46 protein-coding genes are annotated in these 57,671 nt (G+C 61.8%); 27 read left to right on the plus strand and 19 right to left on the minus strand.

The annotated features are described in order from the left end of the window. From ACQKP4_RS06535 to ACQKP4_RS06550, 4 genes are all read right to left on the minus strand, one after another. A partial coding sequence (locus ACQKP4_RS06535) for a M24B family metallopeptidase (RefSeq protein ID WP_427631492.1) occupies positions 1–1,473 on the minus strand: 1,473 nt, incomplete at its 3' end. A gap of 65 nt (positions 1,474–1,538) precedes the next feature. After that, a complete protein-coding gene (locus ACQKP4_RS06540; RefSeq protein ID WP_427631494.1) occupies positions 1,539–2,696 on the minus strand; it encodes an aminotransferase class V-fold PLP-dependent enzyme in 1,158 nt (385 codons plus the stop codon). A 204-nt stretch (positions 2,697–2,900) separates the two neighbouring features. Then, positions 2,901–3,515 (minus strand): LysE family translocator, encoded by a 615-nt coding sequence (locus ACQKP4_RS06545; protein ID WP_427631496.1) that lies wholly within the window; start codon positions 3,513–3,515, stop codon positions 2,901–2,903. A 96-nt stretch (positions 3,516–3,611) separates the two neighbouring features. Then, positions 3,612–3,881: a hypothetical protein gene (locus ACQKP4_RS06550; RefSeq protein ID WP_427631498.1), complete on the minus strand. Its 270-nt coding sequence runs from the start codon at positions 3,879–3,881 to the stop codon at positions 3,612–3,614. 406 nt (positions 3,882–4,287) lie between these two features. Between ACQKP4_RS06550 and msuE the strand changes: the two genes are divergently transcribed. The 4 genes from msuE (at position 4,288) to ACQKP4_RS06570 (ending at position 8,460) form a co-directional block, all read left to right on the plus strand. Next, entirely contained in the window at positions 4,288–4,851 is a 564-nt protein-coding gene (gene msuE, locus ACQKP4_RS06555; protein ID WP_427631500.1) for an FMN reductase, read from the plus strand. 10 nt (positions 4,852–4,861) lie between these two features. Continuing rightward, positions 4,862–6,007, plus strand: coding sequence for an FMNH2-dependent alkanesulfonate monooxygenase (ssuD, locus tag ACQKP4_RS06560; RefSeq protein ID WP_427631501.1), 1,146 nt, complete (start codon positions 4,862–4,864; stop codon positions 6,005–6,007). A 137-nt stretch (positions 6,008–6,144) separates the two neighbouring features. Next, positions 6,145–7,332 (plus strand): acyl-CoA dehydrogenase family protein, encoded by a 1,188-nt coding sequence (locus ACQKP4_RS06565; RefSeq protein WP_427631503.1) that lies wholly within the window; start codon positions 6,145–6,147, stop codon positions 7,330–7,332. A gap of 24 nt (positions 7,333–7,356) precedes the next feature. Further along, on the plus strand, positions 7,357–8,460 hold the full coding sequence (locus ACQKP4_RS06570; protein WP_427631505.1) for a sigma-54 interaction domain-containing protein: 1,104 nt from the start codon (positions 7,357–7,359) through the stop codon (positions 8,458–8,460). On the opposite strand, the gene ACQKP4_RS06575 is transcribed toward ACQKP4_RS06570, so the two are convergent. From ACQKP4_RS06575 to ACQKP4_RS06590, 4 genes are all read right to left on the minus strand, one after another. Then, a complete protein-coding gene (locus tag ACQKP4_RS06575; RefSeq protein ID WP_427631507.1) occupies positions 8,457–8,822 on the minus strand; it encodes an antibiotic biosynthesis monooxygenase in 366 nt (121 codons plus the stop codon). The genes ACQKP4_RS06570 and ACQKP4_RS06575 overlap by 4 nt on opposite strands. 248 nt (positions 8,823–9,070) lie before the next feature. Beyond that, positions 9,071–9,841, minus strand: coding sequence for a MetQ/NlpA family ABC transporter substrate-binding protein (locus ACQKP4_RS06580; protein ID WP_427631508.1), 771 nt, complete (start codon positions 9,839–9,841; stop codon positions 9,071–9,073). 76 nt (positions 9,842–9,917) lie between these two features. Further along, positions 9,918–10,583, minus strand: a complete 666-nt coding sequence (locus ACQKP4_RS06585; protein WP_427631510.1) for a methionine ABC transporter permease — start codon at positions 10,581–10,583, stop codon at positions 9,918–9,920. A gap of 2 nt (positions 10,584–10,585) precedes the next feature. Further along, on the minus strand, positions 10,586–11,800 hold the full coding sequence (locus ACQKP4_RS06590) for an SfnB family sulfur acquisition oxidoreductase (RefSeq protein ID WP_427631512.1): 1,215 nt from the start codon (positions 11,798–11,800) through the stop codon (positions 10,586–10,588). Positions 11,801–12,047: 247 nt separating this feature from the next. On the opposite strand from ACQKP4_RS06590, the gene ACQKP4_RS06595 reads away from it, so the two are divergent. The 9 genes from ACQKP4_RS06595 (at position 12,048) to ACQKP4_RS06635 (ending at position 19,430) form a co-directional block, all read left to right on the plus strand. Then, a complete protein-coding gene (locus ACQKP4_RS06595) occupies positions 12,048–12,506 on the plus strand; it encodes a VOC family protein (RefSeq protein ID WP_427631514.1) in 459 nt (152 codons plus the stop codon). A 663-nt stretch (positions 12,507–13,169) separates the two neighbouring features. After that, entirely contained in the window at positions 13,170–14,372 is a 1,203-nt protein-coding gene (locus ACQKP4_RS06600) for a PepSY-associated TM helix domain-containing protein (protein WP_427631516.1), read from the plus strand. Then, positions 14,369–14,911: a thiamine pyrophosphate-binding protein gene (locus ACQKP4_RS06605; protein WP_427631518.1), complete on the plus strand. Its 543-nt coding sequence runs from the start codon at positions 14,369–14,371 to the stop codon at positions 14,909–14,911. Before ACQKP4_RS06600 ends, ACQKP4_RS06605 begins: the two co-directional genes overlap by 4 nt. Continuing rightward, positions 14,908–15,237, plus strand: coding sequence for a hypothetical protein (locus ACQKP4_RS06610; RefSeq protein ID WP_427631519.1), 330 nt, complete (start codon positions 14,908–14,910; stop codon positions 15,235–15,237). The genes ACQKP4_RS06605 and ACQKP4_RS06610 overlap by 4 nt, the downstream gene beginning before the upstream one ends. After that, a complete protein-coding gene (locus ACQKP4_RS06615; RefSeq protein ID WP_427631521.1) occupies positions 15,234–15,806 on the plus strand; it encodes a DUF6162 family protein in 573 nt (190 codons plus the stop codon). The genes ACQKP4_RS06610 and ACQKP4_RS06615 overlap by 4 nt, the downstream gene beginning before the upstream one ends. 35 nt (positions 15,807–15,841) lie before the next feature. Further along, positions 15,842–16,786: a metal ABC transporter substrate-binding protein gene (locus ACQKP4_RS06620; protein ID WP_427631523.1), complete on the plus strand. Its 945-nt coding sequence runs from the start codon at positions 15,842–15,844 to the stop codon at positions 16,784–16,786. Beyond that, the gene (locus ACQKP4_RS06625; RefSeq protein ID WP_427631525.1) at positions 16,783–17,628 is read left to right on the plus strand and encodes a metal ABC transporter ATP-binding protein; all 846 of its coding nucleotides are present in this window, start codon (positions 16,783–16,785) and stop codon (positions 17,626–17,628) included. Before ACQKP4_RS06620 ends, ACQKP4_RS06625 begins: the two co-directional genes overlap by 4 nt. Continuing rightward, positions 17,628–18,527: a metal ABC transporter permease gene (locus ACQKP4_RS06630; RefSeq protein ID WP_427631526.1), complete on the plus strand. Its 900-nt coding sequence runs from the start codon at positions 17,628–17,630 to the stop codon at positions 18,525–18,527. Before ACQKP4_RS06625 ends, ACQKP4_RS06630 begins: the two co-directional genes overlap by 1 nt. Next, on the plus strand, positions 18,528–19,430 hold the full coding sequence (locus ACQKP4_RS06635) for a metal ABC transporter substrate-binding protein (RefSeq protein ID WP_427631528.1): 903 nt from the start codon (positions 18,528–18,530) through the stop codon (positions 19,428–19,430). Positions 19,431–19,618: 188 nt separating this feature from the next. Here the strand turns inward: ACQKP4_RS06635 and ACQKP4_RS06640 are convergent, their stop codons facing one another. The 5 genes from ACQKP4_RS06640 to ACQKP4_RS06660 all read right to left on the minus strand — a co-directional run bounded on the left by ACQKP4_RS06640 (position 19,619) and on the right by ACQKP4_RS06660 (position 24,054). Continuing rightward, positions 19,619–19,843 carry an MbtH family protein gene (locus ACQKP4_RS06640; protein WP_427631530.1) on the minus strand — a complete coding sequence of 75 codons (225 nt, stop codon included), beginning with the start codon at positions 19,841–19,843 and terminating at the stop codon, positions 19,619–19,621. 81 nt (positions 19,844–19,924) lie between these two features. Continuing rightward, the gene (locus tag ACQKP4_RS06645; RefSeq protein ID WP_427631531.1) at positions 19,925–21,337 is read right to left on the minus strand and encodes an aspartate aminotransferase family protein; all 1,413 of its coding nucleotides are present in this window, start codon (positions 21,335–21,337) and stop codon (positions 19,925–19,927) included. Between the two features lie 77 nt (positions 21,338–21,414). Further along, positions 21,415–21,900: a GNAT family N-acetyltransferase gene (locus ACQKP4_RS06650; RefSeq protein ID WP_427631533.1), complete on the minus strand. Its 486-nt coding sequence runs from the start codon at positions 21,898–21,900 to the stop codon at positions 21,415–21,417. Between the two features lie 151 nt (positions 21,901–22,051). After that, positions 22,052–23,377 carry an ATP-binding protein gene (locus tag ACQKP4_RS06655; protein ID WP_427631535.1) on the minus strand — a complete coding sequence of 442 codons (1,326 nt, stop codon included), beginning with the start codon at positions 23,375–23,377 and terminating at the stop codon, positions 22,052–22,054. Beyond that, positions 23,374–24,054, minus strand: a complete 681-nt coding sequence (locus tag ACQKP4_RS06660) for a response regulator (RefSeq protein WP_427631537.1) — start codon at positions 24,052–24,054, stop codon at positions 23,374–23,376. Before ACQKP4_RS06660 ends, ACQKP4_RS06655 begins: the two co-directional genes overlap by 4 nt. A gap of 296 nt (positions 24,055–24,350) precedes the next feature. Between ACQKP4_RS06660 and ACQKP4_RS06665 the strand changes: the two genes are divergently transcribed. From ACQKP4_RS06665 to dsbG, 4 genes are all read left to right on the plus strand, one after another. Continuing rightward, the gene (locus tag ACQKP4_RS06665) at positions 24,351–25,043 is read left to right on the plus strand and encodes a hypothetical protein (RefSeq protein ID WP_427631539.1); all 693 of its coding nucleotides are present in this window, start codon (positions 24,351–24,353) and stop codon (positions 25,041–25,043) included. An 82-nt stretch (positions 25,044–25,125) separates the two neighbouring features. Next, positions 25,126–26,862, plus strand: coding sequence for a protein-disulfide reductase DsbD (gene dsbD, locus ACQKP4_RS06670; protein WP_427631541.1), 1,737 nt, complete (start codon positions 25,126–25,128; stop codon positions 26,860–26,862). Next, positions 26,862–27,719, plus strand: a complete 858-nt coding sequence (locus ACQKP4_RS06675) for a prolipoprotein diacylglyceryl transferase family protein (protein WP_427631542.1) — start codon at positions 26,862–26,864, stop codon at positions 27,717–27,719. The genes dsbD and ACQKP4_RS06675 overlap by 1 nt, the downstream gene beginning before the upstream one ends. Continuing rightward, entirely contained in the window at positions 27,695–28,465 is a 771-nt protein-coding gene (gene dsbG / locus ACQKP4_RS06680; protein ID WP_427631544.1) for a thiol:disulfide interchange protein DsbG, read from the plus strand. The genes ACQKP4_RS06675 and dsbG overlap by 25 nt, the downstream gene beginning before the upstream one ends. Positions 28,466–28,598: 133 nt before the next feature. Here dsbG and ACQKP4_RS06685 read toward each other — a convergent pair whose 3' ends face one another. After that, positions 28,599–41,582, minus strand: coding sequence for a non-ribosomal peptide synthetase (locus ACQKP4_RS06685; protein WP_427631546.1), 12,984 nt, complete (start codon positions 41,580–41,582; stop codon positions 28,599–28,601). 374 nt (positions 41,583–41,956) lie between these two features. Between ACQKP4_RS06685 and ACQKP4_RS06690 the strand changes: the two genes are divergently transcribed. Beyond that, on the plus strand, positions 41,957–42,505 hold the full coding sequence (locus tag ACQKP4_RS06690; RefSeq protein WP_149661803.1) for an RNA polymerase factor sigma-70: 549 nt from the start codon (positions 41,957–41,959) through the stop codon (positions 42,503–42,505). Between the two features lie 126 nt (positions 42,506–42,631). On the opposite strand, the gene ACQKP4_RS06695 is transcribed toward ACQKP4_RS06690, so the two are convergent. The 3 genes from ACQKP4_RS06695 to ACQKP4_RS06705 form a co-directional block, all read right to left on the minus strand. Further along, positions 42,632–43,645 (minus strand): GNAT family N-acetyltransferase, encoded by a 1,014-nt coding sequence (locus ACQKP4_RS06695; protein ID WP_427631549.1) that lies wholly within the window; start codon positions 43,643–43,645, stop codon positions 42,632–42,634. A gap of 99 nt (positions 43,646–43,744) precedes the next feature. Beyond that, complete coding sequence (locus ACQKP4_RS06700) at positions 43,745–44,539, minus strand: substrate-binding periplasmic protein (protein WP_427631551.1); 795 nt, start codon at positions 44,537–44,539, stop codon at positions 43,745–43,747. Between the two features lie 95 nt (positions 44,540–44,634). Next, positions 44,635–45,261 (minus strand): TetR/AcrR family transcriptional regulator, encoded by a 627-nt coding sequence (locus ACQKP4_RS06705; RefSeq protein WP_427631552.1) that lies wholly within the window; start codon positions 45,259–45,261, stop codon positions 44,635–44,637. Between the two features lie 190 nt (positions 45,262–45,451). Between ACQKP4_RS06705 and ACQKP4_RS06710 the strand changes: the two genes are divergently transcribed. The 8 genes from ACQKP4_RS06710 to ACQKP4_RS06745 all read left to right on the plus strand — a co-directional run bounded on the left by ACQKP4_RS06710 (position 45,452) and on the right by ACQKP4_RS06745 (position 54,709). Beyond that, positions 45,452–47,242 (plus strand): acyclic terpene utilization AtuA family protein, encoded by a 1,791-nt coding sequence (locus ACQKP4_RS06710; RefSeq protein WP_427631613.1) that lies wholly within the window; start codon positions 45,452–45,454, stop codon positions 47,240–47,242. Between the two features lie 12 nt (positions 47,243–47,254). Further along, positions 47,255–48,124 (plus strand): SDR family oxidoreductase, encoded by an 870-nt coding sequence (locus tag ACQKP4_RS06715; protein WP_427631554.1) that lies wholly within the window; start codon positions 47,255–47,257, stop codon positions 48,122–48,124. A gap of 3 nt (positions 48,125–48,127) precedes the next feature. Continuing rightward, the gene (atuC, locus tag ACQKP4_RS06720; protein WP_427631556.1) at positions 48,128–49,744 is read left to right on the plus strand and encodes a geranyl-CoA carboxylase subunit beta; all 1,617 of its coding nucleotides are present in this window, start codon (positions 48,128–48,130) and stop codon (positions 49,742–49,744) included. Positions 49,745–49,768: 24 nt separating this feature from the next. Next, positions 49,769–50,926 (plus strand): citronellyl-CoA dehydrogenase, encoded by a 1,158-nt coding sequence (gene atuD / locus ACQKP4_RS06725; RefSeq protein ID WP_427631558.1) that lies wholly within the window; start codon positions 49,769–49,771, stop codon positions 50,924–50,926. Beyond that, entirely contained in the window at positions 50,923–51,720 is a 798-nt protein-coding gene (locus tag ACQKP4_RS06730; RefSeq protein WP_427631560.1) for an enoyl-CoA hydratase/isomerase family protein, read from the plus strand. The genes atuD and ACQKP4_RS06730 overlap by 4 nt, the downstream gene beginning before the upstream one ends. Positions 51,721–51,779: 59 nt before the next feature. Beyond that, complete coding sequence (locus ACQKP4_RS06735; RefSeq protein ID WP_427631561.1) at positions 51,780–53,741, plus strand: acetyl/propionyl/methylcrotonyl-CoA carboxylase subunit alpha; 1,962 nt, start codon at positions 51,780–51,782, stop codon at positions 53,739–53,741. Positions 53,742–53,812: 71 nt separating this feature from the next. Continuing rightward, complete coding sequence (locus tag ACQKP4_RS06740) at positions 53,813–54,355, plus strand: exonuclease domain-containing protein (RefSeq protein ID WP_427631562.1); 543 nt, start codon at positions 53,813–53,815, stop codon at positions 54,353–54,355. A gap of 69 nt (positions 54,356–54,424) precedes the next feature. Further along, positions 54,425–54,709: a pyrimidine/purine nucleoside phosphorylase gene (locus tag ACQKP4_RS06745; protein ID WP_427631563.1), complete on the plus strand. Its 285-nt coding sequence runs from the start codon at positions 54,425–54,427 to the stop codon at positions 54,707–54,709. A 64-nt stretch (positions 54,710–54,773) separates the two neighbouring features. On the opposite strand, the gene ACQKP4_RS06750 is transcribed toward ACQKP4_RS06745, so the two are convergent. After that, positions 54,774–55,580 carry an MOSC domain-containing protein gene (locus ACQKP4_RS06750; RefSeq protein WP_427631564.1) on the minus strand — a complete coding sequence of 269 codons (807 nt, stop codon included), beginning with the start codon at positions 55,578–55,580 and terminating at the stop codon, positions 54,774–54,776. A gap of 136 nt (positions 55,581–55,716) precedes the next feature. Beyond that, on the minus strand, positions 55,717–56,652 hold the full coding sequence (locus ACQKP4_RS06755) for a chemotaxis protein CheV (RefSeq protein WP_427631566.1): 936 nt from the start codon (positions 56,650–56,652) through the stop codon (positions 55,717–55,719). Positions 56,653–57,120: 468 nt separating this feature from the next. On the opposite strand from ACQKP4_RS06755, the gene ACQKP4_RS06760 reads away from it, so the two are divergent. Next, positions 57,121–57,591: a hypothetical protein gene (locus ACQKP4_RS06760; RefSeq protein ID WP_427631568.1), complete on the plus strand. Its 471-nt coding sequence runs from the start codon at positions 57,121–57,123 to the stop codon at positions 57,589–57,591. Positions 57,592–57,671 lie beyond the last annotated feature (80 nt).

Raw genomic sequence — 57,671 nt, forward strand, 5'->3', positions numbered from 1 at the left:
GACCTGCGGGCCTTCGTGGACGTTGAGGAAATAACCGACGCCGTGCCCGGTGCCATGGCCGTAGTCGACGCTTTCGGCCCAGATCGGCGCGCGAGCAATGGCGTCCAGCAGCGGCGACAAGATGCCCCGAGGGAACTGCGCGCGGGACAAGGCAATCACGCCTTTGAGCACCCGCGTGCAATCACGTTTTTGCTCGTCCGTCGGCGTCCCGACCGGCACCATCCGCGTGATGTCGGTGGTGCCGCCCAGGTATTGGCCGCCGGAATCGATCAGCAGCAGACCGTCGCCCTCGATCACCGCGTGTTCTTCTTCGGTGGCGTGGTAATGCGGCATCGCGCCGTTGGCGTTGAATGCAGCAATCGTATTGAAGCTCAGCGACACGTAATCAGGACGGCGCATACGCGCGGCCGTCAGGTGTTCGTCGATGGTCAGTTCCGTGATGCGCTCGCGGCCCCAGGCCGATTCCAGCCAGGCGAAAAACTCGCACAGCGCTGCACCGTCCTGCTCCATGGCCTGCCGAATGTGCTCGGCATCGGCCAGGCTCTTCTGCGATTTGGCCAGCGTCGTCGGGTTCAGGCCTTCGATCAGATTCACGCCGCTGTTGAGGTTATCCAGCAAACCGGCAGTCACGCGTGCCGGATCGACTTGCAGGCTCGCCCCGCTTGGCACTGCGCCTAAGGCTGCGGCCACTTCGCTGTAATCGCGCAGGGTTACGCCGTCCCGTTCGAGGACCGCACGCAGTTCGGCGTCGACCTTGCTCAGCGCCACAAACAGCGTGGCCTGTTGCTGGCTGATCAGCGCGAAAGAAACAAAGACCGGGTTGAACGAAACGTCACCGCCGCGCAGGTTGAACAGCCAGGCAATGTCGTCGAGGGTGGCGATAAAGTGCCAGTCGGCGCCGCGATCCTTCAAGACCTCACGCAGCCTGGCAAGTTTTTCGCCACGGCTGACGGTCGCCTGCGGCGGCAAATGCTGATAAATCGGCTCGTTCGGCAACGTCGGACGGTCGCTCCAGACTTCACTCAACAGGTCGATGTCGGTGCGCAGACGTGCACCGCGTTCTTCGAGTTTGCTGCCCAGGGAACGCGCCGAGGCCACAGCCATCACCGCGCCATCCACCGCGACCACGCCACCTTCAGGGGTTTGCTCGGCCAGCCAATCCAGCGGGCTCGGCTGACCAGGTTGCAGCTTGACCAGCTCGATGCCGCTGCCCTTGAGTTCTTTGCTCGCTTGTTCCCAATAACGGCTGTCGGCCCAGACACCGGCAAAATCCGCGGTCACGATCAGCGTGCCGACTGAACCATGGAAGCCCGACAACCACTGCCGTCCCTGCCAATAACCCGGCAGGTATTCCGAGAGATGCGGGTCGGCCGACGGCACCAGCAGGGCATGAATGCCCTCGCGGCTCATCAGTTCGCGGGTGTGCGCCAGGCGCTCGGGCACCGATCCATTGATCGAAGGCTGCGTACTCATCATGTCTCCTGCTAATCACTTCATCATTATTGTTGAGTGCCGATCAATGCCGACACTTCCAGGCCTTATTGCCAGAATGCCGGAGCACTGGCGCAGGCCGTCTTGATCAATTGCGCCGCTTGGTCGACGTCCTGTTCGGTGGTGAACCGGCCGAGACTCAGGCGAATGGTGCGACTCGCCGAGCGAGCGTCATGCCCCAGCGCCAACAGCACATGGGACGGTGCATTGCTCGCCGAATTGCAGGCCGAGGTGGCGGAAAACGCGATCGACTGGCTCAGCGCGGCAGAATTGAATTCGCCTTCGCCGAACGTCAGGCTCAGGGTGTGCGGGATGCGCTGCGTCGGGCTGCCGTTGAGGCGAACACCGGGGATGCTCAACAGCTGTTCAAGCAGGCGCTGGCGCAGACGGACAATATTGGCTTTTTCTGCGTCGAATTCAGCCGCCGCCAACGCGAACGCCACGCCCATGGCCGCAATCTGGTGAGTCGCCAGGGTGCCGGAACGCAAGCCGCCTTCGTGACCACCGCCGTGAATCTGCGCCTGCAGACGCTGGTGCGCGCGCGGGCCGACATAGAGCGCGCCGATGCCTTTGGGGCCGTAGATCTTGTGCGCCGAAAACGACATCAGGTCCACCGGCAACCGGCCCAGGTCGATGGCCACCTTGCCTGCACCTTGCGCCGCATCGACGTGGAACAGCGCATCGCGAGCCCGCACAACTTCGCCGATACCGGCGATGTCGTTGACCGTGCCCAACTCGTTGTTGACCAGCATCAGCGACACCAGAAAGGTGTCTTCGCGCATCGCTTCGCTGACCGCTTGCGCGGTGATCAATCCGTCGGTGTCCGGCACCAGGTAAGTCACCGCCACACCGCCATCCTGCAATTGCCGGGCAGTGTCGAGAATTGCTTTGTGCTCGATCTGGCTGGTGATGATATGGCCGCCGGACACGCCGCGCGCCTGGGCCACGCCTTTGAGCGCGAGGTTGTTGGACTCGGTGGCCCCGGAGGTCCAGACGATCTGCTCGGCCTGGGCGCCGACCAGTTCGGCGACTTGCTGGCGTGCGTGCTCGACCGATTGCCGGGCCTGTTGCCCGAATGCATGGGAGCTGGACGCCGGGTTGCCGAAGTTGCCGGTAAAGCCCAGGCACTCGACCATGACTTTGATGACTCGCTCATCCACCGGCGTGGTGGCGGCGTAATCGAAATACAGCGGACGCTTATTCATAAAAGACTCGCAGAGCGTGTTCCGGGATCAGGAGGCTCGTTACTGAAACGCCAACGCGCAGCCTTGTGGGCTGCGCCGATATTTCAGCACGTTAGAAATACCTGATCGGAGGCCGTTAAAGAAGAACAACTTCACTTGGAAGTGCGTAGGAACGCTCCTGGAGGCGAGCTTAACAGGCATCGGGCAACCGGTCGAAGCGATGCGTCAGCTAAAGCTTTCGATCAGCAACGGATAGAGCGAAGCGACCAGCAGCAACGCCATGCCCCAGTTGAACAGGCGCAGCCAACGCTGATCCTTCAGCACATTGCGCAACAAAGTACCGCACCCGGCCCAGACACTGACGCTCGGCAAGTTGATCAAGGCGAACACAGCCGCAATGACGATCACGTTGGTGAAGTAGCCCTGCATCGGCGTGTAGGTACTGATGGCGCCGATGGCCATTATCCAGGCCTTGGGGTTGACCCACTGGAACGCCGCCGCGCTCAAATAACTGATGGGCTGGCTTTCACCGCCTTCGCGTTCAGACATCGGGCCGGAATGGGCGATTTTCCAAGCCAGGTACAGCAAATACGCCGCGCCGACGTAACGCAACACGGTGTAGAGCAGAGGGTAGGTTTGAAACACGGCGCCAAGACCGAAGCCGACCGCCACCACCAATACAAAGAAGCCACAGGTGATGCCGAGCATGTGCGGGATAGTGCGGTTAAAGCCGAAGTTCACCCCCGATGCCAGCAACATGGTGTTGTTGGGGCCGGGTGTAATCGAGGTGACCAGTGCAAACAGGGCAAAGCCCAACAGCAAATCCAGCGAGAGTGTCATGGCGGGGCAGTCCATCAGGGTCAGTCAGATGTTGACCCTATCCCACGCACGGCGGGAAACCCACGGACAGTTGTGCAAACTTCGAGCGGTACAGTCTCAGCTTGGGCGGCCGTGCAGTTGCACTGTGCGCTCGGCGTTCATTTCGCCGTGTTTGTCGAAGCTGTAAGCCTTCTGCGGCTGGCCAAGCAATTCGGCTTTCCTGGCGTGGTATTCGTCGAACGACAAACCGCGACGGTTCAAATCCTCCAGCGCCAATTCTTGGCTTTCTTCAGCGGTGTACGGCCGCAATTCCGGTGAAACATGGCTGGCACAACCGGCCAGTACGGAAACAGCGAGCATCAAGAAAGTGGCGATCAGAGGTTTCATGTCGGGCGTCCTGGCATCTGGGTTCGGGGGAATGAACACAGGCTACCCGCGGCCCCCGTCGGGCAGAAATCAACGCTCTCGATAGTGGCTATCGACTACGCCCGCCGAGGTGCACGCCTGACAAGGCATATCTCCTTATGATCTATAAATATTAACTAACAGTCTTTTGAGGAATAACAGAGAGCCTTTATAACAACCGGACCGTTTCACGCACTGTTGCCCACGCAACTGTTCGCCAGGCAACAGTCATTCAACAAACAGCGCTGCCAATCACACATCGCGAATGGCCAGAAACGCCGAAAGCCCCGTAATACGGGGTTCCAAGGGATTGGTACAGCTCTTGCTGAAGAGGGGAATGCGCAGTAACTCACTGCTTCCCCAGCAACTGTTTAAAAAGGAACTGATCATGTCGCGTCCATTGAAAGTCGTTGCCCTCTCCGGCGGCACCTGGCGCCCGTCCCGCACGCTGGTGCTGACCCAGGCGCTGTTGGCCGAGCTGGCCGGCCAGTTGCCGATCGAGGCCAAGCTGATCGAACTCGGCGACATCGCCCGACCACTGGGCGCAGCGCTGTCGCGCCAGGAACTGAGCGCCGAGATAGAAGCCGAGTTGCAGGCAATCGAGAGCGCCGACCTGCTGGTCGTCGCCGCGCCGGTGTATCGCGGCTCCTACCCTGGCCTGCTCAAGCACTTGTTCGACTTGATTGATCTGAACGCGCTGATCAACACCCCGGTGCTGTTGGCCGCTACCGGGGGCAGCGAACGGCATGCGCTGGTGCTCGATCACCAGTTGCGCCCGCTGTTCAGTTTCTTCCAGGCCCTGACCTTGCCGATTGGCGTGTACGCCACCGAAGCCGACTTCTCCAATTACCAAATAACCAGTGAGCCCTTGAAGGCCCGCATTCGTCTTGCTGCAGAACGCGCCGCGCCGTTGTTCGGCGTGCACCCTCAAAATCTGCTGAAAATCGCTTAAGGATTTGTTCATGGATGTTTTCTGGTTCCTGCCGACACACGGCGACGGTCATTACCTGGGCACCACACAGGGCGCACGCCCGGTGACCCTCAACTACCTGAAACAAGTGGCGCAGGCCGCCGACAGCCTCGGTTACCACGGCGTGCTGATTCCCACCGGACGTTCCTGCGAGGACTCGTGGGTGATTGCGTCGGCGCTGGTGCCGCTGACCGAACGCCTGCGTTACCTGGTGGCGATCCGGCCGGGGATTATTTCGCCGACGGTCTCGGCGCGCATGGCGGCAACCCTGGATCGACTGTCCGGCGGGCGTTTGCTGATCAACGTAGTGACCGGCGGCGACCCGGATGAAAACCGTGGCGACGGCAGCTTCCTCGATCACAGCGAGCGCTACGAAGTCACCGACGAATTCCTGAAAATCTGGCGCCGTGTGCTGCAAGGCGAATCGGTGGATTTCGAAGGTAAACACCTGCGCGTACAGAACGCCAAGGCCCTGTATCCACCGGTGCAGAAACCCTATCCGCCGTTGTACTTCGGTGGTTCGTCCGATGCCGCGCATGACCTGGCTGCCGAGCAAGTGGATGTCTACCTGACCTGGGGCGAACCGCCGGCGGCCGTGGCCGAAAAACTGGCCGACGTCCGTGAACGTGCGGCGCGTCACGGGCGCACGGTGAAGTTCGGCATTCGCTTGCATGTGATCGTGCGTGAGACCGCCGAAGAGGCGTGGAAAGCGGCGGACAAACTGATCGAGCACATCAGCGACGAGACCATTGCGGCGGCGCAGAAGTCGTTCTCGCGATTCGATTCCGAAGGCCAGCGGCGCATGGCGGCGTTGCACGACGGTCGTCGCGACAATCTGGAGATTGCCCCCAACCTGTGGGCTGGTGTCGGCCTGGTGCGCGGCGGTGCCGGGACGGCGTTGGTTGGCGACCCACAGCAAGTGGCGGCGCGGATCAAGGAGTACGCGGACCTGGGAATCGAGAGCTTCATCTTCTCCGGTTATCCGCATCTGGAAGAGGCGTACCGCTTTGCCGAGCTGGTGTTCCCGCTGCTGCCGGAACCGTACGCGAGTCTGGCAGGCCGCGGCGTCACCAACCTCACCGGGCCGTTCGGCGAAATGATCGCCAATGACGTGCTGCCCACCAAAGCCAAGGCCTGACACGCCCTCCCCTGTGGGAGCGGGCTTGCTCGCGAAGAGGCCGTCAGATTCAACATCAATGTTGACGGTACGGACGCTTTCGCGAGCAAGCCCGCTCCCACAGGGGGATCGCTGTCGATCTCAATAAGGAATCCCGCGTGCCTGCCAAACCGCAAAACGCACTGCCATCCCCTTTGCAGACCGCCCGCCAGCTGGCGGCGGAGTTTGCCCTGACCGCCGTCGAACGCGACGAACGCGGTGGCACGCCAAAGGCCGAACGCGACGCCTTGCGCCACAGCGGCCTGCTCGCGTTAAGCATTCCCACCCAGTACGGAGGCCTCGGCGCCAGTTGGAGTGAAACCCTCACCATCGTCCGCGAGTTCGCCAAGGTCGACAGTTCGATCGCCCACGTCTTCGGCTTCCATCACCTGATGCTCGCCACCGTGCGCTTGTTCGCCAAGCCCGAACAATGGCAACCCTGGTTCGAACAGACGGCGCGCAAGAACTGGTTCTGGGGCAATGCGCTCAATCCACTGGACACCCGCACCGTGGTGAAAAAACTTGGCGACTGGCGCGAGTTTTCCGGCAAGAAAAGCTTCTGCTCCGGCGCCAGCGATTCAGAAATGCTGATCGCCTCGGCGGTCGACGAAAGCGCCGGCGGCAAGCTGTTGATCGCGGCGATTCCCAGCGGGCGCAGTGGCATCACGTTGCACAACGACTGGAACAACATGGGCCAGCGCCAGACCGACAGCGGCAGCGCCACGTTTGAACGGGTGCGGGTCGAAGAGTCGGAATTGCTGCTCGACCCGGGGCCGCTGAGCACCCCGTTCGCCTGCCTGCGGCCACTGATCGCGCAACTGACCTTCACTCACATGTTCCTCGGCATTGCCGAAGGCGCTTTCGAAGAAGCACGGCAATACACGCTGACCGAAACCCGGCCGTGGCATAAATCCATCGCCTCGGATGTGCGTCAAGACCCTTACGTGCTTGGCCATTACGGCGAGTTCTGGGTCGCCCTTGAAGGCGTTCGATTGCTGGTGGAACGCGCCGCCGAATTGCTCGACAAGGCCTGGGCCAAAGGCCCGGCGCTCAGTGCCGAAGAACGCGGACACCTGGCCACGGCCATCGCCACCGCCAAAGTCGCCGCCACGCGCAATGGCCTCGAACTCTGCAGCCGATTGTTTGAAGTGACCGGGGCGCGCTCGACCCACGCCTCGCTGCGGCTCGACCGCCACTGGCGCAACCTGCGCACGCAAACCCTGCACGACCCGGTGGATTACAAACTCCATGAACTGGGCGATTGGGCGCTGAACCAGTCCCTGCCGATTCCGACCTTCTATTCCTAGCTTTCCCTTCATGGAGCGAACCCCATGCAACTGCTGACCTTACCGCCCTCGCCCGCCCTGGCCACCTCGATTCGCGCCACCGCGCAGGTGTTCGAGGACCCGAAATCCCAAGCCTTGCTCGCGCATTTGCAGCAGGTCGCGCCGAGTGAAGCCAGCGTGCTGATCATCGGTGAAACCGGCACCGGCAAAGAGTTGGTGGCCCGGCATATCCACAACCTCAGTGCCCGGCGCAACCGGCCGTTCGTGGCGGTGAACTGTGGCGCGTTCTCCGAATCGCTGGTCGAGGCTGAGCTGTTCGGCCACGAGAAAGGTGCGTTCACCGGTGCCTTGAGTGCCAAGGCCGGCTGGTTCGAAGAGGCCGACGGCGGCACCTTGTTCCTCGATGAAATCGGCGATTTGCCGATGGCGATTCAAGTCAAGTTGCTGCGTGTGTTGCAGGAGCGTGAGGTGGTGCGGCTGGGGTCGCGCAAGAGCATTCCGATCGACGTGCGCGTGCTGGCGGCGACCAACGTGCAACTGGAAAAAGCCATCAACGCCGGGCACTTTCGCGAGGATCTGTATTACCGCCTCGACGTGGTCAGCCTCGAACTGAGCCCGTTGCGCGATCGTCCTGGCGACATCCTGCCGCTGACTCGGCATTTCGTCGAAGCCTACAGCCAGCGGCTCGGTTACGGCACCGTCACCATCAGCAAAGAGGCCGAACTGAAACTGCGCAGCTACAGCTGGCCGGGCAATATCCGCGAATTGGAAAACGTGATTCACCACACCTTGCTGATCTGCCGTAACGGCGTGATCGAGCGCGATGATTTGCGCCTGTCGAACATGCGCATCGAGCGTCAAGACGACCACCACAACCCAGTCGACGATTCGGCGCAGGCTCTGCTTGATCGGGCCTTTCAAAAGCTCTTCGAGGAACAGGCCGGCGCGCTGCACGAGAAAGTCGAAGACGCGCTGTTACGCGCGGCATATCGCTTCAGCCATTACAACCAGGTGCACACCGCTGCGCTGCTGGGGCTGAGCCGCAACGTGACCCGCACCCGCCTGATCAAGATCGGCGAGCTGGCGGTGAACAAACGTCGCCCGACCGAAAATCTGCAGGGTGAGCGCTTGATGCAGCTGTCGATCTAGTTCGTCAGGTTGCAGTGCAGCGCATCGTCGTGGCTGCGCTCCAGACTGTGCAACACCTGGAATGAACCGAACGTCACGGTCTTCGCCTGATGGGCGCGGAGCAACAGCCAGAAATCCTGTTCGCCGCTTTCGAAACGCTGGAACGCGGCCTCCCCCGCTTCGCGCGATTGCCATTGCAGGTAATTGAGCACCCGCCGACCGTCGTCGCTGACCTGAATGCTAGCGCTCAGAAAGCCGCTGAAATCCTGGGCCAGACGCTCGGTCTGGACCGACAGCGCCGACACCAGTGCCGGTTGCTGATGCGGTTCGATCTCGAACTCGATCAATTGGGTGAAGCTGCGATTTTTCTCTGATGCCTGCATGAAAAGTCCCCACTGACGTGTAAGGCGAATCTTTTGATCCGAAGGCGTGCAGGGTAAAACCTCAAGCTAACTGGAGGTCAAGAGGGAGATTGCGGGCCGGGGGCGCGGCTGTTGGGATCGGGGGCAGATCCGAAACAGCGGCGCGGCCATCGCGGGCAAGCCGCGCTCCCACAGGGTTTTGTGTTGTTCAATCACAAAACCTGTGGGAGCGGGTTCGCTCGCGAAGGCGTGCTGCATTCAATGAAGCTTCAGAACCCCGGCGCTATCTGCCCTTTGTAGCGGGTCAAGATGAACTGCCGCACCTCATCCGAATTCAACGCCTTGGCCAGTTTCTGAATGCCCGGATCATTGATGTTGTCCGGCCGCGCCACCAGAAACTCGATGTACAGGCTCTTACCCTTCTCGACGATCAACGCACTGTTGGTGTCGATCCCCGCTTCCAACGCGTAGTTGGCGAACACAAACGCCAGGTCGACCTGGCTCACCGACCGCGCCAGCAACGCGCCTTCCAGCTCACGAATTTTCAGGTGTTTGGGGTTTTCGATAATGTCCCGTTGGGTGGCCAGGGTATTGCTGGGGTCCTTGAGTTTGATCAGCCCGGCTTCGTGCAGCAGCACCAAGGCGCGACCGGTGTTCACCGGGTCGTTGGGGATCGACACCGTGGCGCCATCCTTCAGTTCGGCGATGTTTTTGATCTTGGTCGAGTACGCGCCAAACGGTTCGATGTGCACGCCGACCACCGGCACCAGGTCGGTGTGGCGAGTCTTGTTGTAATCGTCGAGAAACGGCCGGTACTGGTAGTAGTTGGCGTCGAGGTTCTTCAACGCCAGTTGCTGGTTGGGCTGGATGAAGTCGGTGAAGACTTTGATGTCCAGGTCCACGCCTTCCTTGGCCAGCACCGGTTTGACGAATTCGAGAATCTCCGCGTGCGGCACCGGCGTGGCACCGACGACGAGTTTTTCGTTGGCGTGCACGCTCAACGAGATAACGGCAGCCAGAATGGCCAGGGTCTTTTTCATGCTGTGCTCCTAGGCAGATTACGTGGCCGTCGTGGGGCGGACGTGGGGCCTGATTGTTTTGAAAAAACTCGATTGCTTAACGTCGGCTGTAACGCGCCACCAGGCGGTCACCGGTCATTTGCAGGGCCTGGACAAGAATCAGCAGCAGCACCACGGTGACCACCATCACGTCCGTCTGGAACCGCTGATAGCCGTAGCGGATCGCCAGATCACCCAGCCCGCCGCCGCCGATCACGCCGGCCATCGCCGTGTAGTCCACCAGCACGATGGCGGTCACCGTGACCGCCGCGAGCAAACCGCCACGGGCTTCCGGCAACAAGGTGTGGCGGATGATTTGCCACGTGGTGCCGCCCATTGCCTGAGTCGCCTCCACCACCCCGCGATCAACTTCGCGCAACGCGGTTTCCACCAGCCGCGCGAAGAACGGCGTGCAGCCCACCACCAAGGGCGGGATGGTTCCCGGCACGCCCAGCGAAGTGCCGACCAGCAGCGTGGTCAGCGGAATCAACACGATCAGCAAAATGATGAACGGCAGCGAACGCAGCATGTTCACGATCACCGACAACACCCGGTAGATGCCGATGGCTTCATGCAACTGGCGCTTGCCGGTGAGGAACAGCATCACGCCCAGCGGCAAACCCAGCAACACGGTAAAACCGAGCGCGGCGCCGAGCATGCTCAGGGTGTCGAGACAGGCCTGGGCGATATCCGCCCAATAAATGTTTTTGAACCATTCGGCCATGATCAGGACCAGTCGTGGCGTGGCGGCTTGACGCCGTTGAGCAGCCAGTTGCCGACCACGTGATATTTCCAGCGCACCGGGTCGTGCAAGGTGTGAACCCGGGCGTTGCGCCAGTGACGGTCGAAGTTGTGCTTCTTGAGCGTCGAGCGGGTGCCGCCGAGTTCGAACAGTTTGTTGGTGGCTTCGATGGCGATTTCGGTGGTCAGCACTTTGGCTTTGGCCACCGCCAGGGACGCCTGGGCGACATTGTCTTCGTCAGGTGCCGGACGCGCCGCATCCAGCGCCCGACCGGCACGTTCCAGCAAGGCTTCGGCAGCTTCGAGGCGAATCTCCAGAGCGCCGACCTGGATGATGGTCAGCGGGTCCTCGCTGGCCTTTTCCACACCGGCATCGATCCATGGCCGCGCGAAGTGCTGGACGAAGGCGATGGTGTCGCGCAACGCCGCGCGAGCGATGCCGGCGTCGATGGCAGCAGTGGTCAGTTGCGCAAACGGGCCGGCGAGGGTCGGGCTTTCGTACGAACGATAAGTGGGGAACACATTGAACGCCGCGACCTGCAAGTCCTCGGCCAGCACCGTGCCGCTGGACGTGGTGCGCTGGCCGATGCTGTCCCAGTCGTCGACGATCACCAGCCCGGGGCTGCCGCGCTCGACAAAGGCCAATTGGCCCTTCTGTTCTTCATCCAGCGCCAGCACCGCCAGCCAGTGAGCGTAGAGCGAACCGGTGCAATAGCCCTTGCGCCCGTTGATCACATGCCCGTCGCCGTAACGACGAATAGTCGCCTGAATGTCCTGCACATTTTTACCGCCGGTTTCCGACAAGGCATTGGCAAAACGATGCCCTTGCAACGCCAGGCCAAAGAAGTGCGCCTGCTGCTCGGGCGTGCCTTGCAGACGGATGTCTTCCAGCAGGCAGTAGTGGTTTTGCGGGATCTGCCCCAGCGACGGGTCGGCCGCCGAGATGATCGCGATCACCTGCGCCAGCACCGCGCAGGACACCTGCGCGCCACCGAATGCCTTCGGCACGCTGATGCCCCACAAGCCACTGTTGGAATAGAGATCGACGATCTCGGCGGGCACCTGTCGGCTGCGGTCGCGTTCGGCGTCGTGCTCCAGCAGCACAGCGGCGACGCGTTCGGCCACGCGCAAGGCTTCGGCTTCGTCGGCGATCCGATGGGCGGCCGGCGGGTTGATCGGATAAACGGCAGATTCAGGCATGCGAAGGTCTCGACAGCAGTGTTTAACAGAGCCATTGCAGCTTCTGTGCCGAGCGTCGCGCCCCCTGTTTTCGGGCGGTTCGGCGCTGTTCTTCGGGAGGTGTCACGGCATCAGCCGCGCAATCTGCTGCTTCGCTGTTGATGGCTGAACAGTGTTGCTGCTCGTCGGGCGTTGCGTGGTCGAAAAAGTCGCTGGCCTATAGTTAATCGACGGCGTTAACGCACAACAACAAGCAGGGAGAACCGAGATGAACGTCAAACCCATTCCAGAGGGCTATCACAGCATCACGCCTTATCTGGGCATTCAAAAAGCCGCCGAGGCCATCGAGTTTTACAAGAAGGCCTTCGGTGCCAGCGAAGTCATGCGCCTGTCCATGCCGGACGGCGGCATCGGCCACGCCGAACTGCGCATCGGCGATTGCCCGATCATGCTCGGCACGCCGTGCGATCAGGGGCCATTGAGCAATCCGGACAACTCGCCGTCCGTGGGCCTGCATTTGTACGTGAATGATGTGGACCAATCGTTCAAACAGGCGATTGCGGCGGGGGGCACGGTGGTGTCCGAGGTCAAGGATCAGTTCTATGGCGACCGTTCAGGAACGCTGAAGGACCCGTACGGGCATTTGTGGTTTCTGGCGACGCGCAAGGAAGATTTGACGCAAGAGCAGATTGAGCAGCGGGCAAAGGAGATGTTTCAGCAAGGTTGAGATTTTCATGGCTGAACCGGCCGCTTCGCGAGCAAGCCCGCTCCCACATTGGAACGCGTTTCAACAGTGGGAGCGGGCTTGCTCGCGAAAGGGCCAGCGGTAACGCCACCGATCCGTCATGAACAAGCGCACCACGCTTTGCGCCTTGCCGTCGCCAGCGAACACTTTCAGGATGCAGGCAACTACAACAAGGAGTCACGTTCATGTTTGCCGGATTCCTCAAAGAATAATCCGGGTCCGCCCCCCGCCGCAGGCCGCCACTGGCTTGAATGACCATCGGCAACGGCCGCTGCTGAGCAATCGCGTGGGGGCGCGCGCGTCTGTGGGTTTTTTGCAGGAGCATTTCAAGGAATTGTCGATATAGCGCAAACCGGTGCAAACCTAAAATGTGGGAGCGGGCTTGCTCGCGAAGGCGGTGTGTCAGCTGGATCAATGTTGACCGGTACACCGCCTTCGCGAGCAAGCCCGCTCCCACAGGGGAGGATGTGTTTCGGATAAACAGGAAACATTTACTTTCATATGCCGGTTCGGGATTCCTGATTCTCATTCGTCTTATATAGATGCAGTCGGACCGCGTAGGCAAAAGCCACGGCCGCACTTTTCATCGACCCCACGCTGGGAAGCCCGCAGCAGAGGCCCTCGCATCGATACAAGACCTTAATCATGTCGAAGAAATCCCGTTCAAAACTCTGGTTTCTGGTCCACAGCTGGCTGGCACTGCCGATCTGGTTTTTTGTCCTGATCGTCTGTGTGACCGGCACCCTGGCGGTGGTCAGTCAGGAGATCGTCTGGCTGGCCAACCCGCAGATGCGCGCAAGCCAGCCATCGGACGATGCCCCGCGGCTCAGCTATGACCAGATCCTGTCCGCGATCCGGCAAGCCGAGCCGACTACGCTGGTCGAGGCGATCAACCGACCCGATGAATCGCACTTTGCCCTCGACGTCGACGTGAGCTATCCCGATGGCCGCTCTGTCACCGTGTATGTCAATCCGTACAGCGGCGTCATTCAGGGCACCGCCCCGCAATTCAACTTCAAGGCCTTTACCCGTGCGTTGCATGGCTGGTGGCTGGTGCCCTTCACTAACGGCTACAGCTGGGGCTGGTACCTGGTGTCGTTCCTCAGCCTGCCGTTACTGGCGTCCCTGGTAACCGGGCTGGTGGTGTACAAGCGCTTTTGGAAAGGCTTCCTGCGCCCCACTTTGCGCATTCGGCACGGCGCGCGGATTTTCTGGGGCGACTTCCATCGCCTCAGCGGCATCTGGTCGATCTGGTTCATCGCGGTGATTTCCATCACCAGCACCTGGTTCCTGATTCAGGCGTTCATGTTCGACAACCAGGTTTCAATCAGCACCGCCCCGGTGGCCGCCGTGGTCCCGCGTGAAAGCGTGCCGCTGACCGCCGATGGCTCGCGGGCCCCGATGATCAGCCTGGAAACGGCGATTCGCGAGGCCAAAGAACGTATTCCCGGCCTGGATGAGAGTTTTGTCAGCATGCCAGCCAATGCCTACAGCTATCTTTCGGTGGGTGGGCGCAGCTGGTATCCGCTGATGTACCAGACCGCCGACATCAACCCGTACACCGGCGAAATCGCCGCGACGCGCCTGCTGTCGGACCGCACGGGCCTGGAGGTCGTGACCGAGTCCATGCGCCCGCTGCACACCGGTGATTTTGGCGGCATCTGGATCAAGCTGATCTGGTTCTTCTTCGGCTTGCTCCTCAGCATGATGGTCCTCAGCGGCCTGCTGATCTGGACCAAACGCACCGCCCTCGCAACCGCCAATGCCCTCAAGCGCAAAGAGAAGCGTCCGCGCACGGCCGAGGCCACGCCAGTGTCCAGTCGCGAAACCCCGGAGGTCAGCCAATGAGCCTGTTCGCCGCTGAAAAACCGTCTTCCACGCTGAGCCGTTTCTGGCACAAATGGCGCTTTCACATCAACGTCCTGCTGTTGCTGGTGCCGCTGGGGTTCATGCCCAAATACTTCGCCGACGCTGCGCTGTTTCGCGGTGATACCGGTTTGGGCGAGCGCGAAGTCGGCGAGGTTCAGGTCGGCCCATGGAGCGTGCGGTTGGCCGAGTTGCGCAACGAGGCACCGACCCTGGATGGACCTGCCGGCCACATGAAAATCTTTAGCGCGGCGCTGTGTGACACCTGCGGCGATCAGGTCAAGGCGACTTACCTGCGCATCGGCAAACCGCGCAGCCTGCGCGCCGCCGGGGTGATTTTCTTCGGCACCCCGTACCGCATGGGCGCGATGTTGCCCGTCCCGGACAAAACCAAACCCGACGCCGAGCTGTGGATAACGATGGAAGGCTGGGACGGCGCGATGCATCAGGCGTCCATCCCCCTGAGCCAGGCATCCCCGGCCACGGTCGCATGGCTGAACACCCAAGGAGGCAAACCATGAGCAAGACCTTTCGCCCTCTCAACGCGCTGTTGCTGGTGCTCGGCGCCGGCTTCAGCGCCAGCGCCCTGGCCCACAATCCGATGTGCGAATGCAAGGCCATCGACGCCGAGCAGATCCAGTGCACCGGCGGTTTCTCCGACGGCAGCGGCGCGCCGGGCGTGACCCTGGACGTGATCGGCTACGACGAAACCATTCTGGTGCCGGGCAAGCTCGGCACCGACTCCAAAATGACCTTCAAAAAACCCGGCGCCGAATTCTACGTGCTGTTCGATGCCGGTCCCGGCCACGTGGTCGAGATCGACCAAGCGGACATCCAGGCCCCATGAGTACGCCCACCACGCAAGTCGTCCGCCCGGCCGGTGCCGGCCATGAAACCCTCTACGTGTTGCTGTTGTGCCTGATGATCCTCGCGGTCGCAGGCTCGGTGGTCGCCTGGCGCCACGAGTCCCAGGAAGTCAGCAGCATTGGCACTCATCAACTCGATGCCCGCCGCGACCTCAGCGCGTCCGAGCAAGGCATCTACGCCGATTTGCGCGTGACGCTGGATGAAATCCACCTGTTGCGCCAGGAACAACAAAACCTGCCGTCACCCGAAGCCCTCGCCGAAGAAGGCTTTGCGCCGTTTGCCCAGGACGCCAGTTCGGTCAGCCGTGGCGCGCATGCCTGGCAGTTGCTCGACGCCAAGGCGTATTTCGGTCAGAGCCAGACGCCCGCCGTGGCTGGTTCGTTCCTGATGCGGCTGACCGCTGACGACGACGCGCCCGACATCTGGCTCAACCGCGCCGCAGGCCTCAAGGCCCCGTCCGACCTGAGCGACGCCGCGCTCGAAAGCGCCGGCTGGCAACAGATCGTCGCGCAATTCGATGCCGGCGTGACCCGCCAGCACCGGCACTGACCCCTCGCCTTCACCCGAGAGAAGACCGCTTTCCCATGCCCATTTCATCTCACCGCCGTTTACTGAAAAGTGGAACATTCCTGCGCCCTCTGCTGGTCGGCCTGCTGGCCTTGCTGCTGACGCCGCTGGCCACTGCCGACGACGCCAAGCGCCTGCGCATCGGCATCACCCTGCACCCGTATTACAGCTATGTCGCCAATATCGTCGGCGACAAGGCTGACGTAGTGCCGCTGATTCCGGCCGGTTTCAACCCGCACGCCTACGAGCCCCGCGCCGAAGACATCAAGCGCATCAGCGGGCTCGATGTGATCGTGCTCAACGGCGTCGGGCATGACGACTTCGCCGACCGCATGATCGCCGCCAGCGAAACGCCGAACATCCCGGTGATCGAAGCCAACGAAAACGTGCCTTTGCTGGCCGCCACCGGCACCGCCGCGCGCGGTGCCGGCAAAGTCGTCAACCCGCATACCTTCCTGTCGATCAGCGCCTCGATTGCCCAGGTCAACAACATTGCCCGTGAACTGGGCAAGCTCGACCCGGCCAACGCCAAGACCTACACCGAGAATGCCCGCGCCTACGGCAAACGCCTGCGCAAGATGCGCGCCGACGCCCTGGCGAAACTGACCCAGGCGCCGAACGCCGAGCTGCGCGTGGCCACCGTGCACGCGGCGTACGATTACCTGTTGCGCGAATTCGGCCTCGAAGTCACTGCCGTGGTCGAGCCGGCACACGGCATCGAGCCAAGTCCCAGCCAGTTGAAAAAGACCATCGATCAACTGCGCGAACTGGACGTGAAAGTGATCTTCTCGGAGATGGATTTCCCGTCGACCTACGTGGAAACCATCCAGCGTGAATCCGGGGTCAAGCTCTACCCGCTGTCGCACATTTCCTACGGCGAATACACCGCCGACAAGTACGAAAAAGAAATGACCGGCAACCTCAACACCGTGGTCCGGGCCATTCAGGAGTCAGGCTCATGACCGCCAAAGAAACAATTACCAGCGAAACCCAGTCCGCTGTAGGAGCGGACTTGCTCGCGAAAACGGAGTGCCAGTCGCCATCAATATTGACTGACCCGGCGCAATCGCGAGCAAGCTCACTCCCACAGGTTTCGGGGCCGACGCTGGATTTCGCGCAAGTCAGCCTGACGCTGGGCCGCACGACGATCCTCGACGACGTAACGTTCCAGGTTCAACCCGGCAACGTGCATGCACTGGTCGGCCCCAATGGCGGCGGCAAAAGCTCGTTGATCAAAACCCTGCTCGGGCAGATGCCACACCGGGGTCGCCTGAGCCTGCAATGGCCCGGCGAACCCGGCACCACCGGCTACGTGCCGCAAGCATTGGAATTCGATCGCGGCTTGCCGATGACCGTCGATGATTTCATGGCCGCGATGTGCCAGCGCCGCCCGGCGTTCCTCGGGTTGAGCAAGCATTACGCGGCGGCGATTGGCGAGGCGCTGGAGCGGGTCGGCATGCAGGACAAACGCAAGCGCCGCATGGGTGCGCTGTCTGGCGGCGAACGCCAGCGCGTATTGCTTGCCCAGGGACTGATCCCGGCGCCGCAATTGCTGGTGCTCGATGAACCGATGTCGGCCCTCGATGAGGCTGGCATTCAGGTGTTCGAGCGCTTGCTTGGCGACTGGCGCCAGAGCGGCATCACCGTGCTGTGGATCGAGCATGACCTGGAGGCTGTCGGGCGTCTGGCGGACAAGGTCACCGGGCTCAATCGCCGCGTGTTGTTCGATGCCACGCCGAAAGAAGCGCTGACCCCGGAGCGCTTGCTGACCCTGTTCTCCACCCATCCACGGAGCGCTGCCTGATGAGTTACGAAGCCTTTCGGCTGATGGTTCAGGGCTGGGCGTCGTCGGGTTACCTGCCCGAGGCGCTGGCCTATGGATTTGTGGTCAACGCGCTGCTCGCCGGTTTGCTGATCGGCCCGGTGCTCGGTGGCTTGGGCACACTGGTGGTGGTCAAACGCTTCGCGTTCTTCTCCGAAGCGGTCGGGCACGCGGCACTGACCGGCGTGGCCATCGGCATTCTGCTCGGCGAACCGTACACCGGGCCTTACGGCAGCCTGTTCGGTTACTGCCTGCTGTTCGGGATTCTGCTGAACTACCTGCGTAACCGGACCGGCCTGGCGCCGGACACGTTGATCGGTGTATTCCTCTCGGTGTCGTTGGCATTGGGCGCGAGCCTGCTGCTGATTCTGGCGGGCAAGGTCAACGTGCACATTCTGGAGAACGTACTGTTCGGTTCGGTGCTGACGGTAAACGGCAATGACCTGCTGGTGTTGGCCATCGTCGGTTCGCTGGTGATGGCGCTGGCCTTGCCGCTGTACAACCGCATCATGCTCGCCAGTTTCAACCCGCAATTGGCGGCGGTGCGTGGCGTCGCGGTGAAGACCCTGGATTACCTGTTCGTGATTCTGGTGACGCTGATCACCGTGGCGGCGGTAAAAGTCATCGGCGCGATTCTGGTCGGTGCGCTGCTGGTGATTCCGGCCGCAGCGGCACGTTTGCTCAGCCAGTCGCTGAAGGGGTTTTTCTGGTGCTCGGTGTTGATCGCCACGGTCAGTACGCTGTGCGGGATCCTGGCGCCGATTGTCTTCGACCTGCCGATTCCGTCCGGTGCCGCGATCATTCTCGTGGCGGGTATTGCCTTCGCCCTCGCCGCGATTGCGCGCGGTGTCGTCCCCAGCCTGAAAGGGAACCTCGGATAAATGTCATTTTCTCTGCGTCAACTGACTCTCGCCGTCGCCCTGTGCGGGGCAGTCAACACCACCTTCGCCGCCGACAGCGCCAAACCGTTGCACGTGCTGGCGTCCTTGCCGATCACTTACGGGCTGGGCGAAGTCTTGCTCAAGGGGACAAACGTCAACCTTGAAAGGGCCGCGCCGGCGAACCTGCCCGGCAGCCGTCAGACGGCCTATTTCACCGGGCGTGGCGCGCCGGCGCTGGCCCAACTGGCGACCGACGCCGACGCGGTGATTGGTCTGCGCTCGCTGTGGGCCGATGATCCGCTGTACCCGATCTCCCGTCGCAGCAACATTCGCATCGTCGAAGTCGACGCCGCGCGCCCGGTGGACGGCGCCCTGCCAGGCATCGCGGTGCAACCGGGCAACAAGGTCGATGGCTTGAACAGCCAGCCGTGGTTTTCCAGTAACAACATGGGCCGGATGGCCGATGTGATGGCGGCGGATCTGGTGCGCCTGGCGCCTGACGCGCAACCGAAGATCGAGGCGAACCTGGCGGCGTTGAAACAGCGACTGCTCAAGCTCAGTGCCGACAGTGAAGCGCGGTTGGCCAGTGCCGACAATCTCAGCGTCATGAGCCTTAGCGATCACTTCGGGTACTTGATTGGCGGGCTCAATCTGGAATTGATCGGTGTCGACGCGCGCCCGGATGCCGAGTGGACACCTGAGGCACTGAAGCAACTGACGGCGACGTTGAAAGATAACGACGTGGCGGTGGTGTTGCATCATCGACAGCCTTCGGAAGCGGTGAAAGCCGCCATCACCGAGTCCGGCAGCCGGTTGGTGGTGCTGAGCGTGGATGGCGCGGACCCGGTGGCCGAGCTGGAAGGGAATGTGGATGTGCTGATCAAGGGGTTGAGCGGGACGTAACGTCAGTTGGACCGCGTTACCGTTCTTCGCGAGCAAGCCCGCTTCCACATTGGAATTGCGTCGTGCCACAAATCCAGTGTGGGAGCGGGCTTGCTCGCGAAGGCGACCTCCCGAACAACAGAAACTCCAGCCCCAAAAAAACCGCTGACCGTTACCGGTTCAGCGGTTTTTTTATAGCCGGCGACTTATTAAGCCACCGTCGCCTGCGCTTCCATCTTCTGCCGCAAGCTCAACGGACGCATATCGGTCCAGGTCTCTTCGATGTAAGCCAGGCATTCCTTTTTCAGACCGCTCTTGCCCACGGTGCGCCAGCCAGCCGGCACGGCTTTGTAGTCGGGCCAGATCGAATATTGCTCTTCGTGGTTGACCACGACCTGAAAGAGGATGTCCTCGCGGTCGAATACTGACGTCATGGTGTTTCTCCATCGCGGTAAGGTGGGCTGCACTGCGTGCGCAGCCGTCATGTAGAAGGAACGTTGCAGCCGCTGAAAAATTTAAAGGCTGGCGGTAGCTGCCGCCATGGCCCGGCCGAAAATCTCGGCGACCCGATCGATTTCGCTGGCGGTAATCACCAGCGGCGGCAGGAAGCGCACGACGCCGCCATGCCGCCCGCCCAGCTCGAGAATCAACCCGCGTTTGAGGCATTCACGCTGCACCAGCGGGGCCAGGCGGCCGAAGATCGGCGGATGCCCTTGTGCATCCGGCGCACCGCTCGGGTCGACCAGTTCGACACCGAGCATCAGGCCGCGACCGCGAATATCGCCCAGTTGCGGGAAGTCACGTTGCAGGATGCGCAGGTGTTCGCTCAGGCGTTCGCCCATCGCGGTGGCGTGTTCACAGACCTTGTGTTCAGTCAGGTAACGCATCACCGCGGAACCCGCGGCCATCGCCATCTGATTGCCGCGGAAAGTCCCGGCGTGGGCGCCTGGCAGCCAGGTGTCGAGCCAGTCGCGATAAACCACGACCGCCAGCGGCAGGCTGCCACCGATGGCTTTGGACATGACCACCACGTCCGGAATGATCCCGGCGTGCTCGAAAGCGAACATCTTGCCGGTGCGGGCAAAACCGCTCTGGATCTCATCGACAATCAGCGCCACGCCCGCCTTTTCGGTGATGCGGCGCACACCGCGCAGCCAGTCGAGATCGGCCGGGATCACCCCGCCCTCGCCCTGCACCGCTTCCACGATAACGGCCGCTGGCAATTGCACGCCGGCCTCGGGATCGTTGAGCAGGTTTTCCAGGTAGTTGAGGTTGACCTGCACCCCTTGCGCGCCACCGAGGCCGAATGGGCAACGGTAGTCGTAGGGATACGGCATGAACTGCACGCCACTGCTGAGCAAGGCACCCAACGGTTTTTTCGGGCCAAGGCTGCCCATCAGGCTCAACGCCCCCTGGCTCATGCCGTGATAACCGCCCTGGAACGACAACACGGTGCTGCGTCCGGTGGCTGTGCGCACCAGTTTCAGCGCGGCTTCCACCGCGTCGGTGCCGGTCGGGCCGCAGAACTGGATTTTCGCCTCGGCGGCCAACGCTGGCGGCAGCAGACCGAACAAGTCCTGCACGAATTGATCTTTGACCGGCGTGGTCAAGTCGAGTGTGTGCAGCGGCAGTTCATCGGTCAGCACTTGCTGGATCGCTTCAATCACCACCGGGTGGTTATGCCCCAGCGCGAGCGTGCCGGCCCCGGCCAGGCAGTCAATGAAACTGCGACCCTCGACATCCTCGACGTAGATACCCTTGGCGCGTTTCAACGCCAATGGAATACGGCGCGGGTAGCTGCGAGCGTTGGACTCCTGACGGTTTTGACGGGCCAGCAGCGGCGATTCGTTGAATTGATAAAGCGTTTCGGCCGGCGCCGAAGCGGTCCGGGCCGACTGATCTTCCATAAGGCTGGTAGCGACTGACATCTCTCGACCCCTCAATAAGGTTTTCCTGTTCTGGAAACGCATCAGCGGGCCGAGGATTTAGACCCTTGATCGGCTTTCTATGGCAGTGGCGTCAGCAGCTTGTGCATGGGAATCGCGTGGAGCCCGGCAACGACGAAGATTTCGGCGCAAGGCTGGTAACCCAGATGCCGATAAAAAGCTTCACTGGTGCGGGTACTGTTGAGCCGGGCCTGAGCCAATCCGTGATCGATCAGCCAGCCTTCAAGGTCGCGGACCAGCGCTTGCCCGGCACCGCGTCGAAACCATTCCGGCTGCACGTAACAGAACGCGACCTTGCCGCTGATCGCGGCCATGGCCACGCCGACCGGTTTGTCGTGCAAGAGGGCGATGTTGAGGTACAAGCGCGGGTCGTCCAGCCACGGCTGCACGTGTTCGCAGGTTTTGTTGTGGGTCCAGGTGGCGACCGTTTGCGGATGGTTGCGGTGGTCGAGCGCGCAGCCGACGCGGATCGAACGCTCGACGATCCGGCTGATAATGCCGGCGTCGGCGGGAGTTGCCTTGCGGATGTGTATGAGTGCTTCCATGGCGCTGTTACCTCAATCCATTGAGAAAAAGCTGCCGGGACGATATCCCTGCTCAAGACCTGATGGCCAATGAAGAGAAGTTACATTTGATGTGCAACTCAGAACTGAATGTGGGAGCAAGCTTGCTCCCACATTTGTTCTGCGGTGTGAGTCAGACGGTTTGCAACGGCATGGTCAATTCGACCCGCAACCCGTCCGGGCGGCTGTCGAAATGCAGCGTGCAGCCGCAGCGCTGAACAATCGCCTGGACAATCGCCAGGCCCAGTCCGCAACCGGTGCTCTGGCCGTTACGCCAGAAGCGTTGCGTCAGATGTTGCAGATCGTCTTCGGCGATCCCGGGCCCATGATCTCGCACCACAAACCGCACGCGATTGCCGCTGGTTTCGACGCTCAGTTCCACGGCCTTGTCGTCGGGGGTATGGCGCAGGGCGTTGTCCAGCAAGTTGCGCAACGCGGCAATCGACAACACGGCCGGCATTTGCACCGGCGCCTCGGAGAACTTGATGGGCATCTGCAACTTGATCCGCCGCCGATCACCGCTGGCGGCGTCCTGAATCGCCAGTTTCGCCACTTGTTCGGCACTGCATTGCACGCCGTCATCAAACGACAGGCTGCCCTCGACACGCGCCAGCAACAACAATTGCTCAAGGGTGCGGTGCATGCGGTCAGCGCCCTCCTCGGCCCGGGCCAGCGACTGATCCCGCGCCGAACCTTCGGTCATGCGCGCCACTTGCAGGTGGGTTTTGATCGCGGTCAGCGGGCTGCGCAGTTCATGCGCGGCGTCACCGGTCAGCCGTCGTTCGCGCTCGATTGTCTTGCCGATGCGCTGGAACAACTGGTTCTGCGTATCCAGCAGCGGTTGCAATTCACTCGGCAGCGGCTGGATCAGCAACGGTTCGAGGGAGTCGGCGCTGCGTCGCATCAAGGCATCGCGCATGCGATTGAGCGGCGCCAGGCCCTGGCCGATGCCAAGCCACAGCAGGCACAGGCAGCCCAGCAATGCCACGCCCACCGGCACTGACGCGGCCAGCAGGATCGACATGTTCAGTGCTTCGCGTTCGATCTGCCGGTCGGCGGTGGTGATACGCAGATCGCCGCGCGCCAGGGTAAAACTGCGCCATGGCGCGCCGTCGATCATCTGATCGTGGAAGCCCATTTTTTCGGCTTCGAGTTTTTGCTCGGGGTCGCTGTGGCTGCGGGCGAGGATTTCCCCGCGCAAGGAGCTGACCTGACAGGCCATGCCACCGGGAATGTTCAGTTGTTCCGCGCTGAAATGGGTGCCCTCGCCCTTGCTTGGCAGCGCCGGCAATTGCTCGAGCAGCCCGGCGACCATGCGCGCCGATGCCACCAGCCGCTGGTCGAGGGAAAACATCATCTGATTACGCAAATCACTGAGCATCCAGGCCGCCGCCAGAGCCCAGATCAAGGCAAAAGCGGCGCCGAGCGTGAGGCTCAGGCGCAAACGCAGGCTCATCACTTCGCTTCTTCTCCGCCATCAGCCGGGCCCAGACGATAGCCCAGGCCGCGCACGGTCTCGACAATGCCGTTGCCGAGCTTGCGCCGCAGGTGATGGATGTGGACGTTGAGGGCGTTGCTTTCCAGTTCGTCGTTGAAACCGTACACGCTGTCCTTGAGCTGCTCGGTGGAGAGCACGCGGCCGCGATTATGCAGCAAGGCCTGCAACAGCGATTGCTCGCGACGCGAGAGGTCCACCGGCTGACCAGCGAGCAGGGTTTCGCGGCTGCTCGGGTCGTACGTCAGGCGGCCATGCTCAATCAGATTGACGCTGCGCCCCGCGACCCGTCGCAGCAAGGTGTGCAGACGCGCGGCCAGTTCGCGCAAATCGAACGGTTTAAGCAGGTAATCGTCGGCGCCGGCTTGCAGGCCATCGACGCGATCGGTGACCGAATCCCGCGCGGTGAGAATCAGCACCGGAATTTCCAGACCGCTGTGACGCAGCTGCTGCAGCAATTTCAAGCCATCTTCATCGGGAAGGCCGAGGTCGAGCACCATGACGTCAAATTCAGCGACCTTGAGCATCGCCCGCGCAGCCGAAGCCGTCGCCACGTGCTCGACCGTCAAGCCCTGAGCCGTGAGGCCGGCAACGATGCCGCTGGCGATCAGCTCATCGTCTTCACAAACCAGTACGTGCATGGACGCTCCCAGGAGAAAAAACGCGAGTCAAACAGCTGAGGATTAAGGCGCAATTATGGCCACTGCGTTGACTGACGAACAGCGCTGTTTTCTGTCACCTTAATCACGCCAGCAAGTAACACCAACCTGGTTTCATAGAGAAACAAACTACGCCAAAAAAACACTTATTAAAAAACAGACACCGCGATAGTCTAACTCCCGCAACAACAGACAACTCATTCACTTATTACACGAACTAAATAAATTACTCTTCGACCAACACGAAGGGTCTTCACTTCGCTAAAAGGAATTAGACCATGCCCAACTTCAACAACTTCGTCGCCACCGACTGGCGTTCCGGCAAAGACCGCATTTACTTCTTCTTCAAAGATACCAACACCTATTCTCGATTTGATCTCGGCGACCATCGGGTCCCGGAGGGCTACCCTGAAGCAATCAAAGAAAGCACATGGCCCGGCTTTCACGAAAATGCCAAACACCTGCGGTTCGGCTTCACCACCACAGACGTGGGCAACAGCGACGGCTCCGACGACTTCACCTGGTTGTTTTATTACCGGGACGAAACCCCGATGGTCTGCAAATACGACCAGGATCAAGACAAGGCCGTCGCGCACTACCGTGTTGAAAATTCGATATGGGCACCCCTGCTTCCTTATTTCGACCGCATTGTAGCGGGTACATGGTGGCAACTTACGGGCAAAAAATTCCTTTTCCGATTCCTTCTTAATGACGGGCATTACCTTTCTTTTGATTTCCTGAAGAACCAACTTACCCGTGAAGAAATTACCGCCACTTCGATGCCCGGACTGGAACGATTCAAACACCGAATCATTACCGCTGCCCAAAACGATAGAACGTTTGCCGACAGTTATTACTATATTTTCCTGAACAGAGGTCAGTTCCTCATTTACAACATCCAGCAAAACCGTCTGCATTCCGGCCCGCACGCAATGAATGACGACGCCTGGCCAGGTCTGTTCCGAGACTGAGCCTGCGTGAAGACGCGGTTAATCATCGGTTAATCGCGGCCTCCCATTGTGCACCTCACTTGCACAGGGATAAGGCTCACCCATGCGTCGTCTGTTTTTATTTTTTGTCCTGTTGATCTCGGGCGTAGCCCAGGCCGGGACCAATCCGTTCGAGACCAAACCTGAGTTTCTGCCGGTGGAAAAGGCGTTCGTCTTCACCTCCGAACGCCTTGAGTCCGGTGAAACCCAGTTGTATTGGCAGATCACCGACGGCTATTACCTTTATCAGAAACGCCTGAAATTCGATGGTTTGCCCGCAGAGCAGCAACCCGTATTGCCTGAGGGCGAAGCGCACAGTGACGAGTTCTTCGGCGAACAGCAGGTTTACCGGCAGGGTCTGGAGATAAAGATTCCGGCGGGCGCCACCGGCCAGATCAAGGTTGGCTTCCAAGGCTGCGCCGATGCCGGTTTGTGTTATCCGCCGCAAACCCAGGTCGTGGAGCTGGGCGGCAACTCGGCGTCGGCTACAGTCAACGAAGCACCGGATCAAGCACTGGCAAGCGGCCTGCAACAACGGGCGCTGGGCTGGAGTTTGCTGGTGTTCTTCGGCTTGGGTCTGCTGTTGGCTTTCACCCCTTGCACCTTGCCGATGTTGCCGATTCTGGCCGGATTGATTGTCGGCAGTGGCGCCTCGCCAAGACGCGGTTTTGCCTTGGCGGGCAGCTACGTGGTGTGCATGGCGCTGGTCTACGCGGCGATGGGCGTATTGGCCGCAATGCTCGGCGCCAACCTGCAGGCCCTGCTGCAAAATCCCTGGCTGCTGGGCAGTTTCGCCGCGGTATTTGTCCTGCTGGCGCTGCCGATGTTCGGTTTCTTCGAGCTGCAATTACCGGTGGCCGTGCGTGACCGGCTGGAAAACGTTTCGCGCAATCAACGCGGCGGCAGCCTGATCGGTGCCGGTGTGCTGGGCGCGGTCTCCGGATTACTGGTCGGGCCGTGCATGACCGCACCGCTGGCCGGCGCCCTGCTGTACATCGCGCAAAGCGGCAACGCACTGCACGGCGGGTTGATTCTGTTCGCGATGGGTATCGGCATCGGTGTGCCGCTGCTGTTACTGGTGACCGTCGGCAATCGCTTCCTGCCCAAACCCGGCGCGTGGATGAACCTGCTCAAAGGCGTGTTCGGCTTTCTATTCCTCGCAACCGCGTTGTTGATGTTGCGTCCGGTACTGGATGAATCGCTGTGGGTCGGGTTGTGCGGTGCGCTGCTGGTGATCGCCGCCTACAGCGCCTGGAAGCAAGCGCAAGGATTCGGCCGCGTGGCCCATCTGTTCGGCGCCAGTTCGCTGTTGCTCGGAATATGGGGCAGCCTGCTGCTGATCGGCGCCGCCGGTGGCAGTGACGACCTGATGAAACCGTTGCAGGTCTACAGTGCGTCCACTTCAGGCAACGCTGGCCGCCCGACGGCCCACGAGGCGTTCACCACCGTCAATAGCCCGCAGGCACTGCAACGGGAACTGGACGCCGCCCAAGCCCAAGGCCAATGGGTGCTGCTGGACTACTACGCCGACTGGTGCACGTCGTGCAAAGTCATGGAGAAAAAGGTCTTCGGCCAGGCCCGGGTGCTCGACGCCTTGAGCGACGTGCGCTTGCTACGGCTGGACGTCACCGCCGACAATGCCGCCAGCCGCGAATTGCTCGGCCGTTACAAAGTGCCGGGGCCACCGAGTTTTCTGTGGATCGGTGCCGACGGTGAAGAACGTCGCAGTCAGCGCATCACTGGCGAGGTCGATGCCGACACCTTCCTGCAACGCTGGAACACAACCCGAGACGCCCGTTAATGCTGACTTTTACCCTCGGCACCTTTGCCATCGCGCTTAACCATCTGCTGCTGATCAGTGCTTTGGCGCTGGCGACGTTGGTCGGTTGGCGTGCGGCCAAACGCGGTGGCGAGAACCCGGAATCGGTGCTGTTCAGCCTGTTTCTGTTGGGCATGCTGGCGGCGCGGGTCAGTTTTGTCGTGGCTTACTGGGCGCAGTACCGCAACGATCCGTGGCAGATCATCGACCTGCGCGACGGTGGTTTTCTCGCCTGGCCAGGGGTGATCGTGCTGTTGCTGGCCGCGCTGTATCGCGGCTGGCGTCGGCCGGGTCTACGCCGCCCGCTGGGTTTGGGCGTGGGTGCCGGCCTCGCATTCTGGCTGCTGGCGACGTTCTCCTTGAGCATCTACGAACAAGGCACGCGCCTGCCGGACATCGCCCTGCGCAACGCCGCCGGCGAAACCGTGCAACTTGCCGACTACAAGGGCGCACCGCTGGTCATCAACCTGTGGGCCACCTGGTGTCCGCCGTGCCGTCGGGAAATGCCGGTGCTGGAAAACGCCCAGCAGCAGCGCCCGGACCTGACCTTCCTGTTCGTCAACCAGGCCGAAAGCATGCAAAGCGTCGCCACCTTCCTCGAAACCCAAGGCCTGAGCCTGACCAACGTGCTGTTCGATGGCGGCGGTCGACTGGGTCAGGCCGTGGGTTCCATGGCGTTGCCGACTACGCTGTTCTATAGCCCTGACGGTCGTTTGCTGGGCAGCCATTTGGGTGAACTGTCGGACGCCAGCCTGACCCGCGCCCTGGAAAACTTCGACACCCCCTCTTCTGTCACCTCTTCAAGGAAACTGCCATGCCCCGCCTCCGCCACCTGCTGACGCTGACCCTGGGGGCCGCGCTGCTGCACTTGCCCGTTGTGCAGGCCGCCGAAGAATTGCCCGAAGCGATCAAGAAAATCGAAGCCAAGGGCGCCAAAATCGTCGGCCAGTTCGACGCGCCCGACGGTTTGCGCGGTTACGCGGCGCAATACCAGAACCGTGGCATGGCGCTTTACCTGACTCCGGATGGCAAGCACGTACTGCTCGGCAACCTGTACGACGCCGAGGGCAATGACCTGAGCAGCGCGCCCTTGCAGAAACTGGTGTACGCGCCGATGTCCAAGGAAGTCTGGGGCAAGATGGAAGCGAGCAACTGGATCGGCGACGGCAACAAGGATGCACCGCGCGTCGTCTACCTGTTCAGCGACCCGAACTGCCCGTACTGCAACATGTTCTGGGAACAGGCGCGGCCATGGGTGAATGCCGGCAAAGTGCAGTTGCGGCACATCATGGTCGGGATCATTCGTGAAGACAGCCCGGGCAAATCCGCGGCATTGCTCGCGGCCAAAGACCCGAGCAAAGCGCTGGAAGATCATGAGAAGTCTGGCAAGGCCAGTTCGCTCAAGGCCTTGAAAGACGTGCCACCGGCGATTCAGGCAAAACTGGCGGCGAACATGCAATTGATGGAAGACCTGGAACTGCAAGCCACCCCGGCGATTTTCTACATGGACGACAAAGGTGAGTTGCAACAGCAGCAAGGCGCGCCTTCACCGGACAAGTTGGTGAAGATTCTCGGGCCGAAGTAGGTTGTGCAGTTGATGCAGTGGTGAACTCACCGACACCCGGAGCAACCCCGCCGCTCCCACACTGGTCCTGGCAATCGGGACCAGATGTGGGAGCGCGCTTGCTCGCGAAGGGCGCATCACAGGCGCCGCAGAACTACAGCCCCTCCAGCTCCGCCATCAGGTCATTCAGGCGATCGACCTTCTCCTCGGTGATATCACTCGCCGCCAGCCCCTCGATGTAATCGGCCAGTTCCGCCACCGTGCTGCACTCGAACATCGCCCGCAGCGGCACATCGCGTTGCAGCGCTTTCTGCACCCGCGACGCAATCTGTGTCGCCAGCAGCGAATGCCCGCCCAACTCGAAGAAGTTGTCGCGCACACCGACCTTCTCGACCTTCAACACCTCGGCCCAGATATCCGCCAGCGTCTGCTCCAGCGCATTGCCCGGCGCCTGGTAATCCTGGCTCTGCAACTGGCCGATCTCCACTGCCGGCAGCGCTTTGCGATCCAGCTTGCCGTTGGCGTTCAGCGGCATCCGCTCCAGCCACAACCAGTGCAACGGCACCATGTATTCCGGCAGTTCGGCACGCAGACGTTGCTTGATGCGTTCCAGGCGTTCGCTCGGATTCAGTGGCGAATCCGCCGCCACCAAATAGCCAACCAAATGCTTGCCGTTCACGCCTTCCTGCACGCCGACCGCCGCATCGCGAACCTCCGGTTGCTCGTGCAGACGCGCTTCGATTTCCCCCAGTTCGATGCGGTAGCCGCGAATCTTCACTTGATGGTCGATGCGCCCGACGTATTCGAGCACGCCATCGCTGCGCCGACGGGCCAGGTCGCCAGTGCGATACAAACGGTCGCCCGGTGCGCCAAACGGGTTCGGCACAAACACCTGCGCCGTGCGCAATGGATCGCTGACGTAACCACGCCCCACCCCCGTGCCGGCCACACACAACTCGCCGACCGCGCCCAACGGCACCAACTCCAGCGCGCCATCGAGCAGGTACAAACGGTTGTTGTCGGTCGGCGTGCCAATCGGCAAATAGCTGCCGCGCGTCGACGCCCGATCAACGCGAAAGAACGCCACGTCGTCCGAGCACTCCGCCGGACCATAGGCGTTGACCAAGCCGATCTCCGGGTAACGCAGCAGCCATTGGTGCGCCAACTCCGGCGGCATCGCTTCACCGGTCGGCAGCATCCAGCGCAGACCGTCGAGGCTCATGCGTTCCTGGGCAAGCATGCCCTGAATCAGCGACGGCACACTTTCCAGCACGCTGATGCCTTGCGCCGAGACATGCGCCAGCAAGCCTTGCGGATCATGGGCGATGGTGTTCGGCACGATGTCGACTCGCGCGCCGAACAGCGGTGCGGCGAGGAACTGCCACACCGAGATATCGAAGCTTTGCGAAGCGGTTTGCGCGATCACATCGCTAGCACTCAGGTTCAGGTACGGCACCTTGCTCAACTGGTTATTGAGCATGCCGCGTTGTTCGACCATCACGCCTTTGGGCAAACCGGTGGAGCCGGAGGTGTAGATCACGTACGCGAGGTTGTCCGCTGCACTGTAGACGCCCGGGTTTTGCACCGAGGCATCGCTCGCCTGCACCTCTTCCCAGACCAGCAGCGTCGGTCGATTGGCACCGCCGAAGGCTTCCAGCAACGCGACGGCCTGCTCGCGGCACGCTTGCGTGCAGACCAGCAACGGCGTGCGGCTCAGGTCGATGATCCGGCTCAGACGCTGGCTCGGCAGCGCCGGGTCCAGCGGCAAGTAACCGGCGCCGGCCTTGAAGCTGCCGATGATCATGCCGAGCAGATCGAGGTTGCGCTCGGCCAGCAACGCCACCGGCTGATCCAGGCCGACACCGGCCGCGATCAACGCATGGCCGAGGCGGTTACTGCGCTGGTTCAGCTCGACATAACTGTGCAACCGGTCGAGGCAACTGGCGGCAATCCGCTGCGGATGCAACGCGACTTGCGCTTCGAACAACTCGACGTAGCTTTTTTCCAGCGGGTATGGGTGCTCACTCTGGTTGCAGCCGTGGATCAGGAAGTCCTGCTCCTCGGCCCCCAGCAGCGGCAAATCGGCCATGTCGCCATGGAAGCCATCGACCAGCGCCAGCAGCAGGCGCTTGAACTCACCGAGCATGCGCTCGACCGTCGACTCGTCGAAATAACGCTGGTCGTACGAAAGGTGCAAGCCCAGGTCATCGCCCGGATAGCACACCGCCGTCAGCGGGAAGTTGGTGTGGGTGCGGCCCGAATCCGAGGTCGCATTAAGGCTTTGCGCACGGTCCAGCACCGAGACCTCCACCGGCGCGTTTTCGAACACGAACAGGCTGTCGAACAGCGGCTGGCCTTTGGGCAATTCGCTGTTTTCCTGAATGCTCACCAGCGGCAAATATTCGTACTCGCGCAGTTGCATGTTGCTGTCGAGCAAGCCACTGAGCCACTGGCGAACGCTGCAACGTTCGTCGTCCTGGGGCATTTTCACCCGCAGCGCGATGCTGTTGATAAACAGGCCGACGGTGCGTTGCATCTCCGGCATTTCCACCGGACGCCCGGCCACCGTGACGCCGAACAACACGTCGCGATCGCCGCTCAAACGGCGCAGCACCAAGGCCCAGGCCGCTTGGGCGAAGGTGTTGATGGTCAACTGATGCGCCTGCGCCAGTTCGCGCAATTGCGCACCGTCGCGGGCATCGAGGCGGGTGTAGCGGTCGCCAACGATCATGCCGCCGCTGTCGCCGGCATGTTCACGCAGGAACGGGCGGTCGCTCGGGATCGGCGTGGTCCGCTCGAAGCCTTGCAGGTTGGTTTTCCACCACTGCCGCGCCTCGCTCAGGCTCTGGCGTTGCAGCCAGCCAATGTAGTCGCGATAACGTGGCGCCACGGCCAGTTGCGCGTCGCGACCTTCGCCGAGGGCGGTGTAGATGTCGAAGAAATCGTTCATCAACAGCGAACGGCACCAGGCATCGATCAGGATGTGGTGGTTGCTCATCATGAACCAGTAACGCGCCGCGCCGACCTTGATCAAGCGCAGGTGGAACGGCGCCTGATTGAGCAGATCGAACCCGGCTTCGCGCTCGTTTTTCAGCAGCGTTTGCAGCTTCGGCTCTTGCTCGGCATCGGCGATGGCGGTCCAGTCGAGGTACTCGATGGGTGTGCTGCCCGGTTTGTGGATCACTTGCAGCATGTCTTCGCCGACGTTCCAGCAGAACGAGGCGCGCAGGGCTTCATGACGGGCGATCACCGCTTGCCAGGCCTCGGCGAAACGTTGCGGGTCGAGCTCGCTGTTGATGCGGTAGCGATCCTGCATGTAATAAAGGCCGGTGCCCGGTTCCAGCAAGGTGTGCAGCAGCATGCCTTCCTGCATCGGAGTCAGCGGGTAGACGTCTTCGATGGCGGCGGCTGGAATGGGCAGCGCATCCAGTTGCGTCTGCGTCAGCCTGGCCAGCGGGAAGTCCGATGGCGTCAGGCCGCCGGCGTCGGCCTGCAAGCAATGTTCGATCAGGCTTTGCAGTTCGCCGACGTAGGCGTTCGCCAGGTCGCTGATGGTTTGCGCGTCATGGCGTTCGGCGCTGAACGTCCAGCGCAGCACCAGTTCACCGCCGTAGACCTGACTGTCGATGCTCAGCTCGTTGGGCAGCGGCGCGTGCGGATCGTGGGCCGCGCCCACCGCTTCATCGAGGGGGCGGAACAACGCGTCAACACCAAAACTCTGGTCGAACTGGCCAAGGTAATTAAAGGTGATCGGCGCCACGGGCAACGCGGCCATGGTCTGCCGGCTGATGCCGTCGGCCAGGTAACGCAGCACCCCGTAACCCAGGCCTTTGTGGGGCACCGAGCGCAGTTGCTCCTTGATCGACTTGATCGAGTCGCCCTGCCCGTTCGCCGGCGTCAGGCGTAATGGATAGGCGCTGGTGAACCAACCTACGGTGCGCGTCAGATCGATGTCGTCGAACAGGGTTTCGCGGCCGTGGCCTTCGAGCTGAATCAGCGTTGACTCGTGGCCGCTCCAGCGGCACACCACGCGGGCCAATGCGGTCAGCAGCAGGTCATTGACCTGCGTGCGGTAGGCGCTCGGCGCCTGTTGCAGCAATTGCCGGGTTCGCTCGGGATCGAGACGCACGCTGACGGTTTGCGCGTGACGATTCTGCCGGCCGCCCTGTGGACGCTCGCACGGCAATTCAGCCGCCGGCCCGGCCAGTTGCGCCTGCCACCCGCTCAGTTCTTCGCGCAAGGATTCGCTGCCGGCGTAAGCCTGCAAACGCGCCGCCCAGTCCCTGAACGCGCTGGTTTTCGCCGGCAACCTGACCGCCTGTTGCGCGTCGAGCTGACGGTAAACCGTTTGCAGATCGTCCAGCAGCACCCGCCACGAAACGCCGTCCACCACCAAATGGTGAATGGCGATGAACAACCGTTGTTGCCCCTCCGGGCCATCGACCAACAACACCCGCAGCAACGGCCCGTGCTCAAGGTCGAGGCTGCGTTGCGCATCGGCAAACAACGCGGTGCATTTGTCCATCGACGACACACGCACTTGCCACAGCACCGGTGCATCGGACACCGCCTGGTGCTCGGCTTGCCAACGCCCCGCCGTCTCGCTGAAGCGCAGGCGCAAGGCGTCATGTTGCGCGATCACCGCCAGCAACGCGTGCTCCAGCCGATGCGGTTGTAGCGCCTCGGTCGGTTCCAGCAGCAACGACTGGTTCCAGTGCTGACGCTCGGGAATGTCGGTGTCGAAGAACCAGTGCTGAATCGGCGTCAGACGCGATTCGCCAGCGAGCAAACCTTGCTCGGCGGTGATCTGCTCGGTGCGCGTCGCCACAGCCGCCAAGGTCTGCACGGTCTGGTGCTGGAACAGATCACGCGGGCTGAAATGAATACCCTGCTGCCGTGCGCGGCTGACCACTTGAATCGACAGGATCGAATCGCCACCCAGTTCAAAGAAGTTATCGTTGAGGCCGACTTGCGCCACGTTCAGCACTTCGCACCAGATCCCGGCCAACGTCAGCTCAAGCTCGTTGCTCGGCGCCACGTACTGCTGACGGTTCAACTCCGAGTCTGGCGCCGGCAATGCGCGGCGATCCAGTTTGCCGTTGGTGGTCAGTGGCATGCTCGCCAGCAGGATCAGCTGCGTGGGCACCATGTAGTCCGGCAGCTGCGATTTCAGATGCGCTTTCAACGCCTCACGCAGCGCGGCCTGTTGCGCTTCGTCCTGTTCGGCGACTTCGGTGACGAGATAGCCAACCAGTTGTTTTCCGCTTGGCGCATCAAGGGCCAACACCACCGCTTCACGCACCGATGCGTGTTCCAGCAGACGGGTTTCAATCTCGCCCAGCTCGATCCGGAAACCACGGATCTTCACCTGATGGTCGATGCGCCCGAGGTATTCCACCAGACCATCGGCGCGCTGACGCACCAGATCGCCGGTGCGGTAGATGCGCCCGCCATTGCCGGCGAACGGGTCCGCCACAAAACGTTCAGCGGTCATGCCCGCACGCTGGTGATAACCCTGCGCCAGCCCGGCACCGCCGACGTACAACTCGCCGGTCGCGCCTGGCGGCACCAACGCCAGGTTGGCGTCGAGAATGTAAGCCACGCGAGCGCCGATCACGCTGCCGATCGGCACACTGCCCAGCCCTTCTTCAAGTTGCTCGGGCGCCAGACTTGCCAGCGGCATGACCACGGCTTCGGTCGGCCCGTAGGCGTTGAAAAACACGCTCGGCTTGAACGCCGCGCGAATCCGCGACAAGTGTTCGCCCGTCAGCGCTTCACCGCCGGTGATGATCATGCGCACCGGCAATGTTTCGCCCTGGGTTGCCAGCCACTGCGCCAACTGGCTGCCGTAGCTTGGGGTGAAGCCGAGGATATTGATGTGATGGCGACGGATCAGCCCGCAGATGGCCTGCGCGTCCCACTGGCCCTGGGCGCGCAACACCACGTGCGCACCGCTCAACAGCGGCACCAGCAAGCGCTCGGTGGCAGCGTCGAAGTTGATCGAATAGAAGTGCAATTCGCAGTCGTCGGGGCGCATGGCAAAACGTTCGATCACGGCTTGGCAATGCATGGCGATTTCACCGTGGCACACCACCACGCCTTTCGGTTTGCCGGTGGAGCCCGAGGTGTAAATCAGGTACGCCTGATGCTGCGCGAGGCTGATAAACGGCAGCTCCGTGGTCGGGTAATTGGCCAGTTCGGCGCTGTCATCTTCCAGGCACCAGCGATCCACGGTCGGTGGCAATTCACCGAGGGCCTTGAACATCGGCGCATCGCTGAGCAGCAAACCGATGCCGCTGTCTTCGATCATGTAATGCAGGCGATCCAGCGGGTATTCCGGGTCGAGCGGCACGTACGCGCCGCCCGCTTTCAGGATCGCCAACAAGCCGACGACCATTTCCAGCGAACGCTCCAGCGCCAGGCCGACGCGAACCTGCGGCCCGACACCGCGCTCACGGAGCATCCAGGCCAGTTGATTGGCGCGGCTGTCTAGTTCGGCGTAGCTCAGGGTCTGCCCGGCAAAGGTCAGGGCCGGTGCCTCTTGGCGCGCCAGCGCTTGCTCACTGAACAGGTGATGAATGCATTGGTCGAGGCGATGTTCGCCGGGTTCCACGCCGAGACTGTCGAACAGGTCTTGCTGTTCCGTGGCGTGCAGCAACGGCAACTCACTGAGGCGCTGTTGCGGATCGGCCAGCAGCGCTTCCAGCAGATTGCGCCAATGCCCGGCCATGCGCGCAATGCGCGGCTCGTCGAACAAATCGGTGCTGTAGGTCAGGCAGCAACCGAGGCGATGGTCGAGGTCCGTGACTTCCAGGTTGAGGTCGAACTTGGTCGCGCGCGCATCGTTGGCCAGGTATTCGACGGTCATGCCGGCGAGGGTGCGGCTTTGCTGGAACTCCCAGCGCTGCACGTTGCACATCACCTGGAACAACGGGTTGTAGGCGGCGCTGCGCGGTGGCTGCAACGCTTCGACCAAATGATCGAACGGCAAGTCCTGATGGGACTGGCCTTCGATCACCGTGTGGCGAACCTGCTCGAACAATTCGCCGACGGACATCTGCCCGTCGAGCTGGCAACGCAGCACCTGGGTATTGAGGAACGCACCGATCAGCCCTTCGCTTTCCGGGCGAATCCGGTTGGCGACCGGCGCGCCGATGCGCAAATCGGTCTGGCCGCTGTAGCGATAAAGCAGCACGGCCAGCGCGGCGGTCATGGTCATGAACAGGGTCAGGCCGTTTTGCGCATTGAACGCACGAACGCGGGCGGCGAGGTCATCGCTCAGGTCAAAACGGAACAGTTCGCCTTGATGGCTCTGCACCGGTGGACGCGGACGGTCGGCCGGCAATTCCAGCAGCGGATGTTCGCGGCCCAGTTGCGCGGTCCAGTAGTCGAGCTGACGCTGACGTTCGCCAGACTCCAGCCACTGACGCTGCCAGACGCTGTAATCCAGGTATTGCACCGGCAACGGCGGCAGCGGCGATTCGCGGTCATCGACGAACGCTTCGTACAGCGCACTCAGTTCCCGGGCGAAGATGTCCATCGCCCAGCCTTCGGTGACGATGTGGTGCAGGGTCAACACCAGATAGTGTTCGTGCTCGGCGGTCTTCACCAGACAGGCGCGCAGCAGCGGCCCGGTCTCCAGATCGAAGGGTTTGTGCGCCTCGGCGTCGGCCAGTTGCTGGACGTTCTGTTCGCGGGTGTCGGCTTCCAGCGCGGAAAAGTCCTTCCAGTCCAGGCGCATCCCGGTGTGCGCATGCACCCGCTGTTGCGCCACCCCGTCGACACTCGGGAACGTGGTGCGCAGGGTTTCGTGACGCTGGATCAGCGCTTGCAGCGCCGCCTCGAAGCGCCCGACATCCAGCGCCCCGCGCAGGCGCGCCATGCCACCGACGTTGTAGGCCGGGCTGTCCGGCTCCATCTGCCAGAGGAACCACATGCGCTGCTGGGAATAGGACAGCGGCACCGGTTGGCTGCGGTCGACTTTCTCGATTGGCGGCTGTTTGTTGGTGTCGCCACTGGCCCGGAGCCGTTGCACCTGTTCGGCGAATGCACCCAGTTCACTGTTTTCGAACAGCGCGCGCAGCGGCAATTCGACGTCGCAGGCCTGACGGGTGCGGGAGATGATTTGCGTGGCCAGCAGCGAGTGACCGCCGAGGGCGAAGAAATCGTCGCGCAGCCCGACCTGCGCCAGGCCCAGGACTTCGCGCCAGATGCCGGCGATCTGTTGCTCCAGTGCGCTGACCGGTTCGACGTGCTCGCGCACCTGCCATTGCGGCGCAGGCAAGGCGCGGCGGTCGAGTTTGCCGCTCGGGCTCAAGGGCATTTGTTCCAGACGCATCAGTTGCGCCGGGACCATGTACTCCGGCAGCTCGGCCGCCAGTGCGGTCTTCAGGCGTGCGCTTTGCAGGTCTTCGGCTTCGTCGTTTTCGGTCGCGGTGTAGTAACCGATCAACTGGCCGCCAGCGGCCGTTTCGCGCACCAGCACCACGGCTTGCGCGACACCGTCCTGCGCCAGCAACCGGGCTTCGATTTCCTCGGGTTCAACGCGAAAGCCGCGCAATTTGACTTGCTGATCGAGACGGCCGAGGTACTCGATCACGCCATCGTCGGTCCAGCGCGCGCGGTCGCCGGTGCGGTACAAGCGTGCGCCCTGCTCACCCAGCGGATCGACCACAAAACGTTCGGCGGTCAGGCCCGGACGGCCCAGATAACCCCGTGCCAGACCGATGCCGCTGATGCACAGTTCGCCCGGCACACCGGCCGGCAGCGGGTTGAGCTCGCTGTCGAGCACGCGGCAGATGACGTTGGCCAATGGCCGGCCAATCGGCGAGCGCTCGCCATCGGCCGTGGTGCAGTGCCAGTGGATGACGTTGATTGCGGTTTCGGTCGGGCCGTAACGGTTGTGCAGTTGTACGGCGGGCAGCTGTTGCAGGACGCGATTGCGCAGTTCCGCCGGCAACGCTTCACCACCGGAGAACACGCGGCGCAGGCTGGTGCAGTCGGTGCTGAGCGGTTCGTCGATGAACAGCGAAAGCAGCGGCGGCACGAAGTGCAAAGTGGTCACGCCGAATTGCCGGACCAGTTGCGCGATGCGGTGCGGATCGCGGTGTTCGCCAGGGCCGGCAAGCAGCAGGCGTGCGCCGGTGATCAGCGGCCAGAAGCACTCCCACACCGACACGTCGAAACTGATCGGTGCTTTTTGCATCAGCACGTCGCTGTCGTTCAGGCGGTAGGTGTCCTGCATCCATTGCAAACGCTCGGCGAGCGCCGCATGGGTATTGCCGACACCCTTCGGCTGGCCGGTGGAACCGGAGGTGTAAATCACATAAGCGAGGTTGTCGCCGTGCAGGTGCAAACCGGGCGCGTGGCTCGGCCAGTTTTCCAGGTGCAGCGCGTCCATGGCGATCACGCTGACGCCGTTGCTGGCCGGTAAGCGTTCAAGCAATCCGGTTTGCGTCAGGAGCAATTCGACGCCGCTGTCGCCGAGCATGTAGGCCAGGCGATCCGCCGGGTAATCCGGGTCCAGCGGCACGTAGGCGCCACCGGCCTTGATGATCGCCAACAGGCCGATCAGCAGTTGCGGCGAGCGTTCGGCGGCAATGGCCACGCAGACGTCCGGGCCGACGCCTTTGTCGCGCAGGTAATGTGCGAGGCGGTTGGCCTGACTGTGCAGTTCGGCGAAATCGAGGCTGCCGCCGTCCCACATCAGCGCGACGCTTTGCGGGGTCAGGCGCGCCTGTTCGTTGAGCAGCTCCGGCAGCCATTGACTGGCCGGTTCGCAGGGGGAGGCGCTCCACGAGGATTGCTGCTCGTGTTCATTCGGGCTCAGCAGTGGCAGGTCGCCAATGGCGGCCTCTGGTTGGTCGCAAACGGCGCGCAGCAGGTTGCCGAAATGCACGGCCAGACGCTCGATGCTGGCCGCGTCGAACCGTTCGCTGGCGTAGTCGAAGGACAGGCTCAGGCGACCGTTGCGATCTTCTTCACTGTGCAATTGCAGGTCGAACTTGGCTTCGCGGCTGTGCCACGGCAGCTCTTCGGCGAGCAAACCGGGCAGGCGCCGAAGTGCGCTCAAATCCCGTTGCTGATGGTTGAACATGACCTGGAACAGCCCTTGTTCGCGTGCCTGCGGGAACGCTTCCAGCAGTTGCTCGAACGGCAGGTCCTGATGCGCTTGCGCGCCCATCGCCGCCAGACGGGTTTGCGCCAGCAGTTCAACGAACGGCAGCCGCGAATCGACCTCGGCGCGCAAGACCTGGGTATTGATGAAGAAGCCGATCAGCCCTTGGGTTTCCAGGCGCGGACGGTTGGCGTTGGGCACCCCGACGCGAATGTCGCGCTGACCGCTGTAGCGGTGCAACAGGCTCTGGAACGCGCTGAGCAACAGCATGAACGAGGTGGCTTGATGAGCCTGGGCGGTCTGGCGAATGGCATCGCTCAAGGTCGCGTCCAGACGCACGGTGTGGCGCGCGGCCCTGTGCAGGTGTTGCGCCGAACGCGGGTGGTCAGTGGCCAGGTTCAGGGTCGGATGTTCCTCGCCCAATTGCGCTTTCCAGTACGCCAGTTGCCGCTCGCCCTCGCCTTGCGCCAGCCACTGGCGCTGCCAGCTGCCGTAGTCGGCGTAGTGCGTCGGCAACGGCGCCAATGCGGCTGTTTCGCCTTGGGACGCTGCTGCGTACAGGCGCGAGAACTCGTCGATTAGCACGTTCAATGACCAGCCGTCAGCGATGATGTGGTGCATCGTCACCAGCAGTTGATGTTCTTCGTCGCCAAGCCGAACCAGCGTTACCCACAGCAACGGGCCCTGCTCCAGATCGAATTGAGTGCAGGCCTCGTCTTCACGGATCTGCTGCGCGCGGGCTTCACGCTCGGCGGCGGGCAAGTCGCTGATGTCGATGCGTTGCAGGTTGAATTCACCCGCCGCATCGACCTGTTGCAGCGCCACGCCGTCGCGTTCGAAGAAGCGCGTGCGCAGGGATTCGTGGCGCTCGATCAGGTGCTGGAAACTGGCGCGTAACGCCTCTTCGTCGAGCTCGCCGCGCAAGCGCAAGGCGCCAGGAATGTTGTAGGCGCTGCTCTGCGGGTCGAGTTGCCAGGTGATCCACAAACGGTTTTGCGCCAGCGATTGCGGCAGCGCTTCGCTGCGTGACAGCGCAGTGATCGCGCCTTGGGCCAGACCGCCGTCGTGTTGCAGCTGCGCGACCGCAGCGGTAAATGCCCCGAGGGTTGGCGCTTCGAACAGCAGGCGCAGGTTCAATTCCAGGCCCAGTTCTTCACGCAGGCGCGCGACCACTTGAGTGGCGGCGATGGAGTTGCCGCCGAGCAGGAAAAAGTGCTCGTCAGCCTTGATTTGTTTGACCTGCAAATGCTCGCACCAGATCCGGCCGATCAGGGTTTGCAGTTCGGACGCCGATGCGCTGCCGCGTTCGTTTTCGCTCGCCTCCGACGGAAACAGGGCGTAGCTGTCGAGGCTGCCATCGGCGAGGCGATTGCGGCACGCCGAGCGTTGCAGCTTGCCGCTGGAGGTCTTCGGCAGCGCGCCCGGATTGAGCAGCACCACCACGCTTGGCGCTTGCTGATACGCCTCGGCCACCGCTTGGCGAATGGCCTTGATCAGCGCCTCGGGCGGCAGGATTTTCTGCACGCTGCGGCTGATTTCGGCGGCGATGCCGATGCCTTCCTGACCGTCGACCGTGACCGCGAACGCGGCGACGCGACCTTTGCGCACCACCTCGACTTCGCGCTCGACGGTTTGCTCGATGTCTTGCGGATAGAGGTTGTGCCCGCGAACGATCAGCAGGTCTTTCAGGCGCCCGGTGATAAACAGTTCACCGTCACGCATGAACCCCAGGTCGCCGGTACGCAGCCAGGTTTTACCGGCGTGCTGAACGAACGTCTCGGCGCTGGCTTGCGGGTTGCGCCAATAACCGTGGGCGATGCTGGGGCCGCTGGCCCAGACTTCGCCGACGGTGTTGGCGGCCAATTCGCTCAGCGACGCCGGTTCGACAATCAGCACCGCGTGGTCCGGCTGGCTGATCCCGCAACTCATGATCGCGCTGCCCTCGCCCGTCTCGGCGCGGTTCTGTGCCAATGCCTGGTCGTCCACGCGCAGGTTGCCGATGCCGTGGCCACGGCGCGTACCCGCCACGAACAGCGTGGCTTCGGCCAAGCCGTAAGACGCCATGAAACTGTCCGGGGTAAAACCGCACGCGGCGAATTTCTCGGCGAAACGTTCCAGGGTGTCGAGGCGAATCGGTTCGGAACCGGAGTACGCGACGCGCCAATGGCTGAGGTCGAGTTTTTCCAGCGCCGCTGCGCTGACCCGTTCGCTGCACAGTCGATAGGCGAAGTCCGGGCCGCCGCTGATGGTGCCGCCGTATTCGCTGATCGCCTCCAGCCAGCGCAATGGCCGGCCGAGAAAGTAGGCCGGCGACATCAACACGCAGGGGACGCCACTGAAAATCGGCTGCAACAGACCGCCGATCAGGCCCATGTCGTGGTACAGCGGCAGCCAGCTGACGATCACGTCGTCAGGGTTCAGATCAATGCCAAAACCGTGGCGAATCAACAGCTCGTTGGCGACCAGATTGCCGTGACTGACTTGCACGCCTTTTGGCAACGCGGTGGAACCGGAGGTGTATTGCAGAAAGGCGATGTCATCGTCTTCAAGCATTGGCTCGACCCAATGGTCGGCCAGCGAATGGTCGAGCGTGTCGACGCACAGCAGCGGCGGCGCGCCTTCGATGTGCTGCAACGCGGCTTGCTGGTCGGCGCTGGTCAGCAACAGGCGCGGTTCGGCATCGCCGATGATCGACAGCAGCCGTTCCTGGTGATGACGCTTGGCCGACTCCGGCGGATAGGCCGGCACCGCAATCACGCCCGCATACAGGCAACCAAAAAACGCCGCGACGTAATCCGGTCCGCTGGGAAACAACAGCACGGCGCGATCGCCGAGGTCCGTCCCGGCCTGCAACGCGCCGGCAATGGTGCGGGCGCGCTGGTCCAGTTCGCGGTAACTGAGCACCACCGACTGATCCTGGGTGTCGGCGAGAAACCGCAAGGCCACCCGATCCGGCGTCAGTGCCGCGCGGCGCTGGAGGGCTTGGACCAGGGTGCCTGGGAGTTCGAACGCGTCGGTCATGAGGTTTCCTGCCTGAATTCGGCTTGCAAATGGAATCGGTTTTCTAACGTCATGCCCTGTCGGGGGGCATGCAAGACGCGGTCTTCGCCGACCGCGCAAGGCATTGGGAATGCGGTTATGGCCGGGACGCACGCCCGGAACCATTCACCAATGAGAACGGATGACGTCTTGAAATAATTAGTCGGCAAGACGTGATCGCCAACGGGGCTGCACTGCGGCAGCGTGTCGCAGTTCTCAAATCGCACCCGAATGGCGCATTAATTCTATTTCTCAATTGACAATCATTATCATTCAACATAATTTGTCGCTCGATGTGTAGGACGCCTCCGAAACTCTTGACGTCCCGCAACCCTATTTGCAGCAAGGTGATTTCCATGACGGAACAAGTATCCACAAGCAGGTGCGATTCACCGCTACTTCAGGCTTTTGTCGATAACCGGCTGATTCTGGTCAAAATCGCAGCGCGCATTACGGGCTGCCGGTCGCGTGCCGAAGACGTGGTGCAAGATGCGTTTTTCCGCCTGCAATCAGCGCCGCAGATCACGTCCTCCATCAAGGCCCAGCTCAGTTACCTGTTCCAGATCGTGCGTAACCTGGCGATCGACCACTACCGCAAGCAGGCGCTGGAGCTGAAATATTCGGGTCCTGAAGAGGAAGGTCTGAACGTGGTGATTCAGGGTGCTTCGCCGGAAACCTCGCACATCAATTTCTCGACACTTGAACACATTGCCGATGCGCTGACGGAGCTGCCGAGCCGTACACGCTATGCCTTCGAGATGTACCGCCTGCACGGCGTGCCGCAGAAGGACATCGCCAAGGAACTGGGGGTTTCGCCGACGCTGGTGAACTTCATGATTCGCGATGCGCTGGTGCATTGCCGCAAGGTGTCGGGCAGTCGCGCAGATACCTTCGCCCGCCGTTAAGACCGGAAATTTTCCGTCGCCCCCCATCGCGAGCAAGCGCGCTCCCGCAGGGTCAACGAAAATCCTGTGGGAACGGCGACCGACGCTGGCGGGCTCAAGACCGCAATGGATCTTGAGCCCCAGGCATCACGACAACGTGCACCGATCAAAAAACCGCTCACGCCCCAACGCCATCAACGCCGCACGCTTGTGCGGGAAGTCGAATTCTTTCTCGCAATGAAACCCTTGCCCCTGCATATGCCCGATCATCTTCGCGTTGTCGGCGCGCGGCTCGGCGACCACCCGTTGAGTGCGCGGATCATCCAGAAACAGGTAATGCACCAACGCCGATAACCAACTCGCCACCTTGTGCGGGCCACGATGGTTTTCTTCGCCTACCAGCATGTGAATGCCACGGTCGTAGTTGTCGGCGTCATAGAACGGCGCAATGCGGTCTTCCTTGGCCCAGTACGCTTCGAAGTAAGCGAACGGCTGATCATCGAAACAGCCGATCAACGTCAAGGTATGTGGGTCGGCATCGAGTTTGCCGAGGTACTCGCGGTGCTGTTCGAGACTGCCTTCCTCCTGCCAGAAACTCGCCACGCGCGGGTTGTTCTGCCAGCGATTGAAGCGCTCCAGGTCCAGTTCGATGTCCACCGTGCGCAACGAAATCCACGCACCGAGGCGGGCGTCGAAACGCCGATAGACTTCACCGCGCGGCTTTACCGGTCGCAGCGGATGGCGCTTGCCGTTACTGATGAGCATCTGCTGCGGAAAACTGGCTGCCGGCGCTTGGCCCAGCCAGGGCTGAGGCAATTGCCAGAACATCGTGCGCTCGCAGCGGTATTGGCCAGCGGTGTCGGTGCCGATCAACAAACCGCTGCGCAACGCATCGACGGGCGATGTTTCAAGGTGGAATGTCAGGCGCTGGCACGCCGGGTCTCGGGCGAACAGCCAATAACAGACACACCCGATGGCCTGACTGTCAGGCGCAGCGAACCGTTCTTCGATTTGCAGGTGCATGTGCGGTTCACGAGTCAGGCGCACGGTGATCAGCGGCTGCCCGTCGAGGCTGAGGCTGAGTCGGTGTTCGGTTTCATCCGCTACAAGACGGCGCCCCGTCGGCAGGGCCAGGGCAGTCAGGTCATTCAGATTGGGCATGGGTCGGGCTCACGATAATCGTCGACAGTTCAACGAGGTGACGTGAGCCGGGCGGAAAAATTTAAGCAAAGTCACGAATGACATGACCTGCGGCACTGTTCAGGTGCGGGGCACCGGCACGATAGCGATCTTGTACGGATCGAAAATCTTCAGCATCTGGCCGTTGTCGCGCAATCCTTGCAGCAACTTGCCAAACGCTTCACCGCTGATCGGCGCCAGCGGACGCAGGATCGCGTAATGGTGATAGACCTGATCGATGCGTTGCGACACCAGCAGTTGATCGCCGACCTTTTCATTGCGCAGCAAGTAGTCGCTCAGGTAGGAACGCGTCACCAGGGCAATGTCCGCCCGCCCGCGCAGTACCATCAGCAAGTTGCTGTCATGGGAATAGGTCAACGTCGCGTTGTAGTTTTGCGCGAGGAACCTGGGGTCGGCATTGAAGTTGGCGAACTCGTAGTGGTAGCCGCTGAACAGCGCCAGGCGCTTGCCGGTCAGGTCGGCAAAATAGTCTTGCTGGCGATCCGGTGTCCGTTGCGCGACAAAGATCTCCGCGTCCTCCAGGCCCATGTCGACGCTGGTGTGCGGGATTTCTTTCCAGCCCCAGTCGGGGTTCTCGAAGATCGCCATGTCGACCCGGCCCTGCTTGAAATCACCGAAGCGCCGGGGAATGGACGTGGGCACCAGCACGAACTGGTAGTCGTGCTGCGACTGATTGAGGGCCTCGACCAATTGCGGCAGCAGGCCCGTGTCGGCACCGGACTCCGGGCGCACGGTGTAGGGCGGGAAATGTGCGGCACCGATCCGCACCAGCTGCGCCGCCTGGGAGGGCAATACACTGAACGCCGCCAGCGACGCCAGCAGAAGCCGCGAAGCCGTCCATATTGGCGAATACATCAAAACAACCCACTCCCCAAAAAAATACGCATCAATGCACTCAAGCTAGGCGGTTTCGGCCACTTAGCCAGTTTCCTTCGGCTCCGTAAACCCCCTTAGTGTTTTTCCTCCAGCACCAGAATCAGGGCTTCCTCGGCCAGTTGATCGATGTTCATGCTGCCATCCGGTCGAAACCAGGTTGTGGTCCACGACAGCGCACCCGTCAGAAAGCGCCGGGTAATAAATACGTCGCCACGAATCAGCCCCCCGGCCTTGGCTTCGCCGAGCACCTGCAACCACAGTTCTTCATAGATATCGCGCAGCGCCAGCACCTGTGCCTGGCCGTCCTCGGACAGCGAACGCCACTCATACACCAACACCGCCATGGCCTCGCCGCTGCCGCCCATGATCGACTGCAATTCGCAGCGGATCAGCGCCAGGACACGCTCGCGCACGTTGCCCGAATCTGCCAGCGCCGCGTGCATCAACGCGGTGTTGTAGCGAATGGTTTCCTCCATCACCGCGCGCAGGATCTCGTCCTTGCTTTTGAAGTGATGAAAAATGCTCCCCGACTGAATGCCCACGGCGCCGGCCAGATCGCGCACGGTGGTGCGCTCATAGCCTTTGTTGCGAAACAGGTGGGCCGCCACTTGCAGCAGTTTGCCGCGAGCGCTGTCGGGGTCGGTCAATTGGCCGGCGTCGACCAATTCGCGCATCACCCTCAGGGCTTTTTGCTCGTCCACCCGTTCTCTCCTGCAGTCGATCAGTCAAATGCGCCGCTCGCCGCCAAAACAGCGGAGTTGCGCGGGCAATTTAAGCTGGCAACGACGACCAAGCAAGCGCTTGGGCTGAAGATATTTCAAACGTTTACAAACCAAGCGCTTGCTTGGTAGTCTCGACACACTTCTGTCGGAGGTGGTTATGCCGTTGACTGTGCCCAAAACAATTCGCATCGGTTGCGCCAGCGCGTTCTGGGGCGACACCCCCACCGCCGCCACGCAGTTGGTGGCCGGAGGACGCCTGGACTACCTGGTGTTCGACTATCTGGCCGAAATCACCCTGTCGATCATGGCCGGCGCACGGCTGAAAGACCCGCAGGCCGGGTATGCGGGGGATTTCATCGAAGTCCTGAGCCCGCTGCTGGGGCAACTTGCCGAACAGCGGATCCGCGTCATCAGCAACGCCGGCGGGGTCAACCCGCAAGCCTGCGCCGCTGCCTTGCAAGCGGCCTGCGACAAGGCCGGGGTGGCGCTGAAAATCGCCGTGTTGTTGGGCGACGACCTGCAACCGCAGCTCAATCGGCTGAGCGGCCTTGGCCTTGAAGAAATGTTCAGTGGCGCGCCCTTGCCGCCGATGTGCGTGTCGACCAACGCCTACCTCGGCGCGCCAGGCATTGTCGAAGCCTTGCGTTTGGGCGCGGACATTGTGATCACCGGGCGCGTGGTCGACAGCGCCGTGGTCAGTGCCGCGCTGGTGCATGAGTTCGGCTGGTCCTGGGACGATTACGACAAACTCGCCCAGGCCGCACTGGCCGGCCACATCATCGAATGCGGCGCGCAGTGCACCGGTGGCAACTTCACCGATTGGCGCGACGTGCCCGACTACGAACACATCGGTTTCCCGATTGTCGAGGTCGGCGCCGACAGCCAGTTCATCGTCAGCAAACCCGAAGGCTCCGGCGGCCTGGTCACACCCCTGACCGTCGGCGAGCAAATGCTTTATGAAATCGGCGACCCGCAAGCCTACCTGCTGCCGGATGTGGTCTGCGATTTCTCCCAGGTCAAACTGGTGCAGCAAGGCAAGAACGCGGTTCAGGTTCACGGCGCCAAAGGCTTGCCGCCGACGGACCAGTACAAGGTCAGCGCCACCTACCTGGACGGGTTTCGCTGTACCGCCAGTTGCCTGATGGCCGGCATCGATGCGGTCGACAAGGCGCGCCGGGTCAGCCAGGCGATCATCAACAAAACCTCGGAAATCTTCAGCCAGCGCGGCTGGCCGCCCTACAGTGAAGTGAACATCGAACTGCTCGGCAGCGAAGCGACTTACGGCCCGCACGGGCAACGCCAGGACAGCCGTGAAGTGGTGATCAAACTCGCCGTACGCCATCCGGACAAGCAAGCGTTGATCGTGTTCTCCCGGGAAATCGCCCAGGCCGCCACCGGCATGGCGCCTGGCCTGACGGGCATTGTCGGCGGACGCCCCACCGTGTATCCGTTGATCCGCCTGTTTTCCTTCCTGATCGACAAATCCGCCTGCACGCTCGAAATCGACCTGGCGGGTGAACGCCATGCCTGCGCCCTGCCCGCCGTCGATGTGTTGAACGCCGCCGATCTGCCCCTGCCTTTTGCTCCGCCCCAACCCTCGGGCCTGGCCGACGCCAGCGTGCCGCTGATCAAACTGGCGGTCGCCCGCTCCGGCGACAAGGGCAATCACAGCAATATCGGCGTCATGGCCCGCGAGCCCGAGTACCTGCCGTGGATCGCCGAAGCGCTGACCCCGGAGGTGATCGTCGACTGGATGCGCCACGTTCTCGACCCGGTTCACGGGCGCGTCGAGCGCTGGTATTTGCCGGGCACTCAGAGCTTTAATTTCCTCCTGGAAAATGCCCTCGGCGGCGGTGGCGTGGCCAGCCTGCGGATTGACCCGCAAGGCAAAGCCTTCGCCCAGCAGCTGCTGGATATCCAGATTCCGGTGCCCCAGAGCATCGCCGACCAGGTCAACTAGAGGACTGTCGCCGTGGCCTACGATTCGATCTTCAAACACGATTTGTTTGCTGGCCAAACCATCATTGTCACCGGGGGCGGCAGCGGCATCGGCCGTTGCACCGCTCACGAACTGGCCGCCCTCGGCGCCCACGTGCTGCTGATCGGCCGCAAGGCCGACAAACTCAAAAGCGTTGCCGCCGAGATCGCCGAAGACGGCGGCAAGGCTGACTGGAAGACCTGCGACATCCGTGAGGAAGAAGCGGTCAAGCATCTGGTCAGCGAACTGATCCGCGAGCACGGCCCGATTCACGGCCTGGTCAACAATGCCGGCGGCCAGTTTCCCTCGGCGCTGGCCTCGATCAATCAGAAAGGTTTCGAAACCGTGATGCGCACCAACCTGGTGGGCGGTTTCCTGATGGCCCGGGAAGTGTTCAACCAATCCATGAGCAAGCACGGCGGCAGCATCGTCAACATGCTCGCCGACATGTGGGGCGGCATGCCCGGCATGGGCCACTCCGGCGCGGCGCGCTCGGGCATGGACAACCTGACCAAGACCGCCGCCTTCGAATGGGGTTACGCCGGGGTGCGGGTCAACGCCGTGGCCCCGGGCTGGATCGCCTCCAGTGGCATGGACACTTATGAAGGTGCGTTCAAAGCGGTGATTCCAACCTTGCGCGAGCACGTGCCGCTCAAACGTATCGGCACCGAATCGGAGGTCAGCGCAGCGATCGTGTTTCTGCTGAGTCCGGCCGCTGCGTTTGTCAGCGGCAGCACCTTGCGCATCGACGGTGCGGCCAGCCTCGGCGGGCGGGCGTGGCCGATTCACAAGGCCACGAACAGCGAGTCGTACAACGGCTTCCACCGCGCCTACTTGCCAGACGTGCTCAAGGACAAGGAATAAGCCATGCCGGTGATTGAGTCGCAAGTGGACCCGTTCAGCGAACAGTTCGCCCAGAATCGTGCCGCGATGCTGACCGGCATCGAGCACGTCCGTCAGCTCGAACAGAACCTGCTGAACAAGGCCGCCGACGCCAAGCCCAAGTTCGAAAAGCGCGGCCAATTACTGCCCCGTGAGCGTCTTGGCCTGCTGCTCGACCCCGGCGCGCCGTTTCTCGAACTGGCCAGCCTGGCCGGCTACAAATTGCACGACGACAAGGACGGCAGCTCGGCCGGTGGCGGCTTGATCGCCGGCATCGGCTACGTGTCCGGCGCTCGCGTGTTGGTGGTGGCCAACAACAGCGCGATCAAGGGCGGGACCATTTCCCCCAGCGGTTTGAAAAAGTCCCTGCGCCTGCAACAGATCGCCATGGAAAACAAACTCCCGGTCATCACCCTTGCCGAAAGCGGCGGCGCCAACCTGAATTACGCGGCGGACATTTTCGTCGAAGGCGCGCGCACTTTTGCCAATCAGGCGCGGATGTCGGCCATGGGTTTGCCGCAAATTACCGTGGTCCATGGCTCGGCCACGGCGGGCGGCGCGTATCAGCCGGGGTTGTCGGATTACGTGGTGGTGGTACGCGGCAAGGCCAAGCTGTTTCTGGCCGGGCCGCCGCTGCTCAAGGCCGCGACCGGGGAAGTCGCCACCGATGAAGAACTGGGCGGCGCCGAGATGCACGCGCAAACCGCCGGCACCGCCGAATACCTGGCAGAGAACGATGCCGATGGCGTGCGTCAGGTGCGCGAAATTGTCAGCCTGTTGTCGTGGAACGATCAGTTGTCCTGGTTACCCGAGCGCCATTGGCAGGAACCGCTCTACCCCATCGACGAGTTGCTCGGGCTGATCCCCGATGACCCGAAAAAACCCTACGACGTGCGCGAAATCATCGCGCGGATCGCCGACGGCTCGAACTTCCTCGAATTCAAAGGCGAGTTCGATCAGCAGACCGTGTGCGGCCACTTGAAAATCCAGGGCCGCGCCTGCGGCTTCATCGGCAACAATGGCCCGATCACGCCCAAAGGTGCGAGCAAGGCTGCACAGTTCATTCAGCTTTGCGACCAGAGCCAGACCCCGCTGCTGTTCTTTCACAACACCACCGGGTTTATGGTCGGCACCGAGTCCGAGCAACAAGGCGTGATCAAGCACGGCGCGAAGATGATTCAAGCGGTGGCTAATGCGCGGGTGCCGAAACTGACGATTGTCGTCGGCGGCTCCTACGGCGCCGGCAATTATGCGATGTGCGGTCGCGGTCTCGACCCGCGCTTCATCTTCGCCTGGCCCAATAGCCGCACGGCAGTGATGGGCGGCGCGCAGGCGGGCAAGGTGCTGCGAATCGTCACCGAAGCCAAGCAGCTCAAGGACGGTCTGGTGCCCGATCCAAAAATGCTCGACATGCTCGAACAGGTCACCGCGCAGAAACTCGACAGCCAGTCCACCGCACTCTATGGCAGCGCCAGCCTGTGGGACGACGGCCTGATTGACCCGCGCGATACCCGCACCTTGCTCGGTTACTTGCTGGACATCTGCCATGAGGCCGACGTGCGGCCGCTGCAAACCAACAGTTTTGGTGTCGCCCGGTTCTAGCCCGGCCTTAGGAGAACAATAAAAATGATCTTCACCCAGGAACACGAAGCACTGCGCCGCACCGTTCGCCAATTCGTCGATCACGAGATCAATCCACACGTAGAAGAATGGGAAAAGGCCGGGCGTTTTCCGATCCACGAGATCTTCCGCAAGGCCGGTGAACTGGGGCTGCTGGGGATTTCCAAAGCGGAAAAATTCGGCGGCATGGGGCTCGATTACAGCTATTCGATTGTCGCCGCCGAAGAGTTCGGCACCATTCACTGCGGCGGGATTCCGATGTCCATCGGCGTGCAGACCGACATGTGCACACCGGCGCTGGCGCGTTTCGGCTCGGATGAATTACGTGAAGAGTTCCTGCGGCCAGCCATCACCGGCGAGCAGGTGGGCTGCATCGGCGTGTCCGAAGTCGGCGCCGGGTCCGATGTGGCCGGTTTGAAGACCACCGCCCGCAAGGACGGCGACGACTACGTGATCAACGGCAGCAAGATGTGGATCACCAACTCGCCGAGCGCCGACTTCATCTGCCTGCTGGCCAACACCTCGGACGACAAACCGCACGTCAACAAATCGCTGATCATGGTGCCGATGAACACGCCGGGCATCAGCCTCAGCTCGCACCTGGACAAACTCGGCATGCGCAGTTCGGAAACCGCCCAGGTGTTTTTCGACAACGTGCGCGTGCCGCAGCGCAACCGCATCGGCCATGAAGGCGCGGGGTTCATGATGCAGATGCTGCAATTTCAGGAAGAGCGACTGTTCGGCGCGGCGAACATGATCAAGGGCCTGGAGTACTGCGTCGACAGCACCATCGAGTACTGCAAGGAGCGCAAGACGTTCGGCAATGCGCTGATCGATAACCAGGTGATTCACTTTCGCCTGGCCGAACTGCAAACCGAAATCGAATGCCTGCGGGCGCTGGTTTATCAGGCCACCGAGCAGTACATCAAAGGTCAGGACGTCACGCGGCTGGCATCGATGGCCAAACTCAAGGCCGGACGCCTTGGCCGTGAAGTCAGTGACAGTTGCCTGCAATATTGGGGCGGCATGGGGTTCATGTGGGACAACCCTGTGGCCCGGGCTTACCGCGATGTGCGGCTGGTGTCGATCGGCGGCGGCGCCGACGAAATCATGCTGGGGATCATCTGCAAACTGATGGGCATTTTGCCGGGGAAAAAGAAATGAGCAGCCTCCCTGAGTGCCAGACGTTGCTGCTCGAAGCGCATAACGGCGTGCTGCACATCACCCTCAATCGCCCGCAAAGCCGTAACGCGATGAGCCTGCAAATGGTTGCCGAACTGCGTGCGGTGCTGGCGGCGGTCAGCGATGACCGCACGGTTCGGGCGCTGGTGATCAGCGGTGCCGGCGGGCATTTCTGTGCCGGTGGCGACATCAAGGACATGGCCAATGCACGGGCGCAGGGCGCCGACGCCCACCGCGACTTGAACCGGGTATTCGGGGCGCTGCTGCAAGAAATGCAACACGCGCCGCAAGTGGTGATCACCGTGCTGCAAGGCGCGGTGCTCGGCGGCGGATTGGGTCTGGCCTGCGTCAGCGATGTCGCCCTGGCTGATCACTTGGCGCAATTTGGCCTGCCGGAAACCAGCCTTGGCTTGCTGCCGGCGCAGATCGCGCCGTTCGTGGTGCAGCGCCTCGGTTTGACTCAGGCGCGTCGACTGGCGCTGACGGCGGCGCGGTTCGACGGTACTCAGGCGCTGCACCTGGGGCTGGTGCATTTTGTCGAGCACGACGCGCAAGCGTTGGCCGAGCGGCTGGATGAAATCCTCGCCCATGTGCTGTGTTGCGCGCCGGCGGCGAATGCGGCGACCAAAAAACTGCTGCTGGCGAGTGCCGGGCAACCCTCGGATGCGTTGCTGGATGAGGCCGCGCACTGGTTCGGCGAAGCGGTCAGCGGCGCGGAAGGGATCGAGGGAACGATGGCTTTTGTGCAAAAGCGTAAACCGGGGTGGGCCTCTTGAACGCTTCTTCGGAACGCCTCTTCGCGAGCACTTTCACCGCATAACTTGAGAGACGAGCCATGCCCGGATTCAGCAAAATCCTGATCGCCAATCGCGGTGAAATCGCCTGCCGCATCCAGCGCATCGCCCAGGCCCTGGGCTATCGCACCGTCGCGGTGTTCAGCGATGCCGACGCCGACGCCTTGCACGTGCACATGGCCGACCAAGCCGTGAACATCGGTCCGGCGCCGGTGCAGCAGTCGTACCTGAACATCCCGGCCATCATCGACGCCGCTCGCCGCAGCGGCGCCGATGCAATCCACCCCGGTTATGGTTTCCTTTCGGAAAACGCCGAATTTGCCCGCGCCTGCCAACACGCCGGCATCACCTTCATCGGCCCCAGCCCGGAAGCCATCGAGCTGATGGGCAGCAAGCGCCTGTCGAAACTCGCCATGCTCGACGCCGGCGTGCCGTGCATCAAAGGCTACCAAGGCGCCGAACAGGACGACGCAACCCTGAGCCGCGAGGCCGAACGCATCGGTTATCCGCTGATGATCAAGGCCAGCGCCGGCGGCGGTGGGCGCGGCATGCGCCTGGTACACGACGCGGACGATTTGCTGGAACAGCTGCGCACGGCACGCTCCGAAGCATTGCACGGGTTTGGCAGCGACGAACTGATCCTCGAGCAGGCGCTGATCGACCCGCGTCATGTCGAGGTCCAGGTATTTGGCGACCAGCAGGGCAACCTGATCTACCTCGGCGAGCGCGACTGCTCGATCCAGCGCCGCCATCAGAAAGTCATCGAAGAAGCGCCCTGCCCGGTCATGACCGTCGAGTTGCGTCAGGCCATGGGCGAGGCGGCGCTCAAGGCCGGGCGCGCGGTGAGTTACGTCGGCGCCGGCACTGTCGAATTCCTGTTGGACGCACGAGGGGACTTTTACTTTCTGGAGATGAACACCCGCTTGCAGGTGGAGCACCCGGTGACCGAATTGATCACGGGCCTCGATCTGGTGGCCTGGCAACTGCACGTTGCCGAAGGCTTGCCATTGCCGTTGCGCCAGGATCAGGTGCAGCTCAACGGCCATGCCATGGAAGTGCGGTTGTACGCCGAAGATCCGGCACAGGGGTTTGTGCCGCAAACCGGATGTATCGAGGTGTGGGAACCCGCATTGCAGGACGGCGTGCGGATCGATCATGGGCTGATCCCAGGCCAGACCATCAGCCCGTTTTATGACCCGATGCTCGGCAAGATCATCGCCCACGGCGCCACCCGGGAAGAGGCCCGGCGCAAGTTGCTGCGGGCCGTACAGGACAGCGTGTTGCTGGGCGTGCAAAGCAATCAGCGTCTGCTCGCCAGTTTGCTGCAACACCCGCAGTTCATCAGCGGCGAGTTCAGCACCGGATTTATCCCGACGCACTTCGCCGAACATCCCTGCCTGCAAACCCGCGTCCCGGACGCCGAAGAGCTGGCCATCGCGGCCGTGCTGTTCTATCAGGCGTCGGCACAGGTGCACCGCAAGCCGCTGGCCGGCTGGCGTAATAACGCGAACGTGCCGCTGCACTGTCGAATCGGTCTCGATGATCAGTGCTGGTCGGTGGCGTTGACCGCAGCGCCTGATGCGCCGTATCAGGTTCACGTGGGCAACCGGACGGTTGAGTTGCAGGTCATCCAGTGCGACGGGCGCAGTGCCACGTTGATGATCGACGGCATTCGTCAGCGCCATGCGTATCGTCTCGAAGCAGAAGAACTCTGGCTGTTCACCCGTCCCGGCAGCCTGCGCCTGGAAAATCGGACTCAAGCGCTGATCAGCACTCAGGCCAGCATCAGTTCCGGCACGCTGAAGGCGCCAATGGACGGCGCCGTCGTTGACGTCCTGGTCACGGAGGGCAGCCTGGTCAAAAAAGGTCAGCTGCTGGTAGTACTGGAGGCGATGAAAATGGAGCATCCGCTGAAATCCGGCATCGATGGCGTGCTCAAACGCTTGCAAGTCAGCGTCGGCGACCAGGTGAAAAATCGACAGATTTTATTGGAGGTCGAATAAGCCGCTAGGCGGATGCGTCGGCTTTGGCTACGCTCAAGCCCTATCAGGACGCGGATACCAGGAAACCTGCGATGCCTCACTGGCTGGTCATTGATCTGGAAGCCACCACCGATGAAGGTGGCTGGCCGGTTACAGAAATGGAAATCATCGAGATCGGCGCCACCCTGGTGGACCGCAAAGGTCGGGAGCTGGATCACTTCCAGCGTTTTGTGCGCCCCTTGCGTCGGCCCCTGCTGACGCCGTTCTGTCGGGAACTGACCCACATCACCCAGGCCAATATTGACGCTGCGCAGCCGTTGACTGACGTCTGGGCACTGTTCGAGCGCTGGCTCGGCCAGCATCATTCGCGCCTGGAAGGCTGGGCCAGTTGGGGCGATTACGATCGCAAACAATTACTTCAGGAATGGCAGCGCCTGCAACTCGACAGCCAGCTTGGCCGCGTGCCCCACATGAACCTCAAGCAGCGCTTTGCCAAGGCCCGACGGCTGGAGCGCCCGCTGGGGCTCAACGCCGCCCTGCAACTGGCGGGCATGCAGTTCACGGGACAGCAGCACCGCGCGCTGGAAGATGCGCGCAATACGGCGCGCTTGTTACCGCTGATTCTGCCGATCTAGGCAGGTGACGACCGTTGAGGGCTTGTGCATACTGGCCGGCCCTTTTCAGCCCTTTTCGAGGAATCGCCCATGTTTAAAGTCAACGAGTACTTTGACGGCACCGTCAAGTCGATCGCCTTCGGCACCGCTGAAGGTCCTGCGACCATCGGCGTCATGGCTGCGGGCGAATACGAATTCGGCACCAGCCAGCGTGAAATCATCCACGTGGTGAGCGGCGCACTGACCGTCAAACTGCCGGACAGCAGCAACTGGGAAACCTTCGCTGCCGGCAGCCAGTTCAACGTGCCAGCCAACAGCAAGTTCCAGCTGAAAGTCGCCGTCGATACGGCTTACCTGTGCGAATACCGCGGCTAACCCGCGGCTTTCACAAAAAAAATGCCCGTGTCCAACGACACGGGCATTTTTCATTCCAGGGTGCTTACTCGAGAATGCTCACCGGCATACCGACCTCAAGCTGCCCGTTGCCGTCGTTGACCAGGTTCTGGCCGAACATCGCGCCATCGGCCTCGGCGCGGTATTTCTGCAGAGTCGCCAACGGCTCACGATCGCCGCTTCGCTCACCGGTTTGCGGGTCGATGGTGGTCAGAATGCAGCGTGAGCACGACTTGACCACTCGAAACTCGACATCGCCGATGCGAATGCGCTTCCAGCTGTCTTCGGCGTAGGCTTCGCTACCCTCGATCACCAGATTGGGCCGAAAGCGCAGCATCTCCAGCGGACGCCCGACCCGTTGTGCCAGATCCTCCAGAGACGCCTGCCCGATCAGCAGCAGCGGGAAGCCATCGGCGAATGCCACCTGATCGTCATCGTTGCCGTAACCCGCCTCGGTCATGCGCGCGCGATTCAGCGGCACCTGCACCAGGCGCGTCGGTTTACCGATGAACTTACTGACCCAGGCGCCCGCCTCGTCGCCAGCATCCGGCACCCGCAAGGTGTCGCGCCAGATGGTCACGCCGCGCAGCTCAGCGTTGCTGGCGGGCAATGCGATATCGATGGCTGAGTGGCCAGGGGCGCTAAGGGTCAAGCCGCCGTCAGCGTTCCACAGCGCCGACAACTGACTCATCTGCGCCACTGCGCGCTGAGTCAGGAAACGCCCACTGGCCTCGTCCACCAGCATCCAGCGTCGGTCACCGTCCAGCCCCAACTTGTCGAGGCCGACCTGTTGCAGGGGCTCGCCCTTGCCGGATTTCAACGGATAACGATAAAGCGCGCTAAGACGCAGCATGACCAGCTCCCTGGAGGGCAAAAAACGCCACCCTATACGAGCTTGATCGGCGAATCAAAGACTGAAAACGGGCATTGCCTGCCTGCGGGAGCAAGCACGCCCCGCAGGTTGATCGTGTGCAGTCTTTAAAGCGTGATCAGGCCGGGATTTCGTCGAGCATCAACCGCTGGCGCACCACGTCGACGAGCTTGTCCGGCTGGAATTTGGAGAGGAAATTGTCGCAGCCGACTTTCTTCACCATCGAGTCGTTGAAGCTGCCGGACAACGACGTATGCAACACCACGTAGAGGCCGCGCAGTCGCGGGTCGTTACGGATCTCGGTGGTCAGGCGATAGCCGTCCATTTCGGGCATTTCCGCGTCGGTGAACACCATCAGCAACTTGTCCGTCATCGACACACCGGTATCGGCCCAGGCCTTGAGCATGTTCAGCGCCTTCAAGCCGTCGCTGGCAATGTGCATCTTCACGCCCAACTGGCCGAGGGTGTCACGCAGTTGCGCCAGCGCAACGTTTGAGTCGTCCACCAGCAGCACTTCACGGCCACGGGCGCGTTCCAGCACCGGATCTTCGAGTTTTTCACGCGAGACCTTGGCGTTGTACGGAACAATTTCGGCGAGGACTTTTTCGACATCGATGATTTCCACCAACTGGTCGTCGACCTTGCTGATGGCTGTCAGGTAATGCTGGCGACCGGCACTGGTCGGTGGCGGCAGAATGGCTTCCCAGTTCATGTTGACGATGCGGTCTACGCCGCCGACCAGGAACGCCTGCACCGAACGGTTGTACTCGGTAACGATGATCGTACTGGTCGGGCTCGGCACCAGCGGACGCATGCCGATGGCCTGGGACAAATCGATCACGGGCAGGGTCTGGCCTCGCAGGTTGACCACACCGCACACAAAAGGATGACGCTGGGGCATCAAGGTGAGCTTGGGCAGCTGCAGCACTTCTTGCACTTTAAACACGTTGATCGCGAACAATTGCCGGCCGGCCAGGCGGAACATGAGAATTTCCAGGCGATTCTCACCCACCAATTGCGTGCGTTGGTCTACCGCGTCGAGAATACCGGCCATGAATGACTCCTGGGCTTTGTTCTAATGAATTCACTAAAAAGGGTTATCGGCTGTTAATGCCAGAGCTTGACCCTGAGACAAAATGCCATCATTCGCCATTGATGTCACATTAGCATCATGCTATTACTGGTAATTGATGTGATTTGATCTGCTTCATTTCCAGCGGCGCGACTTCGGTTTGCACGTTTGGTTCCCCCGTGTAAGGGATTCCCCTAGTAACAATCAGGCCCAACCTGATATTCGCAATATCCAATAGCCATTAATGTGACGCCATTCTCATTGCATGAACGGAGTCAGGCTTTTGTGTGCGATCGCAGGTCAGTGGCCATCCACCCTCTCGAGTTCCCCAGCCAGCGCCCAGAGCCGCCGGGGTGCGATCTCATGCCGGCACGGCAGGGTCAGGATGTCGGACGTTCTCATCGACACACACGACATCCCCTCATTTGACATGACGTTGTGGAGATAAGCATGCCAAACCAACCGACGCATTGGGCTCAGCGTTTGCCGGAGTTCCTGGTCGAGGCTGAAACACTCCTGGCCAAGTCGGAGGAGTGCCTGAGCCACCTGCAACTCATCAGCAATGACAAAGACGCAATCGATTGCATGCTAAGCAGTTTGCTGAAATTGGCCAGTCGGGCCGATGCACTGGCGCTGCAAGCCGTGTCTGAATTTTCTCTGCATATTCACGGCCTGTTGAACAACGGCCACAACCACATCGACCTGCACGAGCAGGCGTTGGATGCATTGAAGGATTGCTTCACGCTGATGGCCTGGCAATTGGAACTTATCGACCAGACAACAGGCCAACTCAGCCTGGATGATAGCGAACAGACATCGCTGATCGAGGCGTTTGCCTTTCAGGTCGGACAAAGCCAATTTCAATTGCCGGTTAATTCCAAGCCGTTCACCCTCGTCTCCTATTCGGAACGACAAGCTTAAAGCAACGGGCATTTACGCCGAGATCCGTATTCATATAGCCATACTGCCGCTCTTCAAGTTGAGTGCGCTCAGGTCGCAAC

Source organism: Pseudomonas sp. NPDC086278, from assembly GCF_050280905.1.
Lineage (GTDB): Bacteria > Pseudomonadota > Gammaproteobacteria > Pseudomonadales > Pseudomonadaceae > Aquipseudomonas.

Bases quoted from the DNA above. Each gene is read 5' to 3' on its own strand.
- ACQKP4_RS06540 (WP_427631494.1), bottom strand. From the start codon at position 2,696: ATGAATAAGCGTCCGCTGTATTTCGATTACGCCGCCACCACGCCGGTG.
- ACQKP4_RS06545 (WP_427631496.1), bottom strand. From the start codon at position 3,515: ATGACACTCTCGCTGGATTTGCTGTTGGGCTTTGCCCTGTTTGCACTG.
- ACQKP4_RS06550 (WP_427631498.1), bottom strand. From the start codon at position 3,881: ATGAAACCTCTGATCGCCACTTTCTTGATGCTCGCTGTTTCCGTACTG.
- msuE (WP_427631500.1), top strand. From the start codon at position 4,288: ATGTCGCGTCCATTGAAAGTCGTTGCCCTCTCCGGCGGCACCTGGCGC.
- ssuD (WP_427631501.1), top strand. From the start codon at position 4,862: ATGGATGTTTTCTGGTTCCTGCCGACACACGGCGACGGTCATTACCTG.
- ACQKP4_RS06570 (WP_427631505.1), top strand. From the start codon at position 7,357: ATGCAACTGCTGACCTTACCGCCCTCGCCCGCCCTGGCCACCTCGATT.
- ACQKP4_RS06575 (WP_427631507.1), bottom strand. From the start codon at position 8,822: ATGCAGGCATCAGAGAAAAATCGCAGCTTCACCCAATTGATCGAGTTC.
- ACQKP4_RS06580 (WP_427631508.1), bottom strand. From the start codon at position 9,841: ATGAAAAAGACCCTGGCCATTCTGGCTGCCGTTATCTCGTTGAGCGTG.
- ACQKP4_RS06585 (WP_427631510.1), bottom strand. From the start codon at position 10,583: ATGGCCGAATGGTTCAAAAACATTTATTGGGCGGATATCGCCCAGGCC.
- ACQKP4_RS06590 (WP_427631512.1), bottom strand. From the start codon at position 11,800: ATGCCTGAATCTGCCGTTTATCCGATCAACCCGCCGGCCGCCCATCGG.
- ACQKP4_RS06595 (WP_427631514.1), top strand. From the start codon at position 12,048: ATGAACGTCAAACCCATTCCAGAGGGCTATCACAGCATCACGCCTTAT.
- ACQKP4_RS06600 (WP_427631516.1), top strand. From the start codon at position 13,170: ATGTCGAAGAAATCCCGTTCAAAACTCTGGTTTCTGGTCCACAGCTGG.
- ACQKP4_RS06605 (WP_427631518.1), top strand. From the start codon at position 14,369: ATGAGCCTGTTCGCCGCTGAAAAACCGTCTTCCACGCTGAGCCGTTTC.
- ACQKP4_RS06610 (WP_427631519.1), top strand. From the start codon at position 14,908: ATGAGCAAGACCTTTCGCCCTCTCAACGCGCTGTTGCTGGTGCTCGGC.
- ACQKP4_RS06615 (WP_427631521.1), top strand. From the start codon at position 15,234: ATGAGTACGCCCACCACGCAAGTCGTCCGCCCGGCCGGTGCCGGCCAT.
- ACQKP4_RS06620 (WP_427631523.1), top strand. From the start codon at position 15,842: ATGCCCATTTCATCTCACCGCCGTTTACTGAAAAGTGGAACATTCCTG.
- ACQKP4_RS06625 (WP_427631525.1), top strand. From the start codon at position 16,783: ATGACCGCCAAAGAAACAATTACCAGCGAAACCCAGTCCGCTGTAGGA.
- ACQKP4_RS06630 (WP_427631526.1), top strand. From the start codon at position 17,628: ATGAGTTACGAAGCCTTTCGGCTGATGGTTCAGGGCTGGGCGTCGTCG.
- ACQKP4_RS06635 (WP_427631528.1), top strand. From the start codon at position 18,528: ATGTCATTTTCTCTGCGTCAACTGACTCTCGCCGTCGCCCTGTGCGGG.
- ACQKP4_RS06640 (WP_427631530.1), bottom strand. From the start codon at position 19,843: ATGACGTCAGTATTCGACCGCGAGGACATCCTCTTTCAGGTCGTGGTC.
- ACQKP4_RS06645 (WP_427631531.1), bottom strand. From the start codon at position 21,337: ATGTCAGTCGCTACCAGCCTTATGGAAGATCAGTCGGCCCGGACCGCT.
- ACQKP4_RS06650 (WP_427631533.1), bottom strand. From the start codon at position 21,900: ATGGAAGCACTCATACACATCCGCAAGGCAACTCCCGCCGACGCCGGC.
- ACQKP4_RS06660 (WP_427631537.1), bottom strand. From the start codon at position 24,054: ATGCACGTACTGGTTTGTGAAGACGATGAGCTGATCGCCAGCGGCATC.
- ACQKP4_RS06665 (WP_427631539.1), top strand. From the start codon at position 24,351: ATGCCCAACTTCAACAACTTCGTCGCCACCGACTGGCGTTCCGGCAAA.
- dsbD (WP_427631541.1), top strand. From the start codon at position 25,126: ATGCGTCGTCTGTTTTTATTTTTTGTCCTGTTGATCTCGGGCGTAGCC.
- ACQKP4_RS06675 (WP_427631542.1), top strand. From the start codon at position 26,862: ATGCTGACTTTTACCCTCGGCACCTTTGCCATCGCGCTTAACCATCTG.
- dsbG (WP_427631544.1), top strand. From the start codon at position 27,695: ATGCCCCGCCTCCGCCACCTGCTGACGCTGACCCTGGGGGCCGCGCTG.
- ACQKP4_RS06685 (WP_427631546.1), bottom strand. From the start codon at position 41,582: ATGACCGACGCGTTCGAACTCCCAGGCACCCTGGTCCAAGCCCTCCAG.
- ACQKP4_RS06690 (WP_149661803.1), top strand. From the start codon at position 41,957: ATGACGGAACAAGTATCCACAAGCAGGTGCGATTCACCGCTACTTCAG.
- ACQKP4_RS06695 (WP_427631549.1), bottom strand. From the start codon at position 43,645: ATGCCCAATCTGAATGACCTGACTGCCCTGGCCCTGCCGACGGGGCGC.
- ACQKP4_RS06700 (WP_427631551.1), bottom strand. From the start codon at position 44,539: ATGTATTCGCCAATATGGACGGCTTCGCGGCTTCTGCTGGCGTCGCTG.
- atuC (WP_427631556.1), top strand. From the start codon at position 48,128: ATGCCGGTGATTGAGTCGCAAGTGGACCCGTTCAGCGAACAGTTCGCC.
- atuD (WP_427631558.1), top strand. From the start codon at position 49,769: ATGATCTTCACCCAGGAACACGAAGCACTGCGCCGCACCGTTCGCCAA.
- ACQKP4_RS06730 (WP_427631560.1), top strand. From the start codon at position 50,923: ATGAGCAGCCTCCCTGAGTGCCAGACGTTGCTGCTCGAAGCGCATAAC.
- ACQKP4_RS06735 (WP_427631561.1), top strand. From the start codon at position 51,780: ATGCCCGGATTCAGCAAAATCCTGATCGCCAATCGCGGTGAAATCGCC.
- ACQKP4_RS06740 (WP_427631562.1), top strand. From the start codon at position 53,813: ATGCCTCACTGGCTGGTCATTGATCTGGAAGCCACCACCGATGAAGGT.
- ACQKP4_RS06745 (WP_427631563.1), top strand. From the start codon at position 54,425: ATGTTTAAAGTCAACGAGTACTTTGACGGCACCGTCAAGTCGATCGCC.
- ACQKP4_RS06750 (WP_427631564.1), bottom strand. From the start codon at position 55,580: ATGCTGCGTCTTAGCGCGCTTTATCGTTATCCGTTGAAATCCGGCAAG.
- ACQKP4_RS06755 (WP_427631566.1), bottom strand. From the start codon at position 56,652: ATGGCCGGTATTCTCGACGCGGTAGACCAACGCACGCAATTGGTGGGT.
- ACQKP4_RS06760 (WP_427631568.1), top strand. From the start codon at position 57,121: ATGCCAAACCAACCGACGCATTGGGCTCAGCGTTTGCCGGAGTTCCTG.